Consider the following 56,278-nt stretch of genomic DNA (forward strand, 5'->3'; position numbering starts at 1 on the left):
CACCGCTGTGCCGTACGCACACACTTCGGTGCCCACGTCGGCCGCCTCGGTGACGTCGAAGCGGAACATCAGCACGGCGTTCGCACCCCGTGCCCGCGCCTGCTCCACCAGGCGTTCCATCGCCTGGTTGCGGGTCTGCACCAGGGTCTTGGTCAGACCCTTCAGCTCCCCGCCGATCATCGACTTCAGCCCCGCACCGATCTGACTGCCCAGATGGCGGGAGCGGACGGTGAGCCCGAAGACCTCACCGATCACCTGCCGCACCTCGTACCCCGGCACGTCGTTCGTCGTCACGACCAGCACGTCGGGCTGCGGCCCCTGGCCGCCTCCGTACTCCTCGATGCCCATCGGCATACACCTCCTGACCCCCAAGACTCGCGGTCCCGGGGCCCGTCCGCATCCCGTGGTGTCCGGGTGGAACCGGGTGCGCCCGGCCCGCGTTGGTAACTTGGAGCCAGTCGTACTCGCCCCCACCGACCGCAGGAGCCCGGAAGCCCGTGAACACGCTTGCCCTCGGACCGAGCTGGCTGGACCCCGACTATCTGATCGGGACCTTCGGTCTGTACGGAGTCCTCGCCATCGTCTTCGCCGAGTCCGGACTCCTCATCGGGTTCTTCCTGCCCGGCGACTCCCTGCTCTTCACCACCGGTCTCCTCGTCACCACCGGGAAGATCGACACACCGCTATGGCTGGTCTGCACCATGATCGTGGCCGCCGCGATCATAGGAGACCAGGTCGGCTACCTCTTCGGCCGCAAGGTCGGCCCCGCCCTCTTCAAGCGCCCCGACTCCAAGCTGTTCAAGCAGGAGAACGTCGAGAAGGCGCACCTGTTCTTCGAGAAGCACGGCCCGAAGTCGCTGGTCCTGGCCCGCTTCGTGCCCATCGTGCGGACGTTCACGCCGATCATCGCGGGCGTCAGCCGGATGAACTACCGCTCGTTCATCACGTTCAACATCATCGGCGGTGTCCTCTGGGGCGCGGGCGTCACCGTCCTCGGCGCCGCCCTCGGCAAGATCGACTTCGTCCACAAGCACATCGAGATGATCCTCATCGGGATCGTCCTGATCTCCGTGGTCCCGATCGTGATCGAGGTCCTCCGGGCCCGCTCCCAGTCGAAGAAGGCCCGCGCGGCGGGCGACCACGACGCCCCCGGTGCTCCCGGCGCCCCCGACCAGTCGCCCCCGGGACCCTCCCGGGGCCGCCACGCCAAGCGCTGAACCCCGCCCCTCCCGAGCGGAGGGCCCGGACCAGGGCCTCAGAAGCCCCTGGTCCGCTTCGCCGCCCGGCGCGCCGCCGCCGCGCCGGGCGCCTGCATGAACAGCCGCGCCAGCTCGCCCCCCAGGTTCACCCCGATCGCGATCGCGAGGGCCAGCGCCGCCGCCTTCGCCAGCGACGTGAACCCCTGGTCCAGATTGTTCTGCGCGATGGCGAGCACCCCGAAGTACGTCGCCGAACCCGGCAGCAGCGGCCCGATCGCCGCCGTCACGTAGGGCAGCGACGAGGTGTGCTTGTACCGGGCGATCAACTGCCCGAAGAGCCCCACGAGGCCCGCCGCCACCGACGTCGCCATCACCGCCGAGCCCTGCGCCGTCACCGCGATCGACGCGTACACCACCCACGCCACCCCGCCGTTCAACGTCGCGAACAGCACCGTCGCCCGCGACTGCTGCAACAGGATCGCGAACGTCGCGCACAGCACCATCGACGCCAGGGTCTGCGTCACCGGACGCTCCACCGCCCGCAGCGCCCCCTCCGGATTCAGCTGCGCGTCGAACTGCACCGCCACGTACAGCACGGAGAGCACGCCCACCACGATCGCCACGAAGAAGTACGCGACCTCCAGGAGCCGCGCCGAAGCCGTGATGTAGAAACCGGTCAGACCGTCGTGCACCGCCGCCACCAGCGCCCGCCCCGGGATCAGGGCGAACAGACCACCGGTGATCACCGCCGAGGGCCGCAGATCCGCGTGCAGCAGCGTCAGCAGCACCCCCATCGCCGCCGGGGGCATCGCCGCCACCAGGAACTGGTAGAACTCCGGCAGTCCCCGCCCCGCGCACAGCCACGCCAGCCGGTCACCCAGCACTGCGCCCAGCGCCGCCACGAAGAACACCGTCGGCCCGCCGCCCAGCAGCACCGACGCCGCACCCGCGAGCACCCCCGCCGCCGCCGTCAGCACCCACCCCGGATACGGATGCCGGTTCCGCCGGATCTCCGCCAGCCGCCGGTACGCCTCCTCGGGCGTCACCTCGTGCGCCCGCGCGTGGATGTCCGCCAGCAGCGTGTACACCGCGGCGAGCCGCGTGTAGTCCGTCCCCCGCCGCCGCACCGTCCGGTTCGCCGTGATCGGATCGTCCACCAGCGACGGCTGGTACGTCACCGACAACAACGTGAACGTCACCGTCGGCTCGACCCGGTCGAGCCCGTACGAACGGCAGATCACGAACATCGCCGTCTCGACGTCCTCCGCGCCCTCGCCGCCCGCGAGCAGCAGCTCCCCGATGCGCAGCGTCAGGTCGAGCACCCGGGGCACCGAAGGACCCGACTCGTCCTCCTTGCGCACCGCCTCCGGCACCGGCCGCTCACCCACCGGCAGCCGCAGCATCGTCCGCATCCGGTCCTGCCACGGCGCGTCCTGCGACATCCGCACCAGCGGCACCCCGTACGCGGGCGTGAACACCGGCGGCGAGTTCCGCGCCGAATACGTGGCGGGCGTCGCGAACGCCGACCCCTCCTGCTCCGGCGGCGGCTCCGGCGTCAGCCCCGGCGGCAGGGCGAACTCGGACGTCGGATGCTCCTCCTCCGGAGGCGGCGGACGCTCCACCCCGGCGGGCGCCACGAACGCGCTCCGCGCCTCGTCCGACTGCGGCTTGCGGTCCTCCGGAGCCCCGTCCGCACCGACCTCAGAACCGTCCGGCTCCGCCACCACACCGACCGCCTCACTCCCCAGGGAACCGTGGCTTCCAGTATGAGCATGAGACGGATGTGCGAAAGGCGGTGCACCCAAGAGGTGCACCGCCTTCACACGCGGGGAACGGGAACGGCTCAGTGGCCGCCCTGCTCCTTGGCCCGCGCGTACGACTTCTCGATCTCGGCCTCGGCCTCGGCGCGGCCGACCCAGTCCGCGCCCTCGACCGACTTGCCCGGCTCCAGGTCCTTGTAGACCTCGAAGAAGTGCTGGATCTCCAGACGGTCGAACTCCGACACGTGGTGGATGTCCCGCAGGTGCTCCATGCGCGGGTCCGTCGCCGGGACGCACAGCAGCTTGTCGTCGCCGCCGGCCTCGTCGGTCATGCGGAACATGCCGATGACACGGCACTTGATCAGACAGCCCGGGAACGTCGGCTCGTCCAGGATGACGAGGGCGTCCAGCGGGTCGCCGTCCTCGCCCAGGGTGTTCTCGACATAGCCGTAGTCGGTCGGGTAGGCCGTCGACGTGAACAGACGACGGTCCAGGCGGATGCGACCCGTCTCGTGGTCGACCTCGTACTTGTTACGCGACCCCTTCGGGATCTCGATGAGAACGTCGAACTCCACGGGTGGCTCCTCCTGAATCAACACACAAGTGACTGCTCGCGACGACGCGCGGTGATTAAGTGTCCCTCACGCACGACCGTGATCGCGAAAGGGGCTGGTCAGCAATGCCCGAGCCGAGAACGTGGCAGCTCACGGCGGGCTCCGCCGCCCTCGGTCTGGCCCTGGCCGCCGCGGCGGTGACCCTGGCAGGCCCGTGGGACTCCGGCCAGCGTACGGCCGAACGGGCACGCGCCGCCGCCGCCCCGTCACCGGGTGGCACACGTCACGCCCCCGCCCCCGCCCCGCCCCACCGCCCCGCGCCCGCGCCCAGCGCCCCCGGCGTCCTCCCCGCCCTGCACGCCCCGGCCGCCGCCCCCCGCCCCGCCGACCTCGCCGCCGTCCTCGGCCCCCTCCTCGCCGACCCCGGCCTCGGCCCCCTCCGGGCCGCCTCCGTCGTCGACACCGCCACCGGACACCGGCTCTACGGCGCGGGCGACACCACCCCCATGACCCCCGCCTCCACCATCAAGATCGCCACGGTCGCCGCCGCCCTCTCCGCCCTCGGCCCCGACCACCGCCTCACCACCACCGTCACCGCCACCCCCGACGGCCGCACCGTCACCCTCACCGGCGGCGGCGACCCCACCCTCGACCCCGGCCGCCTCAAGGCCCTCGCCGCCGACACCGCCCGCGCCCTCACCGCCCGGGGCCACACCTCCGTACGCCTCGCCCACGACACGAGCCTCTACACCGGGCCCGCCGTCCACCCCATCGGCCCCAACGAGAACCTCGCCCCCGTCGTCGCCCTCATGACCCGCGAAGGCCGCCTCGACGACAGCCGCGAAGGCCCCGCCCCCCGCACCGACGACCCCGCGGGCGACACCGCCACCGCCTTCGCCGCCCTCCTCGCCGACGCCGGGATCACGGTCACCGGCGCCCCGGCCCCCGGCCGCACCCCGAAGGCCGCCCCCCTCGCCCGCACCTCCTCCGCCCCCCTCGCCGACCTCGCCGAACGCACCCTCACCCACAGCGACAACGACCTCGCCGAAGCCCTCGCCCGCCACACCGCCCTCGCCCGCAAGGAACCCGCGAGCTTCGACGGCGCCGCCCGAGCCGTCCACGGCGAACTCGCCCGCCTCGGCCTCCCCGTCACCGGCACCCGGTTCGCCGACGGCAGCGGACTCGACCGCCGCGACCGCCTCACCGCCGCCCTCCTCACCGCCCTCCTCACCCGCGCGGCCGACCCCGCCCACCCCGCCCTGCGCCCCCTGCTCACCGGCCTCCCCGTCGGCGGCTTCACCGGCACCCTCGCCGACCGCTTCGGCACCGCCCCCGCGGGCGCCGGACTCGTCCGCGCCAAGACCGGCACCCTCACCGGCGTCAACACCCTCGCGGGCACCGCGGTCACCCCCGACGGACGCCTCCTCGCCTTCGCGTTCCTCGCCGGCCGCACCCCTTCCCCGTACGAGGCGCAGCCCGCCCTCGACCGGCTCTCCGCCGCCCTCACCGCGCCCCGCTGACCCCGGCCCACCCCCGCCCGACCCGCACCGAACACCCACCGAACGGGCCCCGAGACCGTACGGTTGACGCATGACGAGCTTCGGTGGCGCGCGCACGCCCGGGATGGTCGACTGGAACCTCGCGGTCGCGACCGCGACCCGCCTCGTACGGCCCGGACCCGAGGTCGGCCGGGACGAGGCCCGCGAGATCGTCGCCGAACTCCGCAGGCACGCCAAAGCCGCCGAGGAACACGTCCGCGCCTACACGCGGATGATCCCCGAGGGCGCCGAACCCCACGACACCCCCGTCCTCGTCGTCGACCGGGCCGGCTGGATCAAGGCCAACGTGGCGGGCTTCCGCGAACTCCTCACCCCGCTCCTCGGCAAGATGCGGGACCGCAGGCAGGACACCCCCGGCAGCGCCGTCCTCGGCGCCGTCGGCGGCAAGGTCACCGGCGTCGAACTCGGGATGCTCCTGTCGTTCCTCGCCTCCCGCATCCTCGGCCAGTACGAGACCTTCGCCCCCGCGACCCGGGACCTCCCCACCGGAACCGGCGGCGGCGGACGCCTCCTCCTCGTCGCCCCGAACATCGTCCACGTCGAGCGCGAACTCGAAGTCGACCCCCACGACTTCCGGCTCTGGGTCTGCCTCCACGAAGAGACCCACCGCACCCAGTTCACCGGCGTCCCCTGGCTCCGCGACCACCTCCAGGGCGAGATCCAGTCGTTCCTCGCCGCCACCGACGTCGACCCCGGCACCGTCGTCGAACGCCTCCGCGAAGCCGCCCAGACCCTCGCCGGAGGCCGCCCCGAGGCCGAGGAGGGCGAACCCGCCCCCTCCCTCGTCGAACTCGTCCAGACCCCCGAGCAGCGCGAGATCCTCGGCCGCCTCACCGCCGTCATGTCCCTCCTCGAAGGCCACGCCGACTACGTCATGGACGGCGTCGGCCCCCAGGTCGTGCCCTCCGTCGCCGAGATCCGCGAGAAGTTCCAGCAGCGCCGCGCCCGAGGCGCCTCCCGCCTCGACCTCGCCCTGCGCAAACTCCTCGGCCTCGACGCCAAGCTCCGCCAGTACCGCGACGGCGAACGCTTCGTCCGCGCCGTCGTCGACCAGGTCGGCATGGACGGCTTCAACCGCGTCTGGACCTCCCCCAACACGCTCCCCACCAAGTCCGAGATCGCCGCACCCGCCGACTGGATCGCGAGGGTGCACCGTAAGGCAGACTCCTGAGGCAGGTGCGGCGCACGACACGAGAACACCTCGGAACAGCCCACCAATCACCCATCCGAGGGACCCTGGGCAAGGGGTGGGGCGTGCAATGCTCGGGTAACGGCCGGGTTTCTGTCACCATCGACGCACTCTGAGTGACCGAACCCCCCTCCGGCCGTTATGACTCCGACCGAGGCACCCACCCCATCACGAAGGGAACCGGACATGGGTCCCCATCCTGCGGTCGCGGCGATACGCCTGGCGGTCCGCCGCGTACTCCACGACATCATCACCGAGCACCAGACCGACCCCACCGCCGACGACGGAACCCCCCTCGTCCTCGTCGCCTGCTCCGGCGGCGCCGACTCCATGGCGCTCGCCTCCGCCCTCGCCTTCGAGGCCCGCAAACTCCCCGTCCGCGCCGGCGGCATCACCGTCGACCACGGACTCCAGCCCGGCTCCGACACCCGCGCCCACGAGGTCGCCGGACGCATGACCGCCCTCGGACTCACCCCCGTCGAGGCCGTCGCCGTCACCGTCGGCCGCGAAGGAGGCCCCGAAGCCGCCGCCCGCGACGCCCGGTACGCGGCCCTGGACGCCGCCGCCGAACGCCACGGGGCCACCGCCGTCCTCCTCGGCCACACCCGTGACGACCAGGCCGAAACCGTCCTCCTCGGCCTCGCCCGGGGCTCCGGCATCCGCTCCCTCTCCGGCATGGCCGCCGTCTCCGGCACCTCCCGCCGCTACCGGCGCCCCTTCCTCCAGCTCGACCGCCAGACCGTCCGCAAGGCCTGCGTCGCGCAGGAACTCGCCGTCTGGGACGACCCCCACAACAGCGACCCCGCCTACACCCGCTCCCGGCTCCGCCACGAAGGACTCCCCGCCCTGGAGAAAGCCCTCGGCAAGGGAGTCGTCGAAGCCCTCGCCCGAACGGCCCAGCTCTCCCGCGACGACGCCGACGCCCTCGACACCTGGGCCGCCGACGCCGAGACCTCCGTGCGCGACGAGGCGGGCGCCCTCGAATGCGCCAAACTCTTCGGCCTGCCCACCGCGGTGCGCCGCCGCGTCCTGCGCCGCGCCGTCATCGCCGAGGGCGCCCCCGCCGGTTCCCTCTTCGCCCGGCACATCGAGGAAGTCGACCGGCTCATCACCGGCTGGCGCGGCCAAGGGGCCATCAACCTGCCCGGACGCGTCGAAGCGCGCCGCCAGGGTGGCAGACTGGTCATCCGGCAAGGCTGACGCACGCGCAACGAAAGTGACCCGGGTGAACGAGAAGGACATGGGCACCGACCTCCAGTCGGTGCTCATCACCAAGGAAGAGATCGACGCCAAGCTGGCTGAGCTGGCCGCGAAGATCGACGCGGAATACGCGGGCAGGGACCTCCTCATCGTCGGCGTCCTCAAGGGCGCCGTGATGGTGATGGCGGATCTGGCGCGCGCCCTTTCCACCCCCGTCACCATGGACTGGATGGCCGTCTCCTCCTACGGCGCCGGAACCCAGTCCTCGGGCGTCGTCCGCATCCTCAAGGACCTCGACACCGACATCAAGGGCAAGCACGTCCTGATCGTCGAGGACATCATCGACTCCGGCCTGACCCTGTCCTGGCTGCTCTCCAACCTCGGCTCGCGCGAGCCCGCCTCCCTGGAGGTCTGCACCCTGCTGCGCAAGCCCGAGGCCGCGAAGGTCGCCATCGACGTCAGGTGGATCGGCTTCGACATCCCCAACGAGTTCGTCGTCGGCTACGGCCTCGACTACGCCGAGAAGTACCGGAACCTTCCGTTCGTCGGCACCCTCGCACCCCACGTCTACGGCGGCTGAAGCCTCCCGCAGTACGGGGAACCCGTACCGCCTTCCCCCCGTTGAACCACGGGAAGGCGGTCGCGGGCGACGATGCTGAGGTACCGTCCGAAGAACAGCTTTTTCACACAGCAGCTCTCACAGCAGCATTTTCCTACGGGCAGGAGGGACGGAGCGCCCAGCGCTCCGTATGGATGGACGTGAAGCGATACTTCCGTGGGCCGGTCATGTGGATCGTGCTGGCCGTCCTCGCCGTGGTCGTGCTGATGCAGGTCGTCGGCTCGTCCGAGGGCTACAAGACGGTGGACACCGGCAAGGTCGTCCAGGCGATCGACAAGAACCAGGTCAAGCAGGCAAAGATCACCACCGGTGACGAACAGATCGTCAAGATCGAACTCGTCGACGGCCAGAAGATCGACAACAGCAGCAAGGTCCAGGCCAGCTACATCGGCACCCAGGGCGCCGACCTTGCCGACAAGCTCCAGGAGAAGTTCGAGGCCGGGCAGATCGAGAAGGGCTACACCGTCACACCGACGAAGCAGTCCGCCTTCGTCTCGATCCTCCTCTCGCTCCTCCCCTTCGTCCTCATCGTGGTCGTCTTCCTCTTCCTGATGAACCAGATGCAGGGCGGCGGCTCCCGCGTCATGCAGTTCGGGAAGTCCAAGGCCAAGCTCATCACCAAGGACACCCCGAAGACCACCTTCGCCGATGTCGCCGGTTCCGACGAGGCCGTCGAGGAACTCCACGAGATCAAGGAATTCCTCCAGGAACCCGCCAAGTTCCAGGCCGTCGGCGCCAAGATCCCCAAGGGCGTCCTGCTCTACGGCCCCCCCGGAACCGGAAAGACGCTCCTCGCGCGCGCCGTGGCCGGCGAAGCGGGCGTGCCGTTCTACTCGATCTCCGGATCCGACTTCGTCGAGATGTTCGTCGGCGTCGGCGCCTCCCGGGTCCGCGACCTCTTCGAGCAGGCCAAGGCCAACGCTCCCGCCATCGTCTTCGTCGACGAGATCGACGCCGTCGGACGCCACCGCGGCGCCGGGCTCGGCGGCGGCCACGACGAGCGCGAGCAGACGCTCAACCAGCTCCTCGTCGAGATGGACGGCTTCGACGTGAAGGGCGGCGTCATCCTGATCGCCGCCACGAACCGGCCCGACATCCTCGACCCCGCGCTCCTGCGCCCCGGCCGCTTCGACCGGCAGATCGCCGTCGACCGCCCGGACATGCTGGGCCGTCTGGAGATCCTCAAGGTCCACCAGAAGGGCAAGCCGGTCGCCCCGGACGTCGACCTCGGCGCGGTCGCCCGACGCACCCCCGGCTTCACCGGCGCGGACCTCTCCAACGTCCTCAACGAGGCGGCGCTCCTCACCGCCCGCGGCGACCAGAAGCTGATCGACAACGCGGCACTGGACGAGGCGATCGACCGTGTGGTCGCGGGCCCGCAGAAGCGGACCCGCATCATGTCGGACAAGGAGAAGAAGATCACCGCGTACCACGAGGGCGGCCACGCCCTGGTCGCGGCGGCCTCGCCGAACTCCGACCCGGTGCACAAGATCACCATCCTGTCCCGGGGCCGCGCCCTCGGCTACACGATGGTGCTGCCGGAAGAGGACAAGTACTCCACCACCCGCAACGAGATGCTCGACCAGCTCGCGTACATGCTGGGCGGGCGCGCGGCCGAGGAGCTCGTCTTCCACGACCCGACCACGGGCGCGGCGAACGACATCGAGAAGGCCACCGCCACGGCCCGCGCGATGGTCACGCAGTACGGCATGACCGAGCGTCTCGGCGCCATCAAGTTCGGCGGCGACAACACCGAGCCGTTCCTCGGCCGGGACATGTCGCACCAGCGCGACTACTCGGAAGAGGTCGCCGCGCTGGTCGACGAAGAGGTCAAGAAGCTCATCGAGACCGCCCACAACGAAGCGTGGGAGATCCTCGTCGAGAACCGCGACCTCCTCGACAACCTGGTCCTCGCGCTGCTGGAGAAGGAGACGCTGGGCAAGGAGGAGATCGCCGAGATCTTCGCCTCCATCGTCAAGCGCCCGGCCCGCCCGGCCTGGACCGGCTCCTCGCACCGCACCCCGTCCACGCGTCCGCCGGTCCTCTCCCCCAAGGAGCTGGCCCTGACGAACACGGCGAACGGCTCCGCGGCTCCGACGGTCGACACCACGAAGGGCATCGACATCGCCCCGGTGGACACCCCGGAGGACTGACCCTTCCCACCCCGGAATGGCCGCCACGCCCCCACAGGTTTTAGCCTGTGGGGGCGTGGCTTTTCGCGCACTTCAGTTCGGACGGAACGAGGCACAGAGATGACCGACCCGGTGACGCTGGACGGCGACGGCACGATCGGCGAGTTCGACGAGAAGCGCGCCGAAGCCGCCGTGCGGGAGCTGCTCATCGCGGTCGGCGAGGACCCGGACCGCGAGGGCCTGCGGGAGACACCGGCGAGGGTGGCGCGGGCGTACAAGGAGATATTCGCGGGGCTGTGGCAGAAGCCGGAGGACGTCCTGACGACGACCTTCGATCTCGGTCACGACGAGATGGTCCTGGTGAAGGACATCGAGCTGACTGCGACCTGTGAACATCATTTGCTGCCGTTCCATGGCGTAGCGCACATCGGTTACATTCCGGCTGAATCGGGCAAGATCACCGGACTGTCCAAGCTGGCCCGCCTGGTCGACGTCTTCGCCCGCCGTCCGCAGGTCCAGGAGCGTCTGACGACGCAGATCGCCGATTCGCTGATGCGGATCCTCGAAGCGCGCGGAGCGATCGTCGTCATCGAGGCCGAGCACATGTGCATGACGCTGCGCGGTGTCCGCAAGCCGGGCGCCAAGACGACCACCTCGGCGGTACGCGGCCAACTTCGTGACGCTACTACACGCGCCGAGGCCATGTCCCTGATATCGGCCCGTTAGCGGCGGGCCGCCCGGCCGGAGGGGTCAGGCGGCTGAGGGGTTCTTGTCGTCGTCCTCCGGGAGCTTGCAGACCCGCTCCAGGAAGAGGGCGGCCGCGATGACGCCGAGGCCCGCCAGGACCGCGAAGGCCGCGTAGAGGGCCTGGTCGCGGCGGGCCGGGACGTCGAGGTGGGCGAGGAGGAGGACGCCCACGCCGCCGTACATTCCGGCGACGAGGGCGGCCACCAGGGCGCTCGCCTGGCCGAAGACCACCGCGCGGGCCGCCATCAGCGGCTCGACGCCCTTGGCACCGGGCCGCCGGTCGCGCTGGGCCCTGAGCCGCGCGCGGAGGGAGAGGGCGGTCGCGGTGAGGACGACCGCGATCACGGCGAGGACGACCGGCGCGGCGAGCGGCACGCTGGGGAGGGTGCCGAGCGAGTCCCAGAGCCGGGCGGCGCCCCAGGAGAGCACCCCGGCCACGACGAAGAGTCCGGCGAGCACCTTCAGCCGCAGTTGTTTCACCGGGTGTCCTTCGTGTGGTCGCGGGCGGTCTGCCACGAGCGTAACGACTACTCGGGCAGACGGAGTTCCAGGTCGGCGCGGACGGTGACGCCTTCGTCGCCGACGGTGGCGAGGAGTCCGGTGACGGGTCCGTGGCCGGGCAGCTGGGCTTCCGGGTCGACGTCGTGCCAGGGGGCGAGGACGAAGGCCCGCTGGTGGGCACGGGGGTGCGGGAGGGTGAGGACGGGGTCGTCGGAGACGACGTCGGCGTACGCGATGATGTCGACGTCGATGGTGCGGGCGCCCCAGCGCTCCTCGCGGACGCGGTGGAAGGCCTCTTCGACGGCGTGGGCCCGCTCCAGGAGGGAGGCGGGCGGGAGCGTCGTCTTCACCAGGGCGACCGCGTTGAAGTACGAGGGCTGGCTGCCGGGGTCGACGCCCCAGGGCTCCGTCTCGTAGACGGGGGAGACGGCCTTGACCCGGAGGCCGGGGGTGTCCGCGAGGGCGTCCACGGCCCCCTGGAGGGTCTCCAGGCGGTTGCCGAGGTTGGCGCCGAGGGCGACGACGGCCCAGTGCGGGTTGGAGAGGGTCACGTCGGCGGCGTCGACGGCTTCGACGACGGAGGCGGGTACGGGCTGGACGGTGGGGTCGCTCTGTGTCGGTTTCATCGTCGGCTCCGGGTGATCGTGACGGTCACGTCGTCGAAGGGCACGGTGATGGGCGCGTCGGGCTTGTGCACGACGACTTCCACCTCCTGTACCCCGGCGTGGCCGAGGCACCGCTGGGCGATGCGTTCGGCGAGGGTTTCGATGAGGTCGACGGGTTCACCCTGGACGACGTCGACGACTTCCTCGGCGACGATCCCGTAGTGCACGGTCTTCGTCAGGTCGTCGTCGGCGGCCGCCGGACGGGTGTCCAGGCCGAGAACCAGGTCCACGATGAAGGTCTGGCCCTCCTCGCGCTCCTTGGGGAAGACGCCGTGGTGGCCCCGGGCCTTGAGGCCGCGCAGCGCGACACGATCCACGCGAATCACTCCTGCTGTCGTAGTTCGGGTGGTCACGCAGCCGGGTGCGGACGGCCGGGTGTCCGTCATCGAATCTACCTGCGGGCACCGACAGGGCTTCGCCTTGGGGGGCGTGGGCGGGTCAGGTCGGGGAGTTCAGTTGTCGTCCGCGCCGGGCTCTCCGGCCTTGGAATCCTCGGTTTCGGAGAGGACGGGGGAGGCGTGGTGGGACCAGATCCGCCAGCCCTCGGGTGTGTGGCGGAACACATTGGTGGCGACGACGAGCTGGCCGACGAGGGGTCCGAGCTCGGCGCCGTCCTCGGCGGGGCCGCCGCTGAGGATGTTCTCGGTGCAGGTGACGACGGCGGTGTCGTCGGCGAGGGAGACCGCGAGGTCGGTGAGGAAGAACTGGATGTAGTCGGTGTTCGCCATGATCAGGGCGTACGAGCGGAGGACCTCGCCACGGCCGGTGAGGACGGGCCAGCCGGGGTGGACGCAGGTGATGGGGGTGGCGCCGTCGTCGAGCCAGAGGGCGGAGACGGTGTCGAAGTCGCCGGTCTCCATCGCCTCGTAGAAGGCGGTGTTGACCGCTTCGACGGCGGCTTCCCTGGGATCGCGGCTCACGCGGCTCCCTCGACGGCGCGGGCGACGCGGACGGCGTCGGCGGTGGCGCGGACCTCGTGGACGCGGACGGCCCACGCGCCCGCGTGCGCGGCGAGGGCGGAGACGGCGGCGGTGGCGGCGTCGCGTTCGCGGGCGGGCGGCGGGGCGGCGCCCTCGCGGGTGAGGACGTGCCCGAGGAACCGTTTGCGGGAGGCGGCGACGAGGAGGGGGCGGCCGAGGGCGCGGAGGGCGGGGAGGTGGGCGACGAGCGTGAGGTCGTGGGGGGCGAGCTTGGCGAAGCCGAGGCCGGGGTCGACGACGATGCGGTCCGGGTGGACGCCGCCGTCGACGACGGCTTCGAGGCGGGCGCGCAGTTCGGCCAGGACCTCGCCGACGACGTCGTCGTAGACCGCGAGGCCGTTCATGTCCTGGCTGAAGCCGCGCCAGTGCATGACGACGAAGGGGACCTCGGCGGCGGCGACGGCGGGGACCATGGCGGGGTCGGCGAGGCCGCCGCTGACGTCGTTGACGAGGCGGGCCCCGGCTTCGACGGCGCGGGCGGCGACGGCGGCGCGCATGGTGTCGACGGAGACGGTGACGCCTTCGGCGGCGAGGCCGCGGACCACGGGTATGACGCGGCGCAGCTCCTCGTCCTCGTCGACGCGGCTCGCGCCGGGACGGGTGGACTCGCCGCCGACGTCGACGAGGTCGGCGCCCTGGGCGGCGAGGTCGACGCCGCGTTTGACGGCGGCCGTGGTGTCGAACCAGCGGCCGCCGTCGGAGAAGGAGTCGGGGGTCACGTTGACCACGCCCATGACCGCGCAGCGGTCCCACTCCGGCAGGCCCAGGGCCGTACCCCGGTCGATCGTCGTACTCATGTGACCAGCGTAGGGCGTGGGGGCGGATTCAGGCCGCGCGGATCTCGCGGTCAGCGGGTCCGGGGACTATGTGGGAGCAGGGCCGGGGGGCGGGGGCGGAGCGGCGGCGGGCGAAGGGGCGGGGGAAGGAGAGGTTCACGAAGCCTTCGGCCTGCATGGCGGCGAAGCCGATGCGGGGGAGGTCGCGGCTGGTGCGGTAGACGACGAAGCGGGGTTCCCAGTGGGGCTGGAACTTGGCGTTGAACTTGTAGAGCGATTCGATCTGGAACCAGCGGGACAGAAAGACGAGGAGTCCGCGCCAGACGCGGAGGACGGGTCCCGCGCCGATCTTCTCGCCGCGGGCGAGGGCGGAGCGGAACATGGCGAAGTTGAGGGAGACGCGTCCGATGCCGAGGGCGGGGGAGGCCTGGAGGGCGGCGACGATGAGGAGCTCGTTCATGCCAGGGTCGGCGGAGCGGTCGCGGCGCATGAGCTCCAGGGACATGCCGTCGGCGCCCCAGGGGACGAAGTGGATGATCGCCTTGAGGTCGCCGTAGGGCGAGTGGGGGTCGGCGTCGTCGTCGGTCTTGTGGGCGGTCGCTATCACCGCGTCGCCGTCGCCGGGGGCTCCGATGCGGCCGAGGGCCATGGAGAAGCCGCGTTCGGTGTCGGTGCCGCGCCAGGCGGCGGCGGCGCGGCGGACCCGTTCCAGTTCGGCTTCGTCGAGGTCGCGGACGCGGCGGACGCGGGTGGTGTAGCCGTTGCGTTCGATGCGCTTGACCATCTGGCGGACGTTGCGCATGGCGCGGCCGGAGAGGGAGAAGTCGGCGACGTCGACGATGGCCTCGTCGCCGAGTTCGAGGGCGTCGAGGCCGGTCTCGCGGGTCCAGACCTGGCCGCCGGTCTCGGAGCAGCCCATGACGGCGGGGGTCCAGGAGTGGGCCTTGGCCTCGTCCATGAAGCGTTCGATGGCGCCGGGCCAGGCCTCGACGTCGCCGATGGGGTCGCCGCTGGCGAGCATGACGCCGGAGACGACGCGGTAGCAGACGGCAGCCTTGCCGCTGGGGGAGAAGACGACGCCCTTGTCGCGGCGGAGGGCGAAGTGGCCGAGGGAGTCACGGCCGCCGTGCTGGTCGAGGAGGGCGCGCAGGCGCAGCTCGTCGTCGTCGGTGAGGCGGGCGGCGGGGTGCTCGGGGCGGAAGGCCAGGTAGATGGTGGTGAGGGCGGTGAGCATACCGAGGGCGCCGAGGGAGTAGCCGACGGTCCAGTCGACGCCCTTGGTGTAGCCGACGGGGCCTTCGAAGCCGAAGAGTCCGTAGAGGACGTGCTCCAGGCGGTCGGTGAGGCTGGGGTCGCCGACGACGCGGCGCGGGTGGGCGCTGACGATGACGAGGCCGAGGGCGATGGAGCCGGCGCCCATGACGACGAAGTTGGCGAGGGCGCGCCAGCGGCTCCGGGGGTCGGGCAGGGCGGCGAACTGGTCGCGGTGCCGGACGAGGAGGGCGAGCAGGCAGAGGGAGAGGAGGGCCCCGACGACGGAGTGGCGCCAGGCGAACTGGGCGGCGGCGCCGAGGGGGAGGAGGACGACGGCGGCCCGCCAGGCGCGGCGCTTGTTGCGCTTGAGGCCGTGGGCGAGGAGCAGGAGGAGGACTCCGGCGCTCAGCGAGAGGGCGGCGGAGAGGGGTCCGAGGGTGCCGGGGAGGACCTCGGTGATGGTGTGGAAACGGCTGGCGCGGAAGCGCGGGAAGACCCCGGCGGCGATGTCGATGAGACCGATGAAGGTGCAGGCGGTGCCGATGAGTGCGGGGACCTTCTGGGGGTCGGGGCCGCGGAGAATCCGACGTACCCGAACCGGAACCAATCCTGATTTGTCCCCATCTACCGTGACAGACATGGCTTCCCGTGCTTCCCGTGGTCCTGCGGAGGGTCCTTGATTCCGGTCGGGACCCGCGGAGTGATTCGGCGGGTCGTCCCGGTTGGTGCGCCTTCTAGGACGGAGCGGTACGGGCTCGGGTTCATCGGTTCACCGGAAATTCTCGGAAAGGCGGGGGTGGTCGTCCCATGGGCCTCACCAGCGGCAGGGTTCTCGTGGCGGCGGTCGTACTGGCCGTGGGGTTGTTCGTGGCGACGGTGTGGCTGTGGCCACGGCTGGCGCGCCGGGGGTGGCGGGCGTGCACGGGCAGGGTGGTGCTGCTCCTGATGACGCAGGTGGTGCTGTTCGCGGCGGTGGGCCTGGCGGCGAACCGGTCGTTCCTGTTCTACGGCTCGTGGGCGGACCTGTTCGGGCAGGAGCAGGACATGGGGGTGGTCGTCGACCACGGGGCGGGTTCGAAGCACGTACGGGTGGTGGGGACGGAGCAGCTCGACGTGCCGGGCAGCGGGCGTCCGGAGGTCGCGGGGCAGATACAGAAGGTCGTGGTGGAGGGCGCCCGGTCGGGGATCGTCTCCCCGGCGTACGTGTACCTGCCGCCGGAGTACTTCCAGCCGAGGTACGCGAAGCGGACGTTCCCCGCGTCGGTGGTGCTCACGGGGTATCCGGGGACGGCGGAGAACCTGATCAAGGGGCTGAAGTACCCGAAGACGGCCTATCTCCAGGCCAGGGAGGGACGGATGCAGCCGATGATCCTGGTGATGCTGCGGCCGACGGTGGCGCCGCCCCGGGACACGGAGTGCGTGGACGTGCCGGGCGGGCCGCAGACGGAGACGTTCTTCGCGGAGGACCTGCCGGCGGCGGTGTCGGGGACGTACCGGGTGGGGACGAAGCCCCGGAACTGGGGGTTCATGGGGAACTCCACGGGGGCGTACTGCGCGCTGAAGATCGCGCTGCACCATCCGGAGCGGTTCGCGGCGGGGGCGGGGTTCTCGGCGTACTACCGGGCGGCCGAGGACGTGACGACGGGTGATCTGTTCCACGGGGACGACCGGCTGCGCAAGCGGGCGGACCTGCTGTGGAGCCTGGACAACCTGCCGCAGGGGAAGACGTCGTTCCTGGTGACGACGTCGAAGCGGGGAGAGAGCAATCTGCGGGGCACGAAGGAGTTCATCAAGCGGGTGAAGAGCCCGGCGTCGGTCTCGTCGATCGTCCTGGACAGCGGTGGCCACAACTTCAACACGTGGAACCGGGAGATCCCGCCGGGCATGGTGTGGCTGAGCGGGAAGCTCAGCGGGGTCTGAGGTTCAGCCGGTGGTGGCCCGGCGCAGGGCGCGGTGGACGCCCGCCGGGGTGAGGACGCCGAGGGGGCGGCCGTCGGCGCCGGTGACGAGGAGGCGGCCGGTGTCGTGCTGGAGGAGCACGGCGAGGGCGTCCTTGAGCGAGGTGCCGAGGGGCACGGGGGCGGGGGCGCCGGCCGGTCCCGACGGGTGGGCCGGTCCCGACGGGTGGTCCGGGCCGGGGCCTCCGGCTGACCCGGGGCCTCCGGCCGGTCCGGAACCTTCCGCCGGTACGAGGTCCTCCGCCGGTACGGGATCGAGGTCGGCCTCGGTGACGGGGGTGACGGCGAGCCGCTTGAGGCCCCGGTCGCTGCCGACGAAGTCCGCGACGTACGGGGTGGCGGGGGAGCCGAGGACGGTCGCCGGGGTGTCGAACTGCTCGATGCGGCCCTGTCCGTAGACGGCCATGCGGTCGCCCATCCGGACGGCCTCCTCGATGTCATGGGTGACGAGGAGGACGGTCTTGCGGACGGTGGCCTGGAGGGCGAGGAACTCGTTCTGGAGGCGTTCGCGGACGACCGGGTCGACGGCGCCGAAGGGCTCGTCCATGAGGAGGACGGGCGGATCGGCGGCGAGCGCGCGGGCGACGCCGACCCGCTGGCGCTGCCCGCCGGAGAGCTGGGCGGGGTAGCGGGAGCCGTGGACGGCGGGATCGAGTCCGACGAGTTCGAGGAGTTCGGCGGCACGCGCGCGTGCGGCGGCCTTCTTCCAGCCGAGCAGCGAGGGGACGGTCGCGGTGTTGTCGAGGACCGTGCGGTGGGGGAAGAGCCCGACCTGCTGGATGACGTAGCCGATCTTGCGGCGCAGGGCGACCGGATCGACGTCGGCGATGTCCCGGCCGTCGACGAGGACCCGGCCGGAGGTCGGCTCGACGAGCCGGTTGACCATCATCATCGTGGTGGTCTTGCCGCAGCCGGACGGCCCGACCAGGGTGACGAGTTCGCCCTCGGCGACCTCGAAGGAGAGGTCGTCGACGGCGGTGGTGCCGTCGTCGTACCGCTTGGTCACGTGCTCGAACCGGATCATGGTTCCCCATTCTGGCCCCTGGACGCCGGGGGTGTGTGAAGGGCGTGTTGCCGCATTGTGGCGGGTCCGGGGGATTGTCGGTGCCGGGGGTTAGTGTCGTCAGACAAGCGTTCGGGAAGGCTGACCGCTCGGGGGGAGGGACGGATGAGCGCACCGAACTGTCTGGTCACGAACGACTGGATCTGCGGGGAGTACCTGCGCACGCGCGCCGGGGAGCTGACCGACGCCACGCTCCAGCATGTGGGAATCACCGTGGTCTCCGTGCTGATCGCGCTCCTCGTCGCCCTGCCGCTGGCGCTGCTCGCGCGGGCCAGGCCCCGGTTCGCGGGCCCGGTCCTCGGTCTGACGACCCTGCTGTACACGGTGCCGTCGCTCGCCATGTTCTCGCTGCTGCTGCCCTTCTTCGGGCTGTCGGCGGCGCTCGTGGTGACCGGTCTCGTGCTGTACGCCCTGACGATCCTGGTGCGCAACGCGCTCGCGGGGCTCGACGCGGTGCCCGTGGAGACGCGGGAGGCCGCCCGGGGCATGGGGTACGGACCGCTGAGGCTCCTGTGGGAGGTCGAACTGCCCTTGGCGCTGCCGGTGCTGATGGCGGGGATACGGATGGCGACGGTCTCCACGATCGCGCTGACGACGGTCGGTTCGGTCGTCGGCCGGGGCGGTCTGGGCAATCTGATCGAGGACGCGCTGCCGACCTTCTTCAAGGCGCAGATGCTCGCCGCCGCCGTGCTGTGCGTGCTGCTCGCCGTCGTCGCCGATCTGCTCCTCCTGGGCGTCCAGCGGCTGCTGACGCCGTGGGCCCGGATACGGACCGCGCCGGGAGGTGGGTGAGGTGGGGGTCGTGACGGACGCCTGGGGCTGGCTCACCACCGGCGCGCACTGGACGGGCGAGGGCGGTGTGGGGCAGCGGCTCGCCGAGCACGCGTACGTGAGCGGGGCGGCGCTGCTGGTCGCGGCGGCGCTCGCGCTGCCGCTGGGGCTCTGGCTCGGCCATCTCGGCCGGGGCGGGGCGCTCGCGGTGAACGTGTCGAACGTGGGGCGGGCGGTCCCCGTCTTCGCGGTCCTCGGCCTGTTCATGGTGTCGCCCCTGCGGAACGCGGGATCCGTGCCGACGGTCGTGGCCCTGGTGCTGTTCGCGGTGCCGCCGCTCCTCACCAACGCGTACGTGGGGGTGCGGGAGGTCGACCGGGCGGCGGTGCGGGCCGCGCGGGGGATGGGGATGACGGGCGGACAGCTGTTCCGCCGGGTCGAACTGCCCCTGGCCCGGCCGGTGGTGATGACCGGGGTGCGCTCGGCGGCGGTGCAGGTGGTCGCCACGGCGACGGTCGCCGCGATGGTCGGGCAGGGCGGTCTGGGCCGGATCATCACGGCCGGTTTCGCCACCTACGACACCGCGCAGGTCGTCGCGGGCGCGGTGCTGGTGGCGTCGCTGGCCCTCCTGGTGGAGGGCGTGCTGGTGGGCGCCGAGCGCCTCTTCGGCCGCCCGGGGCGCCACGGGGGACGTACGGATCGCCACGGAGGACGTACGGATCGCCGGGGAGGACGTACGGATCGCCGGGGCGGACGCGCGGTCCCGGAGCCCGGACGCGCGGAGCAGCCGCTCGGACGGGTGTCACACCGGCGGGAAGCGCCGGAATCGGAAGCCGACTTGACGAAGACGAATGGGTGATCTGGTGAACAGGGTCTCGCGGATCTCGGGCGCGGTGCTGGGGACGACGGCGCTGGCCGTCGCGCTGGCCGCGTGCGGCGGTGACAGCCTGGAGCAGGGCAAGGGGAAGGGCCCCGGGGGCGCGGCGGACGGCGGGAAGGGTTCGCTGGTGGTCGGCGCGGCGGCCTTCACCGAGGCCAAGGTGCTCGCCGAGCTGTACGCGCAGACGCTGCGGGGCGCCGGATACTCGGTGTCGATCACCACGGTGAAGAATCGCGAGCTGTACGAACCCTCCTTGGAGAAGGGCGAGATCGACATCGTCCCGGAATACGCGGCGACGCTCGCCGAATTCCTCAACGCCAAGGTGAACGGGCCGAAGGCACCGGACGACAAGCCGGTCGCCTCGGCCGACGCGGCGGCCACGGTCGAGGCGCTGCGCAAGCTCGCGGGACCGCGCGGTCTGAAGGTCCTCGACGCCGGTGGCGCGGTCGACCAGAACGCCTTCGCGGTGTCGAAGGAATTCGCCGCGAAGAACAAGCTGACGACCCTTTCCGATCTCGGCCGCGCGAAGCTGAAGGTGAAGATCGCCGCCGGTGACGAATGCGCGGTCCGGCCGTTCTGCGCGCCCGGTCTGAAGAAGACCTACGGCATCGACGTGGCGGGCATCGACCCCAAGGGCGTCGGTACCCCGCAGTCCAAGCAGGCGGTGAAGGACGGGGTGGACCAACTGGTCCTGACGACCACGACGGACGCCACGATCGACAGCTACGGACTGGTGTTCCTCACCGACGACAAGAAGCTGCAGAACGCGGACAACGTACTTCCGGTGCTGAACGCCGAGGACGCCGGAGCACCCGAGATAGCCGCCGCCCTCGACAGGATCACCAAGGTGCTGACCACAGCGGATCTCGCCGAACTCAACCGCAAGGTGGATGCCGAGCGGGCGAAGCCGCAGGACGTCGCCAAGGAGTATCTGACGGCGAAGGGGCTGCTCAACAAGTAGGAGTCCGGGCGGGGATGTCGGCCCGAAACGGAACCGGAACGGGGGATATCCACTTCCCGTGACGAGAAGTGGCCAAGAGATTGCCGGGCCGACGCCCCACACGACACCTACGCACGGTAAATTTCAGGCCATGCCACGTGGACGCCACCGCCATTCCCCGCCTCTGCACAAGCTGCTGCCGCCCTCAGCGGTCGCCAGCGTCGCGGTCGTGTGTGCCGCGGCGGCCTGGCTGCCCGGCGATCCGCTGATCGCCCGCCTCCTCGCGGCAGCCGCCGCGGTCGCCGCCGTCACCGGCGCCGTCCTCCTGCGCGGCTGGGACCGGAGCGCCGGACTGCGGGTCGCCGAGCTCGACCGGGCCCGCACCGCCGACCAGTGGAAGTCCGAGGAGCGGCTCGCCGAGCTGGAGTCCGACCTGGAGGAGTCCCGCGCGCTGCGCGCCCGCCTCGACGCCAAGCTCCGCGCCAAGCGGGTCGAACTGGCCGGACTGCGCGGTGAGCACGCCGATCTCCTCCGCCGCTACGCCACGGCCGAGACCGAGCGCGCCAGCGCCCTGGAGGGCCGCCGGGTCCTCGCCCTGGAGACGCCCGCGCCGGAGACCGGCACCACCGGCGCCGCCAAGGCCCTTCCGGCGGGCGGCTCCACGCCCACCCCGGAGGCCTTCCGGCGCGCCGCCGACGCGCTCCGCGACCTTCCGCGCAGCGCCGCCGTCCAGCGGGCCCGCCGGACCGCAGAGGCGGCCCGCGCGCGGGACCTCGCCGAGCGGGCCCGTGAGACGGACGAGCCGCGGGGGAAGCACGCGGCGGCCACCGGCGGCGAGCACGCCCGCCCGGCCGCCCTCGCGCTGCCCCCGGCCGCGTCCGCCGACTCCCCCGACTCCACGGCACCCGCCGACTCCACCGTGCCCGCGGCCCCTTCCGCACCTGCGGCCCCTTCCGCGTCCGTGGTCCCGGCCGTCCCGGCGGCCCCCGCCGTTCCGGCCGTACCGGTCGCCGCCGCGATCGTCCCGTACGCGGCCCGCAGGCCCGTACCGCGTCCCGAGGGCGGCTTCGACTTCTTCGGTACGCAGAAGGCGGCGGCCATCGAGGCGGTGCAGCACACCGATCTCGCCGATGTGGTCGGCGAGGAGGTCCTCGAAGAGGCCCTGGCCGCACAGAACCTGATCGCACAGAACCTGACCGTGCGGAACTCCGTCGCACAGGACCTCGCCGCGCAGGACCCGGCCGCGCAGGATCCGGCCGCGCGGGACGGGGCCGGGGCCCCGCCGCTCACGCCGGTCAGCCCCACCGGCACCGCCGGTCCGCTCGCGCCCCACGTCCCCGCCCCGCCCCGGACGGTCGGTCAGGTCATCGACCTGACCGCCCACGACGAGACCGAGCAGCTGGACGTCGTCGAACTGCGCGGCGCGGTCAACTCGTGACGTACCGCCTCGCCGGCCTCCCGGCCGGTGAGGCCACCGGCCGCCGGGACGAACTGATCGCCCTGTGCGCCCAGGCGTTCTGCGGCGCCCCCTGGCACGAGCCCCCGCCGGGCGCCGTACGCACCGTGGACCGGCTGCTCGGCTCGGCCGCCGGGCGCCCCGACTTCCTGGCCGTCGCCGCGTTCGGCCCCGACGACGGGCTCCGGGGCTTCGCGGCGGGCTGGACGGACACCGTGCTCTCCGGCGACCGACCCGCCTTCGAACTGGCCGAACTCGTCGTCGCCCCCGCCCACCAGGGCCTCGGCCTCGGGCGCGCGCTGCACGACGCCCTGCTGGCCGCTCTGCCCCCGGGCCCCCGCCGTCTGATGACCCTCGACGTCCCGGAACTGACGGAGCGCTACGCGCGCTGGGGCTGGGCCGTGGCCGAGCGCCGACGGCCCGCCACCACGGACCGGGAGTACGTGGTGATGTCCCGGACCGACGGAACCGACGGGACTGACAGGACCGACGGGACCGACTAGGGACCCGGCCGGGACGGTCCGGCCGGGCCCGCCGTCTGACCCCGTACGCCCGGCGTCACTTGTCGATGTCGCCGACCACGAAGAACAACGAGCCCAGGATCGCCACCATGTCGGCGACCAGCGTCCCCGGCAGCAGCTCCGTGAGCGCCTGGATGTTGTTGAACGATGCCGAGCGCAGTTTCAGCCGGTACGGCGTCTTCTCGCCCTTGGAGACCAGGTAGTAGCCGTTGACCCCGAGCGGATTCTCGGTCCACGCGTACGTGTGGCCCTCCGGCGCCTTCAGCACCTTCGGCAGCCGCTGGTTGATCGGGCCGGGCGGCAGCTCGGCCAGCCGGTCCAGGCACGCGTCCGCCAGGTCCAGGGCGTGGTGCGTCTGCTCCAGCAGGCACTCGAACCGGGCCAGGCAGTCGCCCTCCTGACGGACGGCGACCCGCAGGGTGTCCTGGAGCTCCCCGTACGCCAGGTACGGCTCGTCGCGGCGCAGGTCGAAGTCGACGCCCGAGGCGCGGGCGATCGGCCCCGACACCCCGTACGCGTGGACCGCCGCCGCCGACAGGACCCCGACCCCCCGCGTACGGCCCCGGAAGATCTCGTTGCCGAGGACGAGCCGGTCGTACACGTCCATCCGCGAGCGGACGTCCGCGACGGACCGGCGGGCCCTCCCGAGCCACCCGGCCGGCAGGTCCTCCTTGAGGCCGCCGACCCGGTTGAACATGTAGTGCATCCGGCCGCCGGAGACCTCCTCCATCACCGTCTGGAGCTCCTCGCGCTCCCGGAAGGCGTGGAAGACCGGGGTGATGCCGCCCAGTTCGAGCGGGTACGAGCCGAGGAACATCAGATGGTTCAGGACCCGGTTCAGCTCGGCGAGGAGCGTACGGGTCCACACCGCGCGCTCCGGCACCTCCATGCCGAGCATCCGCTCGACGGCCATGACCACGCCGAGCTCGTTGGAGAAGGCGGACAGCCAGTCGTGCCGGTTGGCCAGCATGATGATCTGCCGGTAGTCCCGCGCCTCGAAGAGCTTCTCCGCCCCCCGGTGCATATAGCCGATGACCGGCTCCGCCTGCCGCACGACCTCGCCGTCCAGCACCAGCCGGAGCCGGAGCACGCCGTGGGTCGAGGGATGCTGCGGCCCGATGTTCAGCACCATGTCGGTGCTCTCCGCCGCGCCGCCGATGCCGACCGTCGTCTCCGTCATGCGGTCAGTATCCCCCGTGCGCCGGAGCCTCCGCCGCCCCTTCCGGGACCCGCCGGACCAGCCACAGGAAGTCCCCGAGGCCCCCGCGCGCGGTCAGCTCCGCCGCCTCGCCCGCCGAGGAGAGCGCCCGTACGTACGCGGCGGGATCGGCCGACGCGAGGGACAGCGGTGGCCGTCCCCCGGACACCCCGAGCCTCCCCAGCGCCTCCCGCTGGACGACGAGCCGGGTCAGCGCCCCGTCCCGGTCCGGTCCCCCGTCCCGGTCCGGTCCCCCGTCCCGGTCCGGTCCCCCGTCCCGGTCCGGTGCCTCGCTCAGGTGCTGGTGTCCCTCCCGGTCCCGGCTCCCCGTCGCGTCCCCCTCGTCCGTCGCCGCCGCGCACGCGTCCAGGGCCACGTGGGAGGTCAGGTCGCAGGTGCCGTCCGGGACCGGCGGGACCTCACGGCCCGCGCGGAAGCCGGTCAGCGAACCGAAGGGCGGCCGGGTCGCCCGTACGTGCGCGTAGTCCACGGCCACCGCGCGGCCCGCCGCGACCGCGCCCACCGCCGCCGCCCACGCCTCGTCGCGGGGCCGCCCGATCTCCGCCCGCGCGCCCGGCTCCGTCAGCGGCCACCAGCGGGCCAGCCACTCCGCGTCCGGGCCGCCGACCGGACCGCCGAGCCGTTCCGTGCCGTCCGCGCGGACCTCCACGTAACGGACGGTCCCGTCGGCGTCCGCCTCGGCCACGTCCACCGGCACGTTGTCGAGCCACTCGTTCGCGAAGAGCAGCCCGCGCACCCCCCGGGGCACCTCGCCGGTCCACTCGATCCGGGGGTCGAGCCCCGCCGGGCGGGCCGCCCGCTCCACGGCGTACGCCCGCACGGTCAGCCCGCGCCCGCTCCCGCTCCCGCCCGCGCCCGCACGCGCGCCGTCGAGCGCGGCGAGGACCCCGGTGAGGAGTTCGCCCCGGCCCGCGCCCACGTCCACCAGGTCCACCGAGGCCGTTCCCAGCTCCTCCGCTACCTCGCCGAGCAGCCGGGCCACCGCCGCCGCGAAGAGCGGGGAGGCATGCACCGAGGTACGGAAATGCCCCGCCGGGCCCTCGGGCCGCAGATAGAAGCCCCCGGGGCCGTACAGCGCCCGTTCCGTCGCCGTCCGCCACCCCTGCCACTGACACGTCTCATCCGTCACGGGCCCCAGTCTCCACCTCGGGGAGTACGGGCCTCGCGCGAAGGATCGACCCCACGGTTGATCCGCGCACCCCTCTCCCTTCCCTACTCTGGGTGACGTGCAGCGCCTCTACGACTTCCTCCGCAGACACCCGACGGGCGTCGACACCTTCTGGGCCGTCGTCCTCCTCGGGTTCTCCCTGCTGTCGGTGGGAGCGACCTATCAGGAAGTCGGCCGGCCTATCGCGCACGGTCTCGTCGCCGTGCTCTTCTCCCTGGTCGTGGCCCTGCGGCGGCGCGCACCCGAGAAGATGCTGGTGCTGGCGGTCCTCCTGGGCCTGGTCCAGCTCGCCCTCGACCTGACGCCGAGCATCGCCGACTTCGCCATGCTGGTGATCGTCTTCACCGTCGCCGCGCACGACGGGCCCCGCTGGGCGTCCCGCCTCGCGCTCGTCGCCGGGCTCGCCGCCTCCCCGCTCTCCCAGCTGAGATGGCCGCTGGAGGGCTCCGAGTCCGGGGCCGCCCGGGTCTTCTTCACGATCATCATGACCGTGCCGTTCGTCCTCGCCTGGGTCCTCGGCGACTCGCTGCGCACCCGCCGCGCCTACTTCGCGCAGCTGGAGGAGCGGGCCTCCCGGCTGGAGCGGGAGCGCGAGGCCCAGGCCAAGGTCGCGGTCGCCGCCGAGCGGGCCAGGATCGCCCGCGAGCTGCACGACGTCGTCGCGCACAACGTGTCGGTGATGGTCGTCCAGGCGGACGGCGCCGCCTATGTCATGGACTCCTCCCCGGAGACCGCCAAGCAGGCCCTGGAGACCATCTCCACCACCGGCCGTCAGGCGCTCGCCGAGATGCGCAGACTCCTCGGCATCCTGCGCACCGGGGAGCACGAGGAGGCCGGGGAGTACGTGCCCCAGCCCGACGTGGGCCAGATCGAGGATCTCGTCGAGCAGGTCCGGGGCGCGGGCCTCACCGTTGACTTCGCGATCGAGGGCAGCCCCCGCCCGCTGCCCAGCGGCGTGGAGCTGACCGCGTACCGGATCGTGCAGGAGGCCCTCACCAACAGCCGCAAGCACGGGGGCCCCGATGTCGGTGCCAGCGTCCGCCTGGTCTACTTCGACGACGGGCTCGGGCTGCTCGTCGAGGACGACGGCCGGGGCGCGCCGCAGGAGATGTACGAGGACGGGGGCGCCGACGGCCGGGGCCACGGCCTGATCGGGATGCGGGAGCGGGTCGGGATGGTGGGCGGCACGCTGGACGCGGGCCCGCGCCCCGGCGGCGGCTTCCGGATCAGCGCCCTGCTCCCCCTCAAGTCCGCCCACTGACGACGAGCCCGCCCCCCCGAGACCTCCGACCGAGACCCCGAAGGAACCCGATGTCCATCCGCGTGATGCTCGTTGACGACCAGGTGCTGCTGCGTACCGGATTCCGCATGGTGCTGGCCGCCCAACCGGACATGGAGGTCGTGGCGGAGGCGGGCGACGGGGTGGAGGCCCTGGAGGTGCTGCGGGCGACGGCGGTCGACGTCGTCCTGATGGACGTGCGGATGCCGAAGCTGGACGGGGTGGAGACGACCCGGCGGATCTGTTCGCGGCCCGACGCCCCGAAGGTCCTCATCCTCACCACCTTCGACCTCGACGAGTACGCGTTCTCCGGTCTCAAGGCGGGAGCGAGCGGCTTCATGCTGAAGGACGTGCCGCCCGCCGAGCTGCTCGCCGCGATCCGTTCGGTGCACAGCGGGGACGCGGTGGTGGCGCCGTCGACGACCCGGCGGCTGCTCGACCGGTTCTCGCCGATGCTGCCGTCCTCGGGCCGGGAGCCGGAGCACAAGGAGCTGGGGCGCCTCACGGACCGCGAGCGGGAGGTCATGATGCTGGTCGCGCAGGGCCTGGCGAACGGCGAGATCGCCGCCCGGCTTGTCCTCTCGGAGGCGACCGTGAAGACCCATGTGGGCCGCATCCTGTCCAAGCTGGGCCTGCGCGACCGGGTCCAGGTCGTGGTCCTCGCGTACGAGACGGGTCTGGTCCGGGCGGGCGGCGGCGCGACCGGCTGACCGGCACCGCGCCCCGCCCGGCACGGGCTCACGGGCCGGGGCAGTACGGCCCGCCCCGTGAGCCCGGGGTCAGCGCAGCACGCTCTCCAGGAAGTCGCTGCCGAGACGGGCGACGACGGAGACGTCCAGCTGGTGCAGGACGTACCGGCCGCGCCGCTGGGTGGTGAGCAGTCCGGCCTTCTTCATGACCGCGAGGTGCCGGGAGACCTCGGGGGCGGTGACGTTGTACGTGTCGGCCAGCTCGCCGGTCGTGCTGGCACCGCGCGCCAGACTGCGGCAGAGCCGCATCCGCAGCGGGTGGGCGACGGCCTCCAGACGGCGGGTGACCTCCTCGACGGAGGCAGCGCCGCCGAGGTCGCGGTCGGCGACGGGGTACTGGACGACGGGCTGCCAGCCGGGGGCGTACAGGGCGAAGAGGTGCGGCCAGCCGAAGGCCGTCGGCAGGAACGTCACGGCGGAGCCCTCGGCACTGGCCCGGCCGTGGACCAGCTTGTCGACGACGATCCGGGAGCCCGCCGCGTCCTCTTCGAGGGACATCGCGGGGGAGGCGGCGGTGACCGCGGCGGCCAGGCCCTTGCGGCGCATCAGCTCGGTCTTGTGGCGGGCGTCGGCGGCGAGCTGGACCCGGACGCGGCGCCAGGTGTCGGCGAAGAACGCCTCCTCGCAGTCCTCCAGGAGCCGCCGGACCCACGCCCGCGTGCCGGGCGGGTCGGCCAGCATCCGCTCGACGAAGGCGATCTGCCGGGGGCCGCGCGCGGCGGCCAGATCGAGGGCGCGGCGGCGCGTCCGGGCGTCGACGAGCGGGGAGGGGACGCCGTGGGCGTACGTGCTGTTGCAGGAGATCTCCAGGGCGGCGCCCACGTACTTCTCGTCGTCCATGAGGTCGAGGTCGTCCAGCTCCTCCGCGAGGGTCTCCCGGGGCCGGGGCGGCAGCAGGACGTCCGCCCGGCTGGTGCTCCACATGAAGTCGGCCTCGTGGAGCCGGTCCGCGAGCTCCGGCCGCAGTCCCGCCGAGGTGGTCGTGGTCCAGGCGTGGAGCCGGGCGTGGTGCCCGGGTACGGACAGGGCGTGCAGGGCGGCGCCCAGCTCGGCCAGGGGCGAGGGGCAGAAGGTGATCCGCTCGTGCGGCAGTCCGGTGATGTCGATGGTCACGCTCACCCGTCCATGGTGCGGGGTGGGGCGGGGGTGGTGTCACGCGGGTTGACCAGGGCCGTCAATCGTCGCGGCGGCGGCCCGGGTCCGCCGATTGACGGGGCTCGTCAATCGGCGCGCGGCGCGGCGGGGGAGCGGCGCACGGTGAGGGCATGAACGCGATGCACCAGTACCTCTTCGACGCCTACCGTGCCGCCAAGCTGGGGGAGCCCGCGCCGCCCGAGCCGGGCACCCGGGACGTCGCCGTCCTGCGGGAGCTCCGGGACCGCCGCCGGTTCGGACGCGTGGTGGCGGGCCGCCCGGCCCGGGGCGGCCTCCGGCTCCGGCTCAGGGCCCTTCTGCGGTCCCGGACCCCGCTCCAGGAGTGCCCCGAACTGCGGTGACCCGGGGGCGAAGGGACCCTGGCCGGTACGAACGCCCGACGCCGGTCGGGCGGGAACGCCCGGCCCCGGTCCCGTACGGACTCCGCCCGAGGTCCCGTACGGACTTCCGCGAGGCTCCCGTACGGACTCCGTACACGGGTCCCGTACGGGCCTGGGGACCCGGCCCGTACGGGACCACCGGCCGGGGGCGCTCAGGACTTCCCGGCCACCCGGGCGAGGAAGGCGCGGGCCGCCGTCCGCACGTCCTCCGCCGACCACTCCAGACCCTCCGCGGCCACCGTGACCTCGGTGCGCGAGACGCCCGGCGGGCCGCCCGCGCCCGGCGCGGACCAGCGGCGGAACAGGGTCGTGCCGGTGTCCTCCGCCAGGGCGAGGGACGCCGCCGTCAGGACTTCGGGCGGGTACGGCAGCCAGACCTGGAACTGATGGGTGTGCGGCGGTTCCGGATGGATACGGAACCAGCCCGTCCCCGACTCCTCGAACACCTCCCGCAGCGCGTCCGCCACCACGCGCGCGTGGGCCACGTACGAGGGCAGCCGGGGCAGCTCGACGGCCAGGCCCCGCAGCGCGGAGAGCGCCGCCGGGTACTGCTGGAAGAGGTCGCCCCCGTACCGGTGCCGCCAGACCCTGGCCTCCGCCATGACGTCCTCGGGTCCGGCGAGCGCGGCGCCCGACATGCCGCCCAGGGACTTGTAGAACGACACGTACACGCTGTCCGCGAGCCCCGCGACCTCCGCCAGCGGGCGGCCGAAACGCGTCGGGCACTCCCAGAGCCGTGCCCCGTCGAAGTGGACCACCGCGTCCCGCTCCCGTGCCGCCGCGACGACCGAGGTCAGCTCCTCCCAGGTCGGCAGGACGAAACCGGCGTCCCGCAGCGGCAGCTCCAGCATCAGCGTCCCGAAGGGCTCCGGGTGGTCCCGCACCTCCTCGGCGGTGGGCAGCCGGGGCTCGCCGGTCGGGTGGACGGTGCGGAGCCCGGAGACGGCCCCGAGGGCGCCGTCCTCGTGGACCTCGGGGTGGGCCAGCGGATGGAGGGCGACGACCGGGTTCCCGGTCCGTCCGGCCCAGCAGCGCAGGGCCACCTGCTGGGCCATGGTGCCGGTCGGGAAGAAGACCGAGGAGGGCATCCCGAGCGCGGCGGCGACCCGCCGCTCCAGGAGCTCCACGACCCCGTTCCCGTACGCGTCGAGGGGCTCGTCGCCGTGCCCGGCGGAGTCCGTCCAGTCGGCCAGTCCGCGCAGGGCCGCACCCGCCGTGCCGTCCACCGAGGCACGCCACAGGGTGCGCTCGGCACCGCCCCAGATCTTCGCCCGGTACAGCCGGGCCGCTTCCTCGTCCACGGGATCCACAGGTTTCATGCGCCGATCATCACACCGCCGTCCCCACCCTGTGGACAGCCGTAGGACAGCCACGGGAGAGCGTGAAACGCTGGCGTAGCATGACCAGAAATCGTCCGGTACCCGCCGAGGACTGGAACGGAAGGCCGTCCCCACCGTGAACGCATCAGCAGCGCCAGAGCCCCGAGCCGAGGACCGACCCGCCCGGCTCACCGTCGGAGTCGTCGGCGCGGGCCGCGTCGGCCCGGCCCTCGCCGCTTCCCTCCGGCTCGCCGGGCACCGCCCCGTCGCCGTCTCCGCGGTCTCCGACGCCTCCCGGCGCCGCGCCGCGGCCCTCCTGCCCGACGTCCCCGTCGTCGAGCCCGCCCGGGTCCTGGCCCTCGCCGACCTGGTGCTGCTCACCGTCCCGGACGACGCCCTGCCGGGTCTGGTCGAGGGCCTCGCCGACACCGGTTCCGTCCGCCCGGGACAACTGCTCGTGCACACCTCAGGACGGTTCGGGGCCCGGGTCCTGGACCCCGCCCGGCGGGCCGGTGCCCTGCCGCTCGCCCTGCACCCCGCGATGACCTTCACCGGCACCGAGGTCGACGTCCAGCGGCTCGCGGGCTGCTCCTTCGGCGTGACCGCGCCCGAGGAGCTGCGGCTCGCCGCCGAGGCCCTGGTGATCGAGATGGGCGGCGAGCCCGAGTGGATCGCCGAGGACGCCCGCCCGCTCTACCACGCGGCCCTGGCCCTGGGCGCGAACCACCTGGTCACCCTGGTGGCCCAGTCGATGGAACTGCTCCGCACGGCGGGCGTCGCCGCCCCCGACCGGATGCTCGGCCCGCTCCTGGGCGCCGCCCTGGACAACGCCCTGCGGTCCGGGGACGCGGCGCTCACCGGGCCCGTCGCGCGCGGGGACGCGGGCACGGTCGCCGCGCACGTCGCGGAGCTGCGCAAGCACGCGCCCGGCGCCGTCGCCGGATACCTGGCGATGGCCCGTACGACCGCCGACCGGGCCCTCGCGCACGGCCTGCTCAAGCCCGAGCTGGCCGAGGACCTGCTGGTCGTGCTCGCCGAGGGGGAGACCCGATGACCGCGCAGAGCCCGTCGGGCACCCCGCACCAGCCGAGCACCCCGACCACCCCGAGCGCTCCGACTGAGTCGACTGAGTCGACCGAGTCGACCGCGCCGACCACCCCGACCACCCCGACCACCCCGACCGGGCCCCTCGTCCGCACCGCACACGAGCTGCGGGCCGTCGGGGCGGGCGGTCCCCGGGCCGTCGTCATGACCATGGGCGCCCTCCACGAGGGCCACGCCACCCTGATCCGGGCCGCCCGCGAGCGGGCCGGGACGCGGGGCACCGTCGTCGTCACCGTCTTCGTCAACCCGCTCCAGTTCGGCGCGGGCGAGGACCTCGACCGCTACCCGCGCACCCTCGACGCCGATCTGGCGCTGGCCGTGGACGCGGGCGCCGACGCCGTCTTCGCACCCTCCGTCGACGAGGTCTACCCGGGCGGAGAACCGCAGGTCAGGATCGCCGCTGGCCCCATGGGCGAGCGCCTCGAAGGCGCCTCAAGGCCCGGCCACTTCGACGGCATGTTGACCGTCGTCGCCAAGCTGCTCCACCTCACCGCGCCCGACCTGGCCCTCTTCGGCCAGAAGGACGCCCAGCAACTGGCGCTCATCCGCCGCATGGTCCGCGACCTGAACTTCCCCGTCGAGATCGTCGGGGTGCCGACGGTCCGCGAGGACGACGGCCTGGCCCTGTCCAGCCGCAACCGCTACCTGTCGGCAGGGGAGCGCCGCACCGCGCTCGCGCTGTCCGGCGCGCTGTTCGCCGCCGCCGACCGGCTCGCCGCGCAGGAGGCGCTCCGCGCGCGGGCCACCGCCCTGCCCGGTGCCCAGGAGCGGGCCGGGACCCGCGCCGAGGCGCTCTCCCGGCTCGGCGAGGCACGGTCCGCCGCCGACGCCCACGCGGTCGCGCGGGCCTCCGGGGGCCACGGCGCCGGAGCCGTCCGGGCTGCCGCCCGAGCCGTCCTCGACGAGGCCGCGAAGGCCGAGCCGCCGCTCACCCTCGACTATCTGGCGCTCGTGGACCCGGCGGACTTCACCGAGGTCACCGACGACCACGCCGGAGAGGCGGTCCTGGCCGTCGCCGCGCGCGTGGGCGCCACCCGCCTGATCGACAACCTCCCCCTCCGCCTCGGAGGCACCGCGTCCCCCGAGGACCCCACGTTCGGAGCGACCCCGTGACCGGAATACGGCTGCCCGCCCCCGCGCCCGGCTGGGCCGTCGACGCCGACGTCGTCGTGGTCGGCTCCGGGGTCGCGGGCCTCACCGCCGCCCTGCGCTGCACCGCCGCCGGGCTCCGTACGGTCGTCGTCACCAAGGCCCGCCTCGACGACGGCTCCACCCGCTGGGCCCAGGGCGGCATAGCGGCGGCCCTCGGCGAGGGCGACACCCCCGAGCAGCACCTCGACGACACCCTCGTCGCCGGGGCCGGGCTCTGCGACGAGCGGGCCGTGCGGGCCCTGGTCACCGAGGGCCCCGACGCCGTCCGCAGGCTCATCGCGACCGGCGCCGACTTCGACAAGGACGCCGACGGCGAGATCGCGCTGACCCGCGAGGGCGGCCACCACCGCCGCCGGATCGCCCACGCGGGCGGCGACGCGACCGGCGCCGAGATCTCCCGGGCCCTGGTCGAGGCCATCCGGGACCGGGGCGTACGGACCGTCGAGCACGCCCTCGTCCTGGACCTCCTCACGGACGCCGAGGGCCGCACGGCGGGCGTGACCCTGCACGTCATGGGCGAGGGACAGCACGACGGGGTCGGCGCGGTCCACGCGCCCGCGGTGGTGCTCGCCACCGGCGGCATGGGCCAGGTCTTCTCCGCCACCACCAACCCGGCGGTCTCCACCGGCGACGGCGTGGCGCTCGCGCTGCGCGCCGGGGCCGAGGTCTCCGACCTGGAGTTCGTCCAGTTCCACCCCACGGTGCTCTTCCTCGGCGCCGGAGCCGAGGGCCAGCAGCCGCTGGTCTCCGAGGCGGTCCGCGGCGAGGGCGCCCATCTGGTCGACGCCGACGGGGTCCGCTTCATGCTCGGGCAGCACGAGCTGGCCGAGCTGGCCCCCCGGGACGTCGTCGCCAAGGCGATCACCCGCCGGGCGCGCGAGCACGGCACCGACCACATGTACCTCGACGCCCGCCACTTCGGCGCCGCGATGTGGGCGGAGCGCTTCCCCACCATCCTCGCCGCCTGCCGGGCCCACGGCATCGACCCGGTGACCGAGCCGATCCCGGTCGCCCCCGCCGCCCACTACGCCTCCGGAGGCGTCCGCACCGACCTGCGGGGCCGTACCACCGTCCCCGGCCTCTACGCGTGCGGGGAGGTCGCCTGCACCGGCGTCCACGGCGCCAACCGGCTCGCCTCGAACTCGCTCCTGGAGGGCCTGGTCTTCGCCGAGCGGATCGCCGACGACATCATCGGGGCCGCGCCGCGCGCGGCGGGCGCCCCCGTGCCCCACCCGTCCCCGGCGCCCCTGCCGCTCCCGGTGGCCGGAGCCAGGACCCGCATCCAGCGGATCATGACCGCCGACGCGGGAGTGCTCCGCTCCGAGGCGGGCCTGCGGGAGGCCGCCGAGGCCCTCGAAGCGCTGCACGGCGACGCCCTCGCGGGCGGCACCGACGACACCAAGGCCGGTGAGCCGGGCGTGGACGCCTGGGAGACCACCAACCTGCTGTGCGTGGCCCGCGTCCTGGTCGCCGCCGCCCGCCGCCGCGAGGAGACCCGCGGCTGCCACTGGCGCGAGGACCGGCCGGACCGGGACGACGCCGACTGGCGCAGGCACCTGGTCGTCCGCCTCACCCCCGAGCGGACCCTCGACGTCCGGACGACCGCCACCCATGACTTCCCCCCCACCTCCGATGCCCCGAGGGAGCCGTAAGTGACCACGCCCGAGGAAGCCCGTCCGCAGCCCGTGGACGTCCCCCTGATCCAGATCGGCGCCCCCGCGGCGGCGGCCGAGGAGCCCGGCGGCTGCGGCGACGGCTGTGGCTGCGGCGGCGAGGAGGAGTTCGAGTGCGGGCTCGACCCCGCGCTCGCCGAACTGCTCGCGGACGCCGGTCTCGACCCCGTACAGGTCGAGGACATCGCGCACCTGGCCATCGCCGAGGACCTCGACGGCGGCGTCGACGTGACCACCGTGGCGACCGTCCCCGAGGACGCCGTCGCCACCGCCGACTTCACCGCCCGCGAGGCCGGTGTCGTCGCGGGCCTGCGGATCGCCGAGGCCGTCCTGTCCATCGTCTGCGCCGACGAGTTCGAGGTCGAGCGGCACGTCGAGGACGGCGCGCGCGTGGCGGCGGGCGAGGTCCTCCTCAGCGTCACCGCCCGCACCCGCGACCTGCTCACCGGCGAGCGCAGCGCGCTCAACCTCCTGTGCCGCCTCTCCGGCATCGCCACCGCCACGCGCGCGTGGGCCGACGCCCTGGAAGGCACGGCGGCCAAGGTCCGCGACACCCGCAAGACCACCCCGGGCCTGCGCGCCCTGGAGAAGTACGCGGTCCGCTGCGGCGGCGGCGTCAACCACCGCATGTCGCTCTCCGACGCGGCCCTCGTCAAGGACAACCACGTGGTGGCCGCCGGAGGCGTGGCCGAGGCGTTCAAGGCCGTCCGCGAGCTGTTCCCCGAGCTGCCGGTCGAGGTCGAGGTCGACACGGTGGACCAGGTCAGCGAGGTCCTGGACGCGGGCGCCGACCTGATCCTGCTCGACAACCTCACCCCGGGCGAGACCGAGGAGGCCGTCGCCCTCGTCGCCGGCCGCGCGGTCCTGGAGTCCTCGGGCCGGCTGACCCTGGAGAACGCGGCGGCGTACGCGGCGACCGGCGTGGACTACCTGGCGGTCGGCGGGCTCACCCACTCCTCCCCGATCCTCGACATCGGCCTCGACCTGCGCGAGGTGCGGGCCTGATGCTGCTCACCATCGACGTCGGCAACACCCACACGGTCCTCGGACTCTTCGACGGCGAGGAGATCGTCGAGCACTGGCGGATCTCCACCGATCCGAGCCGGACCGCCGACGAGATGGCGGTCCTGCTCCAGGGCCTCATGGGAATGCACCCGCTGCTCGGCGTCGAGCTGGGCGACGGCATCGAGGGGATCGCGATCTGCGCGACCGTCCCCTCGGTGCTGCACGAACTGCGCGAGGTCACCCGCCGGTACTACGGGGACGTCCCCGCGGTCCTGGTGGAGCCGGGCGTCAAGACGGGCGTCCCGATCCTCACGGACAACCCCAAGGAGGTCGGCGCGGACCGCGTGATCAACGCGGTCGCGGCCGTCGAGCTGTACGGCGGCCCGGCGATCGTCGTCGACTTCGGCACCGCGACGACGTACGACGCGGTCACCACGCGCGGCGAGTACGCGGGCGGCGCCATCGCGCCGGGCATCGAGATCTCCGTCGAGGCGCTCGGTGTCAAGGGCGCCATGCTCCGCAAGATCGAGCTGGCCAGGCCGCGCAGCGTGATCGGCAAGAACACGGTCGAGGCCATGCAGTCGGGCATCGTCTACGGGTACGCGGGGCAGGTCGACGGCGTGGTCGCCCGGATGAAGCGCGAACTGGTCGGCCCGCACGGCGACCCCTCGGACGTCACGGTGATCGCCACCGGCGGCCTCGCGCCGATGGTCCTCTCCGACTCCAAGGAGATCGACGAGCACGAGCCCTGGCTGACCCTGATCGGCCTGCGCCTGGTGTACGAGCGGAACGTCTCCCGCATGTGAGCCCCCGGGCCGGGGCTCCCCGTCCGGGGCGTACGAAGGGCGCTCCCGGCCCCGGGGAGCCGTGGCCGTCCCGTCCGGGGCCCCGGCCCGGGAGGGGCCGCCCGGCCGAGCACGGGACGGCCGGGACCGGCTCCCGACACGGGATGCCCGCGCGGGCCCCGACGGCTCTGGCGGGCTACGACGGGCTCCGCGCGGGCGTCCCGACCGTCCCACCCGGGGCCCGCGCGCATGGGGCACCCGCTTCCGTGAGGCCGTACGAGCGGGCCGCGCGGACCTCACGCGCGGGGCCTGGGTGCCGCGACGGGGGCCAGGCGCCTTTGGCCCCGGCTCCCGGCCTCCTGACCCCGACCCCGGAACTCCGGTCCCGACCCCGACCCGGGCCTTGGTCCAAGGCAGGGCCAGGGCCTCAGCTCCCGGCCCCGGGCCGGTCCCGGCCTCCGGGGCCGGCCGCTGCTCCTCCCGGTCCCCCGGTTCTCCTCGTCGGCCACGCCCGGAACCCCGCCGACGCGCCGTAAACATCCCTGAGGGAAATTTGTCCGATTAGCGCGTATCTTCGCCCTATGCCCACGCCATACGGATCCCGTGGAGGCATGGCGTTCAGCGCGGACGAACTGCGCGTGCTCCGCCGTGCCCTCGCTGTCGCCCTGCACCCCGCCCCGCTCCAGGACGAGGACGTCCGGGACGCCCTGCGCCTGGCCGAATCGGTGGACGAGGCCGCGCGCGAGGCCGGTCGCCTGCGCGCCTTCCTCCTCGACGACCTGGCCCGCTACCGCCAGGCGCTGCCCGGGTCCCTCAGCGGCTATCTGGAGCTCCTCCAGGAGGCCCTGGCCGCCGGGTACGACCCCGAGGCCGACGACCTGGCCGCCCTGCGCGCGCTGCGCGGCAACCCCGCCGCCGCCGGGCTGCTCGCCCGCTGCCAGGTGCTCGCCGAGCGTTCCGTCCGCGCGCGGCTGGCCCGGATCTCCCAGGCCACCGCCACCCCCGCCCCCGGCGTCTCCCGGGCCCGGCTGCTCGCCCTCCCCGGCGGCCGGACGGCGGCCGACGACCCCCGGCCGAGGCCCCCGGTCCCGGCCGAGCGCCCGGTGCCCAAGCCGTCCGAGGTGTTCCCGCCGCGCCGGAGGCCCGTACCGCCGCCCCCGCCCGAGGAACGCGCCGCCGGATAGTTAGTCTGGTCGCCATGGACTACGTATCCGCGCTCCTGCCCCCCGTCGTGATGGCCGCGTTCTTCATCGGCCTCGTCGTCACGATCGTCAAGAGTCAGGGCGGCTCGAACAAGAACAAGGAGGACGCGGTCGTGGACGCCGCGCTCGCGCGCGCCGAGGCGGCCCGTCAGCCGAACGGCACCGCCACCTCCTGACCGGCGGCACCGGCACCACCGGCACCACCGGCACCGCGGTCGACAACGGCACCGTCGCACCCGAGCGCGGTCGCTTCCCGACGTCGTCACGGCCTGATCCGCCCCGCCGCCCGGACGCCGCGGCCCTTCCGGGCCCGCGCCGGGCGGTCGGCCGTACGCGGGACGCATGACCGGACACATGACCGGGCGAGTGACCGGGACGCATGACCGGGACGCATGACCTTTCACGGTCATGCGTCCTTTTTGTTTGACTTCCTTCGTTTTGCGTCGCCAATGAACACTTAATGACTGTTTGCGCACTAAAGTGGCGCTGTGCCCCGTCCCCTGGGAGAGCTCGAAGACGCCGTCATGACGCGCGTCTGGCAATGGAACCGTCCGGTGACCGTCCGGGAAGTCCTGGAAGACCTTCAGCAGGAACGGTCCATCGCCTACACCACCGTCATGACCGTCATGGACAATCTCCATCAGAAGGGCTGGGTCCGCCGGGAAGTCGAAGGCCGCGCCTATCGATATACGGCGGTCTCCACCCGGGCCGCGTACTCGGCCGCCCTGATGAACGAGGCATGGGCCCGGAGCGACAATCCGGCCGCCGCGCTCGTCGCCTTCTTCGGGATGATGTCGCAGGAGCAGCGAGAGGCCCTCGACGACGCCGTCCGCATGGTGCAGCGCGACACCTCGCCGACCGCCCCAGCCCCGCCCGAGGAGGGCGCCGGGGGCCCCGGCGACGAGGAGCGATAGCGTCCCCCCATGTCGCCGTCCGATTCCTCCCCGGCCGCTTCCCCGGCCCCCGCCAGAGCCGTCACCGTCCGCAGGGCCCGTACCGGAGACGTCGCCGCGATCCGCCGTCTCGTCGACCCCTTCGTGGACCGGGGCATCCTCCTCGACAAGGCCACCGTCACCCTTTACGAGTCCATCCAGGAGTTCTGGGTGGCGGAACGCGACGAGGACGCCGTCGTCGTCGGCTGCGGCGCTCTCCACGTCATGTGGGAAGACCTCGCCGAAGTGCGCACTCTCGCCGTCGACCCCGAGTTCAAGGGCGCGGGCGTAGGACATCACGTGCTCGCCAAGTTGTTGCACACCGCCCGTTGGCTCGGGGTGCGTCGGGTATTCTGCCTGACCTTCGAAGTCGACTTCTTCGCGAAGCACGGCTTCACCGAGATCGGTGAGACCCCGGTGGACGGAGATGTCTACAGCGAGCTCCTGCGTTCCTATGACGAGGGAGTCGCCGAGTTCCTCGGTCTCGAACGAGTGAAGCCGAACACCTTGGGCAACAGCCGGATGCTTCTGCACCTGTGACCGGAACCCGGCACCAGCTCCACCCGGAACCCTATGTCCGAATCGCGCACGTTTCCCGCGCCGCCGGGCTTCTGAACCTCTCCCAGGGGTTTGTGTTTTTCCGGGAAAAGCGGTTTCCTTTCCGCGTACTGCATTTTCGATGAAAGGAAATCCGGTGGCACAGAAGGTTCAGGTCCTTCTTGTCGACGACCTCGACGGCGTCGAGGCGGACGAGACCGTGACGTTCGCGCTGGACGGCAAGACCTACGAGATCGACCTCACCACCGCCAACGCGGAAAAGCTCCGGGATCTGCTCGACCCGTACACCAAGAGCGGCCGTCGCACCGGTGGCCGTACCACCGGTGGACGCGGCAAGGGCCGTGTGGTGGCGACGGGCGGCCAGGACACCGCGAAGATCCGCGCGTGGGCCAAGGAGAACGGCATGAACGTGAACGACCGCGGTCGCGTCCCCGCCGACATCAAGGCCGCCTACGAGGACGCCAACCGCTGAGGCGCCAGCTGCTGAGCCGACGGGCCCCAGGCCCGGACACTCAGCAGCCGCGCCCGGTGGCACTCCACGGCCGCGGCGGCCACGAGCCGCGTCAGGCACGGGGTGTCCGCCCCGCCCCAGGGCGCGGAACGCAGGGCCGGAAGCGAGGACTCGACCTCACGGCCCGGCGCCGGAGGGCGCAGCCACACGGAGGCGTCCGGTGCGCCGGATCCGCCCCGCCCCGGGGGAAGGGGCGCGGTCATCCGGCCCCCGGCGCCCAGCACCATGAGGTCCAGCGCGATCCCGCCCCATTCCAGCCAGTCCAGCAGTCCCGGCAGCTCCTCCGCCGTCCCGGCGGCCACGAGCAGCCGCATCCGGCGGCCGGTCACGGCCACCGGCCCCGTCGCCGGTCCCGTCCGGCGCAGCACCCGGAGCCCCGCGCCGACGGGCAGCTCCAGGACGTCGAAGCGCAGCCCGGTAACCAGCCGCACCGGAGGGCCCGCCGCCGTCGCCCAGCCGAGCTCCCGCTCGTACCACCGTGCCGTTCCGCCGTCGAGCGGCGTACGGGGCGGCGGCACGGTGAAGGACATGTCCGGGGAACTCCCGGAGGAGGGCGTTGGTTACGCCCGCGGTGACGCACCGTTCCCCACCGGACGCGCAAGGTGTCCGTGATGGGGTGTACGAGTGCATTCGGCAGCGCGAGGTTGTTCGCTGGTAGCGGAGGGGACGGGGGTCTCCCGCATGGAGTGTCCGTCCCCACGGGTAAGACATTCCTAGTGGAGAGGGGCGACTCACGGGCTTCGTGGTCTCACGTTCGCCATCGGCGTACTGATGGTGCGGGTAACTACTTGGCCTGCGGGAACATCATCTCGCACCATCGGGTTGGAGCATTTGTCGGCTGTTCGGCAGCAGGTCTCCCCGCGCGAAGAGGGGTGATCCGGACGGATGTCGGCAGTTGGAATGAGCGGTCCCCGCTTGCGGGACTAAGCTGCGGAAGGACAGGGAGGGGATCGACCCCTAACTGACTGACCGCTCTGAGGAGCGATTAACGATGTTCGAGAGGTTCACCGACCGCGCGCGGCGGGTTGTCGTCCTGGCTCAGGAAGAAGCCCGGATGCTCAACCACAACTACATCGGCACCGAGCACATCCTTCTGGGCCTTATCCATGAGGGTGAGGGTGTCGCCGCTAAGGCCCTGGAGAGCCTCGGGATTTCGCTCGAGGCGGTCCGCCAGCAGGTGGAGGAGATCATCGGGCAGGGGCAGCAGGCCCCGTCCGGGCACATCCCCTTCACTCCTCGTGCCAAGAAGGTCCTGGAGCTCTCGCTCCGCGAGGCCCTCCAGCTCGGCCACAACTACATCGGCACCGAGCACATCCTGCTCGGCCTGATCCGCGAGGGCGAGGGCGTCGCCGCCCAGGTCCTCGTGAAGCTGGGCGCCGACCTCAACCGGGTGCGGCAGCAGGTCATCCAGCTGCTCTCCGGCTACCAGGGCAAGGAAGCCGCCACCGCCGGCGGTCCTGCCGAGGGCACCCCCTCGACGTCCCTGGTCCTCGACCAGTTCGGCCGCAACCTCACCCAGGCGGCCCGCGAGTCCAAGCTCGACCCGGTCATCGGGCGCGAGAAGGAGATCGAGCGGGTCATGCAGGTGCTGTCCCGCCGCACCAAGAACAACCCGGTCCTCATCGGCGAGCCCGGCGTCGGCAAGACCGCCGTCGTCGAGGGCCTGGCGCAGGCCATCGTCAAGGGCGAGGTGCCCGAGACCCTCAAGGACAAGCACCTCTACACCCTGGACCTCGGTGCCCTGGTCGCCGGCTCCCGCTACCGCGGTGACTTCGAGGAGCGCCTGAAGAAGGTCCTCAAGGAGATCCGCACCCGCGGCGACATCATCCTGTTCATCGACGAGCTCCACACCCTCGTGGGTGCGGGTGCCGCCGAGGGCGCGATCGACGCCGCGAGCATCCTCAAGCCCATGCTGGCCCGCGGTGAGCTCCAGACCATCGGCGCCACCACGCTCGACGAGTACCGGAAGTACCTGGAGAAGGACGCGGCCCTCGAGCGCCGCTTCCAGCCCATCCAGGTCGCCGAGCCGTCGCTGCCGCACACCATCGAGATCCTCAAGGGTCTCCGCGACCGGTACGAGGCCCACCACCGGGTCTCCATCACGGACGAGGCCCTCGTCCAGGCCGCGACCCTGGCCGACCGGTACATCTCGGACCGCTTCCTCCCGGACAAGGCGATCGACCTGATCGACGAGGCCGGTTCCCGGATGCGCATCCGCCGGATGACCGCGCCGCCGGACCTCCGCGAGTTCGACGAGAAGATCGCCGGTGTCCGCCGGGACAAGGAGTCCGCGATCGACTCGCAGGACTTCGAGAAGGCCGCTTCGCTCCGTGACAAGGAGAAGCAGCTCCTCGCCGCGAAGGCCAAGCGGGAGAAGGAGTGGAAGGCCGGCGACATGGACGTCGTCGCCGAGGTCGACGGCGATCTGATCGCCGAGGTCCTGGCGACCGCCACCGGCATCCCGGTCTTCAAGCTGACCGAGGAGGAGTCCAGCCGCCTGCTCCGCATGGAGGACGAGCTGCACAAGCGCGTCATCGGGCAGAAGGACGCCGTCATCGGCCTTTCGCGGGCCATCCGCCGTACGCGTGCCGGTCTGAAGGACCCGAAGCGTCCCGGTGGCTCGTTCATCTTCGCCGGTCCGTCCGGTGTCGGTAAGACCGAGCTTTCGAAGGCGCTCGCCGAATTCCTCTTCGGCGACGAGGACGCCATGATCTCCCTCGACATGTCGGAGTTCAGCGAGAAGCACACCGTGTCCCGGCTCTTCGGTTCGCCGCCCGGATACGTCGGCTACGAAGAGGGCGGCCAGCTCACCGAGAAGGTGCGCCGCAAGCCGTTCTCCGTCGTCCTGTTCGACGAGGTCGAGAAGGCCCACCCCGATATCTTCAATTCCCTTCTCCAGATCCTGGAGGACGGTCGTCTGACCGACTCCCAGGGCCGGGTCGTGGACTTCAAGAACACGGTCATCATCATGACCACCAACCTCGGGACCAGGGACATCTCGAAGGGCTTCAACCTGGGCTTCGCCGCGCAGGGAGACACGAAGTCCAACTACGAGCGGATGAAGGCGAAGGTCAGCGACGAGCTGAAGCAGCACTTCCGCCCGGAGTTCCTCAACCGTGTGGACGACGTCATCGTCTTCCCGCAGCTGACCCAGGACGACATCCTCCAGATCGTCGACCTGATGATCGGCCGCGTGGACGAGCGGCTGAGGGACCGGGACATGGGCATCGAGCTCTCCCAGTCCGCGAAGGACCTGCTCGCCAAGAAGGGCTACGACCCGGTGCTGGGTGCCCGTCCGCTCCGCCGGACGATCCAGCGCGAGATCGAGGACACGCTGTCGGAGAAGATCCTCTTCGGCGAGCTGCGTGCCGGTCACATCGTGGTCGTGGACACCGAGGGCGAGGGCGAGCAGCGCGCCTTCACCTTCCGCGGCGAGGAGAAGTCGGCCCTGCCGGACGCCCCGCCGATCGAGGCCACGGGCGGCACGGGCCCGAACCTGTCGAAGGAAGCGTAGGGCTCGCGCCCTGACGCGAAGGGGCGGCCCCGGAACCTGTCGGTTCCGGGGCCGCCCCTTTTTCCGTGGTCAGTAGAAGATGATCTCGACGGTGTCGGCGAGGCTCACGGTGCCCGTCAGGGACCTGGTGGCGACACTCAGCCGTGCCAGGTGCTCCAGCCCGGCCAGCGGGGTCACGTCGACCTCCTCCTGGCTGTGGGTGGAGACCCCGAGCTGCCGCAGGCCCGGGAAGACCCGGGCGACGGTCTCCAGCCGGGGCGCGTCGCTGAGGGAGTTGAGCATGAGCGCGCTGATGTGGGGGAGCGTGATCCCGGCGGGTACCGACTCCAGATCGGTCTCGTCGATCGTGATCATCCCCAGCTGGGTCAGCAGCGCCAGATCCCGCCAGTCGTGGGCCGTGACCGGGTGCGCCGTCCAGAGGGTCAGTTCATGGAGGCGGGCGACGGAGCGCAGCGCTCCCAGCCCTTCCTCCGGCCAGGACGTGAAGGAGAGCCGCTCCAGGGGCGCTCCGGTGGGGAGGGCGGCCAGGCTCCAGTACCGGGTGTCGGGGAGGTCCAGGTCCAGGGTCTCCAGGCGGGTGAGGCCGCCGAGCGCCGTGAGGTCGGGGTCGGCGCCCCCACGCGCCAGGGACAGTACGACCGGGTCGCAGGCCGCGAGGAGGTCCCGAGCGGCCCCGTCCGAGACGTCGGCGCCGATGGCGAGCCGGTCGGGCGTCATACCGCGCCGGAGCAGCTCCGCGGCCTGCTCGTCCGCCACGACGGAGAAGTCCAGGTCCGACGGGTCGAGGACGGCCACGACCGCCTCCGCGTACGCGAGGGTGTCGAAGCGCTGCCACCCCCAGATCAGCTGGGACCGCACCCGGACCGAGGGATGGCGGACGAACCGGGCCAGGTAGGGCAGGGCCGCGTCGGAGGGGACGTGCGTCGCGGTCGTCACCACCAGGCGGGCGGTCTCGTCGCTCAGTCCTTCCGGGCCCGGAAGGAGGTCCAGGACCAGTCGGCCCGCCGTCGCCAGTTCCCTGGCCTCGTCCGGCGAGCGCGGCGGGATCAGGTCCGCCGCCCGTGCCAGTACCTCCTCCCGTACCTCCGGTGCCACCTCCGTCGCGTGGCTCAGCGCGGTCGCCGACAGGATCAGGAGGCGGAGCTGTGCCGGGCGGTCCACGGCGGCGTCCGCCGCCTTGAGCAGCTCGCGCAGGATCTCCGCGCACTCGCGCGGGCGGGCGTGGCCCACCGCCATGCGGATGACGTCCTCCCAGCGGTCGTCCGTGGCGTGTTCGACCAGGACGCCGATGTCCCAGCGGTCCACCAGTGCCTTGGCCGCCAGATAGTCCTGGAAGGTGCGGTGGACGAAGTCGACGGTGTCGGTCGTCGGCTCGCGCAGCAGACCGCTGCGGTGGAGCAGATGGGTGAAGACCCGCTCCGGTGGGTGGGCCGACGCCCCGGCCATGGCGGGGACGGCCTCCGCGACGATCGACCGGGCGTGCTCGCGGTCCATCTGGAGCCGCCCGTTCAGGGTGAGCCAGTAGGCGAGCCGCTGGACCAGCTGGATCTGCGGGGCCTCGTCCAGTTCGATCCCGTACGGGCTGCCCATGCCGCGTTCGCGGTCGCGGCGGGACAGGAGCATCGAGAGCGCGGAGTCGTAGAGCGTCTTGCGGCCCCGGGGGAGGTAGCCGCGCCGGTCGTGGTGCAGAGCGCAGATGAGGCCGCACATGAGGGGGCTGGTGGCGAGCTGGGCGACGTGCTCGGTGGTGCGCAGGGCGTCGAGGAGCGGCTGCTCGAACGCCGCCGCGCCGGGGCCCGCGGCCCGGTGCCAGCGGCGTACGAAGGTGGCGACCTCGGCGCGTGACATGGGGGAGAGGGTCAGGTCGGCGAAGCCGTCCCGGGCCAGCCAGTCGTTGCCCACGGCGGTGGGGCGGGCGGTCACCAGCCAGCGGTTGCCGTCGTACGCGGTGAGCAGGTCACGGAGCCAGTCGCGGGCCGGACCGCGCTCGGACTCGGGGATCTCGTCGATGCCGTCCACGAGGACCAGCCCCCGTCCGGCGGCGAGGACCCGGTCGGCCCAGCCGTCGGGCGGGGTGAGCGGGCAGCCGGCGGCCGGGAGGAAGCGGCCGGGGGCGGGGAGCCGCTCGCCGTGCCGGGTGAGGGTGCGCAGGGAGAGGACGAAGGGGATGCGGCCCCGCAGGTACGTCATGCCTTCCGCGCGGTCCTCGGCGGCGGCGGAGGCGGTCAGCCACTGGACGAGGGTGGTCTTGCCCGAGCCCGCCAGGCCCCGCAGGAGGACCTTGTCGTGGCGGGCGAGGGCGAGGTCGGCGTGCAGGGGGGTGTGTTCCCCGCGCTGGGGCGGGACCTGGGTCATGTCGCCGTGCCGGGTGTCCGTCCCCGTCGCCTCCAGCGACAGATACGCCATGTCCAGGGGCCATTCCCCCGGCGAACGGTGCAGGTCGATGCCGTAGATGGTGAGGCGGCCGTGCTTCCTGGCGAGGTGTTCCAGGTAGCGCCGTTCGAAGTCCGCGTCCAGGGTGTCGGGTCTCGGTGTCCGGCGGACCAGTTCGTCGACCTTGGCGAGGAGCTCGCTCTGGCCCCGGGTCTGTTCCACCAGGCTGCGGGCGACGAAGGTGGACCGGCGGGTGAAGAACTCCAGGACGTGGAGGCAGGCCCATTCGACGAGGGTCTCCAGGGAGCGGACGGAGTCCGCGGAGAGGCCGTCGGCGGGCGGGGCGGCGGCGCGCAGCCGCCGGGCGAGGGCGGTGTGGCCGAGCCGGACGGCCTGGACGTCGTCCATGTCGAGGTCGCCGAGGGCGAGGAGGGTCGCGGCGAGGGCGTCGGTGACCGCCTCGGCCTCGTCGGCGGGGAAGGGCCGCTCGCCGTCCCCGTCCAGGGACCGCGCGACCAGGGTCCCGGCGAGCTTGCGGACGTCCTTCTCGGTGAGGGTGCGGTGCTCGCCGCGGAAGGAGACCAGGGAGGAGAGCCGGACGGCCTCGGACCGTTCGATGAGACCCGCCCCGGGGCCCTCGCTGACCAGCAGTTTCTTCAGGAGCGGGCCGATCGCGGCCGAGGCGAGGCGGGTGCCGATGAGCGCAGGTTCCATATGTGTCCCCCCAGGGTCCCCCGAGGATGTGTCCCCCCATGGGTCCCCGAGGCGGTCAGCGTAGTGCGGGACGTCTCCGGGACGTCTCCGGGGCGGCCGGGCGCGTGACCCAGGTCGCATCGGGGGCCGGTGCCTGGTGACAAGGCGCACAGGGGTTTTCGGGGGTACTAGCCGGAATAGTGGAGACCTTTGATGCCGGTTCGGGACTTTCGGGAGGGAACCCGAGGGACTTTGGTCCCGGGACCCGCGAAAAGGACGCGGGGCGGTTTCCCGGCGGTTCCGGTCGCCCCTGACGTGCGGGTAAACCGATCGCATTGTGTAGTTATGTCCCTTTCGGGAGGGTGGGTCCACGGGCATTCGAGGTGGATCTCCATCGGAGATCGCTACGACGCAATGTCGTAGATGGGGTGTTTTGGCCTGAGTGGGGGTCCGGGTTACCAAGGTGGAGCAAGCCCGACGCGGCACGTTCGCGGCGGGCTCCGCATTTCCCCGTTCGTCCCACCCGGAGGTTTTCCCCCGTATGTCGAAGCGTATGAACCCCGTCGCCCGCGTCACCGTCGCCGCTCTCGCCGCCACGGGCCTGGGAGCGTCGCTGGTGGCCGGAGCAGGGTCCGCCTTCGCCGCCGAGGGCAAGGCCGTCGCCCCGGTCACGGTGACCGCGTCCGCCGCCGTCGCCGCCCAGGCCCAGGCCCAGGCGCACGTCGCCGCCCAGGTGAAGGCCGCCACCGCGAAGGCGATCGGCGTCCAGCAGGCCGCCGTGAAGGCCGCCCCCGCCTGGGTCAAGCCGGTCAGCTCCTACACGCTGACCGCCGGTTACAACCAGGGCGGCGCCATGTGGGCCAGCAAGCACTCCGGCCAGGACTTCGCCGTCCCGGTCGGCACCCCGGTCAAGTCCGTGGGCGCGGGCACCGTCGTGAAGGCCGGTCCGAACGGCGGCGGCGACGGCCCCGCGTACGGCAACGCGATCGTCGTCAAGCACGCCGACGGCCGCTACTCGCAGTACGCCCACCTGTCCACGGTCAAGGTGAGCATCGGCCAGAAGGTCGCCGCCGGTCAGCAGATCGCCCTCTCGGGCAACACCGGCAACTCCTCCGGCCCCCACCTGCACTTCGAGATCCGTACGACCCCGAACTACGGCTCCGCCGTGAACCCGGGCGCCTTCCTGCGCGCCCAGGGCGTCACCATCTGACCCAGTGGGTCCGGCCCCACCGCGCGCGGTGGGGTCAGTCGGCCCGGTGGGCCGCTTCCAGCAGATCGAGGGCGACCTCGAGGGTGGCTTCGTGCTTCTCCTCGGTGTCGCCCTCGACGTTCTGCATGAAGAAGGTGCCCGCGTGCAGGGTGAAGACCGCGCTGACGCAGCGGACCTTGTCGACCACCGCGAAGTCCGGCTCCTGGGTCAGGCCGATCAGGGTGATCATGCGCTCCTTGAAGGTGAGGCCGACGGACAGCTCGCGGACCGTGGCCTGGTTCTCCTGCATGAAGCGGTAGAGCGGGGCGGCGGTGCGCAGGGCCCTCTGGTAGCGGCGCAGCATCTCCCGGCGGGTCTCCAGGGTGGCGGGCTGCTCCTGGGCCCAGGTGATCAGCTCGTCCATGGGCCGGGTCAGGTCCTCGAAGATGCCGACGAGGATGTCTTCCTTCGTCTTGAAGTGGTAGTAGAGCGCGGCTTTGGTGACGTCGAGGCGTTCCGCGATCTCACGCAGCGAGGTCTTCTCGTAGCCCTGCTCGGCGAACAGGTCGAGGGCCACGTCCTGGATGCGCTGGCGGGTGTTGCCTCGGGCCATGGGTGGCCTCCACTTTCCAAAGAACTTACTTGACGACCGGCTAGTTACGGGTCTACTTTCCCCAGTGTAGTAACTAGCCGGGCGGCAAGTAAGGGAACGACATGACGACGCAAGCCACAGCGATACCGGCGCAGGGGGAGACGGGACAGCCACGCAGCGTCCGGGTCGTCCTCCTCGCCCTCATGATCGCGATGCTCCTCGCGATGCTGGACAACATGATCATCGGCACCGCGATGCCGACGATCGTCGGCGAACTCGGCGGCCTCGAACACCTCTCCTGGGTCGTCACCGCCTACACCCTGGCCACCGCCGCCTCCACCCCCCTCTGGGGCAAGGTCGGCGACATGTTCGGCCGCAAGGGCGTCTTCCTCACCTCGATCGTGATCTTCCTGATCGGTTCGGCCCTCAGCGGCATGGCCCAGGACATGGGCCAGCTCATCGGCTTCCGGACGATCCAGGGCCTCGGCGCGGGCGGCCTCATGGTCGGCGTCATGGCCATCATCGGCGACCTCATCCCGCCCCGCGAGCGCGGCAAGTACCAGGGCATGATGGCCGGCGTCATGGCCCTCGCCATGATCGGCGGCCCCCTCGTCGGCGGCACCATCACCGACCACTGGGGCTGGCGCTGGTCCTTCTACATCAACCTGCCGCTCGGCGCCGTCGCCCTCGCGATGGTCACCGCCGTCCTGCACCTGCCGAAGAAGCAGCGCGCCACGGGCACCCGCATCGACTTCCTCGGCGCCGCGCTGCTCACCGTCGGCATCACCGCGATCGTCCTCGTCACCACCTGGGGCGGCACCGAGTACGCCTGGGGCTCGGCCACCATCGTCGGCCTCGGGGTCGGCGGCGCCGCCGCGCTCGCCGCCTTCCTCGTGGTGGAGACCCGGGCGAGCGACCCGATCATGCCGCTGCACATCTTCCGCAGCCGCAACTTCACCCTGATGTCCCTGATCGGCTTCGTCACCGGCTTCGTCATGTTCGGCGCGGTCCTCTACCTGCCGATCTTCCAGCAGTCCGTCCAGGGCGCCTCGGCGACCAACTCCGGACTGCTGCTCCTGCCGATGCTGCTGTCGATGATGGTCGTCTCGCTGGTCGTCGGCCGCTTCACCACCAGCACCGGCAAGTACAAGATCTTCCCGATCCTCGGCGGCGCGCTCATGACCGTCGGCCTGTTCCTGCTCTCCACCATGGACACCGACACCTCGCGCCTGGTCTCCGGCGTCCACATGGCGGTCCTCGGCGCGGGCATGGGCTTCCTCATGCAGATCACCATGCTGGTCGCCCAGAACAGCGTGGAGATGAAGGACATGGGCGTCGCCTCCTCCTCCACCACCCTGTTCCGGACGCTCGGCTCCTCCTTCGGCGTCGCGATCATGGGCGCGCTCTTCACCAGCCGCGTCCAGGACCAGATGACGGCGAACGGCGGCTCCGGACTGACCGAGCGGACCGCGCAGCTCGACGCGGCCAGCCTCGCCAAGCTCCCGGCGGCGCTCCGCGAGGTCTACCAGCACGCGGTCGCCTCCGGCACGCACAGCGCCTTCCTGCTCGCGGCGGCGGTCTCCGTCCTCGCCTTCGTCCTCGCCTTCTTCGTCAAGGAGGTGACGCTCCGCGGCGCGGGCCCGGCGCCCGCCCCGAAGACCGCGGAGGGCGACGGCACGGCGAAGGTCGCCGAGACGGTCTGACGACCCGTCCCCGTACCCCGCTCGTACGCCCGTGAAGGGGCCGGTCCCACCGAAGGGACCGGCCCCTCCGCCGTACGCGGGGACCGGCGGCCGTACGGGAAGCACCCGGCGGCCGTACGGGAAAGAGCCCGGCGGTCGGTCGTACGGGAAAGAGCCCGGCGCCGTGAGCCCGCGCGGACCCGGGTCCTCGGTCCTCGGTGCTCAGTCCTGCGGGCGCAGGATCGGGAAACTGCCCGTGTTCGTCGGGGCGTGGTCCGGCAGCCACAGGACCGCGATGGCCCCGCCCACCCCGTTCGGCGCCGACTCCGAGGCCACGTTGCGGAAGGTGAGCCGGGCGCCGAGGACCCGTGCCTGGCCCGCCGCGATGGTCAGCCCGAGCCCGTGGCCCTGCCCCGCCCGGTCGCTCGTCCCCGTACGGAAACGGCTCGGGCCCTCCTTCAGGAGCGCCTCGGGGAAGCCGGGGCCGTGGTCGCGGACCCGGACGACCCGCCCCTCGACGGTCACCTCCACCGGCGTCCCGCCGTGCTTGGCCGCGTTGGAGAGGAGGTTCCCGAGGACGCGTTCGAGCCGCCGGGGGTCGGTGTTCACCCAGGACTCGTGGACGACCCGGACGACCACCTCGGGGTCCAGGGCCCGTACCCGCCGCTCCACGAACTCGCCCAGCGCGATCTCCTGGAGCTCCGCGCGCTCCGACGCGCTGTCCAGCCGCGCCACCTCCAGGACGTCCTCGACCAGGGTCCGCATCGCCTGCGCCCGGTCCCGCACCAGCTCGGTGGGGCGCCCCGGCGGCAGCAGCTCGGCGGCGGTGAGCAGCCCGGTGACGGGGGTGCGCAGCTCGTGCGCGATGTCGGCGGTGACCCGCCGTTCCGCCTCGATCCGCTCGTTGAGGGCGTCGGTCAGGGCGTCCACCGCCCACGCGAGGTCGTCGGTCTCGTCCCGTACGACCCCGCCGACGGCCTCCCGGACGCGGACGTCGGTGTTGCCCTGGGCGACCCGTCCGGCGGCGACGGCCGCCTTCCTCAGCCGCCGGGACAGCTGGCCGCCGATGAGCACACCGAGCGCGCAGCCGCCGAAGACCACCGAGACCGAGCCGATGACCAGGGCCCGGTCGAGGTCGTTCATGACGGTCGCGCTGCGGTCGGCGAACGGGATGTGCAGGGAGAGCACGTCCCCGTTGGCGAGGGGCACGGCGGCCCACACGTCCGGCGGCCCGCCGTGCCGGTGCTCCTGCACATAGGTGCCGCGCCGCTTGTCCCGCATCAGCTGGTCCAGCTGGGGCGGCAGCGCGGGGTCGTTGAGCTTGGTGCCGAAGCGCGGTTCCTTGGGCTTCGAGGTCTCGTACATGCGCTGGGCGAAGAGCAGCCGCTCCATCTGCACCTCGCGCGCGTTGTCGAGCATCGAGATGCGGGCGGCGTTGTGGACGACCACGCTCAGGGTGACCGCGATGAGCGCGCCGACCGCCGCGATGGCGACGGCGATCTTCCAGCGGACCCCGGTACGGAGGGGGAGGAGCTTCACCGGTGCGGGCCCGTCCTAGCTCTTGAGCTTGTAGCCGAAGCCGCGGACCGTCTCGATCCTGTCCTGGCCGATCTTGGCCCGCAGCCGCTGCACATGGACGTCGACGACCCGGGTGTCGCCGCCCCAGCCGTAGTCCCAGACCCGCTCCAGGAGCTTGTCCCGGGACAGTACGGTGCCGGGCGAGGACGAGAACTCCAGGAGCAGCCGCATCTCGGTCGGGGTCAGCGCGACGGGCACCCCGCCCCTGCGGACCTCCATGCCCTCGGTGTCGACCTCCAGATCGCCGAAGACGAGCAGCCCGCCGCCGTCGGTGCCGTCCTCCGCGCGCTCGCCCGCGCCGAGTCCCGCGTGGCCGAAGCGGCGCAGCACGGCCCGGATGCGGGCCATCAGGACGGAGCCGTCGAAGGGCTTGGTGACGTAGTCGTCGGCGCCCGCCTCCAGGCCGAGGACGACGTCGATCGAGTCGGCGCGCGCCGACAGCATGATCACCGGCACGGTCGACTCGTCGCGGATGCGACGGCAGAGGCTGACGCCGTCCATGCCCGGCAGCATCACGTCGAGCAGGGCGATGTCCGGCCGCTGGGCGCGGAAGGCGTCGAGCCCGGAGAGCCCGTCGGGCATGGCGGTGACCCGGAAGCCGTCCCGCTCCAGGGCGAGCTGGGTGGCCTCACGGATGACGTCGTCGTCCTCGACGAACAGGACATGGGTTTCGGCCATCGTGCGGGTCCTTCGGGTCTGCGGTTCCGGGGCGGACGGGACGGGAGGGGCGGGGAGAACGGGAGGGGCGGAGAGAACAGGAGGGGCGGAGGGGTACGGATACGGGCGGGGGTACGGCTCAGGTCGGCGGGGTCACGGAGGGCACGGGCTCCGCGATGCCCGAGTCGCCGACGGCCCGGCTGTAGTCGTTGTGCACCCAGTCGTGCTGGGTGAACCTGTTCCCCGCCCAGCGGTACGTGATGACGTCCTCGCCCGAGGGGTACGCGACCGGGTCGCCCTTCGCGTACACCTGCTTGGTGACGACGAGCTCGCCCCGGTCGATCGTGCCGTAGACCGCCGCGTCCTCCGCCGCGAACACGTTCTCGTACCGGTCGCTCTGCTTCCGGTAGACGTAGGTGCCGATGCCGACGGCGTCGCCGCAGGTCATCACGTTGACGACGACATCGGGCGCGGCCGAGTTGGTGAGGTTGCCGTAGGAGGTGTCCACCGGGTAGGCGTCCGCGACGCACGGCTTCAGATCCGCCTTGAGCCGCTTGCCGATCTTCGGGTCGTCCTTGAGGAGCGCGATCGGGTCCACCCGTACGGCGGCCTCTGCACCGACGGTCGCGGAGGGCGCGGGCGTCGGCGCCGCCGCGGCGACCTCGCCGGAGCGGGCCGCGCCCTCGTCGCGGGAGCCGGTGCCGCCGGTCGAACAGGCGGCGAGGGACAGACCGACGGCGACGAGCCCGGCCGTAGCCGTGATGCCCGCCGCCTTGGCCGAGGGAAGCCCGCGCCGACCGGTCCCGTTCCTACCGGTCCAGTCCCGACCGGCCCTGTCTTGATCGGCCCTGTTCTGATCGGCCCTGTTCTGATCGGTGCCGTCCCGGCTGGTGCCGACCCGGCCGGTCGCGTCCCGGCCGTGGCCGGATCCGCCGGAGGCGACGGCCGCGCGCGGGCCGTCCCCGGTGCGGCCCGCGCGGACATCGCCGCCGGGGCGGTCACCGTCATCGGTGCCGCCCCCTGGTCCTCTGCCGTCGGCTCCGCCGTCTAGGCCGCGCACCGCTCCCGCCCCCGCTCGTCGCCTCGTACGGTCGTCCGCTCCCCGGTCCGCCCCAGGGCACGGGCGTCGAGGTCACGGCTCTCCAGCTCCTGACGGAGCCGGGCGAGCGCGCGGTGGAGCGTGGACTTCACCGTACCGGTCGACATGCCGAGCGCCGCGGCCGTCTCCTCCGTACTCATCTGCTCCCAGTGCCGCAGGACGACGACGCTGCGCTGCTTCGGCGCGAGGACCTTCAGGACGTCCATGAGCAGGGCGCGGTCGGCGTGCTGCTCGGTCGGGTCGTCGACGCAGGCGTCGGGTAGCTGCTCGGTGGGCACCTCTTCGAGCTTGCGGGAGCGCCACCACTCGGTCCGGGTGTTGATCATGACCCGGCGGAGGTAGGCGTCGGCCAGGGACTTGTCGGCGATGCCGTCCCAGCGGCCGTAGGTCCGGGCGAGGGCGGTCTGGAGCAGGTCCTGTGCGTCGACGGGGTCCGCGACGAGACGACGGGCACTGCGCAGCAGCGCGTCCTGCCGCGTGCGGACGTACTCCTCGAAATCGAGCACCTCGCCATGCCTCATCCGAACCGCCTCCGAACCCCGTGACCTGCTTCGTTCCTGCTGTCGTGGACGACGCTACGGAGCGCGTGTCACGGGGCTGTGCGTGGCAGCCGTCGGTGGACGCACGGCTGTCCATCGGTTGTGTAACGACGGCCGGGACGGGGTTTCGGCCGGGAGGGGAGGTGTCCCAGGGACGCGGGAGGCCCGTGGGACGGGTCTCGGGACCTGCCCCACGGGCCTTCCGGTACGACGTCCGAGGTACCTGGCGGATACGGGATCGGGGCCGCCGGGAAGCATGGTCCGGGCTGTCGGGAGGCATGGTCCGGGCCGCCGGGAACCACGGGCCGGGGCCACCTGGGACCGGGGTCCGGGTCACCACCGCCCCGGCCCCTCACGGGTCACGGACCCCCACGGGCCGCCCCCCACCGGCTCAGGACATCGGCAGCCGGTAGCGGCTTCCGGACAGCGGTTCGACCAGACCGTCCGCGACCAGACCGTCCAGGGCCCTGGCCCGCTGCACCGGCTCGTCCCAGACCGCGTCCAGGGCCGCCTGCGCCACCGGCTCCCGCGACTCCCGCAGCACCGCGAGGAGCCGTCCCCTGACCTGCCGGTCGGTCCCCGCGTACGTCTGGCCGCGCCGGGGCGGCCCCTCGTGCTCGGGCTTCCCCGCCAGCAGCCAGGCGCACCGCCCGGAGATCGGGCAGCGCCCGCACTCCTCGTTCTTCGCGGTGCACACCAGGGCGCCCAGCTCCATCGAGGCGGCGGCCCAGCGGGCGGCCGTGGCCTCGTCCGCCGGGAGCAGCGCGCGGGCGAGCCGCCGCTCGGCGGCCGTGGTCGCGTTCGGCGGGTACCGCACACCGGTCGCGGCCCGCGCGAAGACCCGGCGCACATTGGTGTCCAGGACCGCGTGCCGCTGCCCGTACGCGAAGGAGGCCACCGCCGCGGCCGTGTACTCGCCGATGCCGGGCAGCGCGAGCAGGTGTCCGTGGTCGCTGGGCACGTCGCCGCCGTGCCGCTCGGTTATGGCCGTGGCCGCCGCGTGCAGCCGCAGGGCCCGGCGCGGATAACCGAGCCTGCCCCAGGCGCGGACCGCCTCGCCGGGGGCGTCGGCCGCCAGATCGGCCGGTCGGGGCCAGCGCGCGAGCCACTGCTCGTACACCGGGAGCACCCGGACCACCGGTGTCTGCTGGAGCATGAACTCGCTCACCATGACGCCCCAGGCACCGGCCTCGGGGCGCCGCCAGGGCAGATCACGGGCGTGCCGGTCGAACCAGGCGAGGACGGGCCCGTGTAGCTCCGCGGGGGGCGTCGGGACGGCGGGGTCGCCGGCGGCGCGCGCTTCGCGGGCCGGGGGAGCGACGGGGACGGGAGGAGTCTCGGTGGAAGTCATGGCACCTCCGATCCTGGCACGTCCCCGACGCGATCAGCGCGCGCCGTGGCGCGCGCGGCGGGCTTCCTCGGTGCGCCGGGCGGCGCGTCCCCCCGCCGCGTGCACGCGCGGTCCGCGCCCCGCGCACCACACCACGGCCGTGTTCCCGCTCGACCTCGCCGTGTCCACGAGGCTGGCCACCGGCCGCGCCGCGGTCCGCATCACGAGGAAGGCGACCAGACCGCCGAGGAGCACGCCGACCGTCACGTCGTGCGGGTAGTGGACACCGACGAAGACCCGGGAGAAGGCCATGAGCAGGGCCATCGGCACGGTCAGCCAGACGATCCCGCGCCAGGACAGGGCGAGCGCGATGGCCGCGGCGCCCGCGATGGCCGCGTGGTTGCTGGGGAAGGACCAGTCGCCGTGCGGCGGGCAGGTGATCAGGGAGGCGGGCGCCCCGGCCACCGAGCGGCACGGGCGTTCCTCGTCGACCAGGGACTTGAAGGACTCGCTCACCACGTACCCGAAGGCGGTGGCGAGCGGGGCGAGCAGCGCGAGGGCCATCGCCCGGCTCGACCCCTCGCGGGAGCGCCACCAGCCGGCCAGGAAGAGAACGCCGAAGAGCAGCAGCCCGGCCTCGGTCCAGACCTCGGCGAGCCACTGGAACCAGTGGGGGGTGGAGTGCGCGAAATCCAGGACGTCGACATACAGACGGTCGGAGAGGTCGAGAAGGGTGTTCATGGTGCATGACGCTAACCGGAATCCGGGGCGTCTCGCCCCGGGCCAACGGCCAGAGCGACCCCTGACGAAAGTGGGGGTCACCGGAAACTGTCCGTTATCTTCCGTTTCCAGTCGTATTGGGGGGTGCGGGAGCGGGGGTCGGGGAAAAGTTCCCGGAACCGACGGATGTGATCATCGGCAAAACTTGATGGCTCGGGCGGCGGGTAGGGCGGGAGTTGGGCGTGATCTCTCGTAAGGTTCGGGTCGTGGGATCTTTGCGCAATCCGGTCGGGCCGCTTCCCTCCACCATCTACTGGCGACGGAGGGCGGTGGCGGCGTGCCTGGCGGCGCTTCTGGCGCTCCTCGCCTTCTGGGCCCTGGCCTCCGGTGACGGCGGCGGCAAGAAGCCGAGCGACGCCGCCAACGGCGCCTCTCCCACACCCCCCTCGATCACCCCGGGCCCCTCCGGCAGCGGAACCGCGATCAGCCAACAGCCCGGCGGACGCGAGGAGTCGGGCGACTCTGGAGGCGCCACGGGCGGCGACGGCGGCACCGGCACGGACCCGGGCCCGACCGACGGCGGCACGGGCCACGGCGGCAGCGGCAGCGGCGGCAAGAACGGCGACACCGACGGCGCCGGTGGCGACGGCGGCGCGGGCACCGGCGCGGGCCAGCGCGTCCCCGCCGACTCCCCCCTCCCCAACTGCCCCTCCGGAGCGCTTCAGTTGACGCTCCGCAGTAGCAAGGTCAGTTACGAGACCGGCGAGAAGCCCCGTTTCCTGCTGGTCGCGAAGAACACCTCGGGCACCGACTGCAAGGCCGATCTCGGGCCCCGCAACGCCGTTCTGACGATCAGTGACAGCAAGGACGACGAGGTCTGGTCCAGCGCCGACTGCCCCCGGCCCGGCGCCCCCGTACTGCTGCGCGTCCCCGCGCGCACCACCATCACCCACACCGTCGAGTGGGACCGGGGCCGCAGCGCCCCGGACTGCGCCACCGCCCCGGCGGGCCGGGCGGGCCCCGGCACCTATCTGGTGGAGGCGGTGATGCCGGGCGTGAAGGTGCTCCCGGCCCCGTTCAGCCTGGCGAAGGACTGAGCCGGGCCCCCACGGGCACGAACTGACGCATTCGTACGAGCACGGGCCCCACCAGCCGGCCGAATCCCCCCGGCACCCGCACCAGCGCCCCGCCCGAGCTGCCCCCACCACCCCCGCCCCGAGGATCGGAAAGGCCCGTCCCATGGTCTCGGTACTGCAGAACGTGGCGATCGACTGCGCGGACGCCTACGGTCTCGCGCTGTTCTGGAGCGAGGTGACGGGTTGCCCGCCGGACCCGGACGCCAGGCCCGGCGACCGGGAGACCCAGGTGCCCCTGGCGGAGGGCCCGGTCCTCTACTT

Annotated in this window: 53 protein-coding genes and 1 pseudogene (2 of these 54 cut by a window edge); 31 read left to right on the plus strand and 23 right to left on the minus strand. The window is 72.5% G+C overall.

Features of this window, described 5'->3' with window-relative positions; genetic code table 11:
• On the minus strand, positions 1–348 hold the 5' portion of the coding sequence (locus ACFXGN_RS06700; RefSeq protein WP_351786055.1) for a YbjQ family protein. The gene continues 21 nt to the left of window position 1, outside the view; 348 of the gene's 369 nt are visible here — the first part of the coding sequence; its start codon is at positions 346–348; its stop codon lies off the left edge, out of view.
• A 149-nt stretch (positions 349–497) separates the two neighbouring features.
• Here ACFXGN_RS06700 and ACFXGN_RS06705 point away from each other — a divergent pair, with 149 nt between their 5' ends.
• Positions 498–1,217 carry a DedA family protein gene (locus ACFXGN_RS06705; protein WP_384854316.1) on the plus strand — a complete coding sequence of 240 codons (720 nt, stop codon included), beginning with the start codon at positions 498–500 and terminating at the stop codon, positions 1,215–1,217.
• A gap of 38 nt (positions 1,218–1,255) precedes the next feature.
• On the opposite strand, the gene ACFXGN_RS06710 is transcribed toward ACFXGN_RS06705, so the two are convergent.
• Both ACFXGN_RS06710 and ACFXGN_RS06715 read right to left on the minus strand, forming a co-directional pair.
• Positions 1,256–2,926, minus strand: coding sequence for a threonine/serine exporter ThrE family protein (locus tag ACFXGN_RS06710; RefSeq protein ID WP_384854318.1), 1,671 nt, complete (start codon positions 2,924–2,926; stop codon positions 1,256–1,258).
• A gap of 116 nt (positions 2,927–3,042) precedes the next feature.
• Entirely contained in the window at positions 3,043–3,534 is a 492-nt protein-coding gene (locus tag ACFXGN_RS06715) for an inorganic diphosphatase (RefSeq protein ID WP_351785830.1), read from the minus strand.
• A gap of 104 nt (positions 3,535–3,638) precedes the next feature.
• Between ACFXGN_RS06715 and dacB the strand changes: the two genes are divergently transcribed.
• The 6 genes from dacB (at position 3,639) to folE (ending at position 10,938) form a co-directional block, all read left to right on the plus strand.
• Positions 3,639–5,033, plus strand: coding sequence for a D-alanyl-D-alanine carboxypeptidase/D-alanyl-D-alanine-endopeptidase (gene dacB / locus ACFXGN_RS06720; RefSeq protein WP_384854320.1), 1,395 nt, complete (start codon positions 3,639–3,641; stop codon positions 5,031–5,033).
• Between the two features lie 70 nt (positions 5,034–5,103).
• A complete protein-coding gene (locus ACFXGN_RS06725; RefSeq protein WP_384854323.1) occupies positions 5,104–6,243 on the plus strand; it encodes a zinc-dependent metalloprotease in 1,140 nt (379 codons plus the stop codon).
• A gap of 204 nt (positions 6,244–6,447) precedes the next feature.
• Positions 6,448–7,461 carry a tRNA lysidine(34) synthetase TilS gene (gene tilS / locus ACFXGN_RS06730; RefSeq protein WP_384854326.1) on the plus strand — a complete coding sequence of 338 codons (1,014 nt, stop codon included), beginning with the start codon at positions 6,448–6,450 and terminating at the stop codon, positions 7,459–7,461.
• A gap of 40 nt (positions 7,462–7,501) precedes the next feature.
• Complete coding sequence (gene hpt / locus ACFXGN_RS06735) at positions 7,502–8,041, plus strand: hypoxanthine phosphoribosyltransferase (protein ID WP_384854551.1); 540 nt, start codon at positions 7,502–7,504, stop codon at positions 8,039–8,041.
• A gap of 173 nt (positions 8,042–8,214) precedes the next feature.
• Positions 8,215–10,233 (plus strand): ATP-dependent zinc metalloprotease FtsH, encoded by a 2,019-nt coding sequence (gene ftsH, locus ACFXGN_RS06740; protein WP_384854327.1) that lies wholly within the window; start codon positions 8,215–8,217, stop codon positions 10,231–10,233.
• 99 nt (positions 10,234–10,332) lie between these two features.
• Positions 10,333–10,938: a GTP cyclohydrolase I FolE gene (folE, locus tag ACFXGN_RS06745; RefSeq protein ID WP_384854329.1), complete on the plus strand. Its 606-nt coding sequence runs from the start codon at positions 10,333–10,335 to the stop codon at positions 10,936–10,938.
• A gap of 24 nt (positions 10,939–10,962) precedes the next feature.
• Here folE and ACFXGN_RS06750 read toward each other — a convergent pair whose 3' ends face one another.
• The 6 genes from ACFXGN_RS06750 to ACFXGN_RS06775 form a co-directional block, all read right to left on the minus strand.
• Positions 10,963–11,439: a DUF3180 domain-containing protein gene (locus tag ACFXGN_RS06750; RefSeq protein ID WP_384854331.1), complete on the minus strand. Its 477-nt coding sequence runs from the start codon at positions 11,437–11,439 to the stop codon at positions 10,963–10,965.
• A gap of 47 nt (positions 11,440–11,486) precedes the next feature.
• Positions 11,487–12,086: a 2-amino-4-hydroxy-6-hydroxymethyldihydropteridine diphosphokinase gene (folK, locus tag ACFXGN_RS06755; RefSeq protein WP_384854334.1), complete on the minus strand. Its 600-nt coding sequence runs from the start codon at positions 12,084–12,086 to the stop codon at positions 11,487–11,489.
• Complete coding sequence (folB, locus tag ACFXGN_RS06760) at positions 12,083–12,442, minus strand: dihydroneopterin aldolase (protein WP_351785809.1); 360 nt, start codon at positions 12,440–12,442, stop codon at positions 12,083–12,085. Before folB ends, folK begins: the two co-directional genes overlap by 4 nt.
• Before the next feature lie 135 nt (positions 12,443–12,577).
• Positions 12,578–12,985 carry a nuclear transport factor 2 family protein gene (locus ACFXGN_RS06765; protein WP_384854554.1) on the minus strand — a complete coding sequence of 136 codons (408 nt, stop codon included), beginning with the start codon at positions 12,983–12,985 and terminating at the stop codon, positions 12,578–12,580.
• 56 nt (positions 12,986–13,041) lie between these two features.
• On the minus strand, positions 13,042–13,902 hold the full coding sequence (gene folP / locus ACFXGN_RS06770; RefSeq protein WP_384854337.1) for a dihydropteroate synthase: 861 nt from the start codon (positions 13,900–13,902) through the stop codon (positions 13,042–13,044).
• A 28-nt stretch (positions 13,903–13,930) separates the two neighbouring features.
• On the minus strand, positions 13,931–15,775 hold the full coding sequence (locus ACFXGN_RS06775; protein ID WP_384854339.1) for a phosphatidylglycerol lysyltransferase domain-containing protein: 1,845 nt from the start codon (positions 15,773–15,775) through the stop codon (positions 13,931–13,933).
• A gap of 167 nt (positions 15,776–15,942) precedes the next feature.
• Between ACFXGN_RS06775 and ACFXGN_RS06780 the strand changes: the two genes are divergently transcribed.
• On the plus strand, positions 15,943–17,055 hold the full coding sequence (locus ACFXGN_RS06780; RefSeq protein ID WP_384854340.1) for an alpha/beta hydrolase: 1,113 nt from the start codon (positions 15,943–15,945) through the stop codon (positions 17,053–17,055).
• Between the two features lie 3 nt (positions 17,056–17,058).
• Here the strand turns inward: ACFXGN_RS06780 and ACFXGN_RS06785 are convergent, their stop codons facing one another.
• Entirely contained in the window at positions 17,059–18,117 is a 1,059-nt protein-coding gene (locus ACFXGN_RS06785; RefSeq protein ID WP_384854342.1) for an ABC transporter ATP-binding protein, read from the minus strand.
• A gap of 144 nt (positions 18,118–18,261) precedes the next feature.
• Here ACFXGN_RS06785 and ACFXGN_RS06790 point away from each other — a divergent pair, with 144 nt between their 5' ends.
• The 5 genes and pseudogenes from ACFXGN_RS06790 (at position 18,262) to ACFXGN_RS06810 (ending at position 22,706) form a co-directional block, all read left to right on the plus strand.
• Positions 18,262–18,948: an ABC transporter permease gene (locus ACFXGN_RS06790; protein ID WP_384854344.1), complete on the plus strand. Its 687-nt coding sequence runs from the start codon at positions 18,262–18,264 to the stop codon at positions 18,946–18,948.
• 1 nt (position 18,949) lies between these two features.
• Positions 18,950–19,591: pseudogene (locus ACFXGN_RS06795) on the plus strand (ABC transporter permease); the annotation flags it as partial.
• Between the two features lie 187 nt (positions 19,592–19,778).
• Positions 19,779–20,768, plus strand: a complete 990-nt coding sequence (locus ACFXGN_RS06800; protein ID WP_384854346.1) for an ABC transporter substrate-binding protein — start codon at positions 19,779–19,781, stop codon at positions 20,766–20,768.
• A 130-nt stretch (positions 20,769–20,898) separates the two neighbouring features.
• The gene (locus tag ACFXGN_RS06805) at positions 20,899–22,185 is read left to right on the plus strand and encodes a hypothetical protein (protein ID WP_384854349.1); all 1,287 of its coding nucleotides are present in this window, start codon (positions 20,899–20,901) and stop codon (positions 22,183–22,185) included.
• Positions 22,182–22,706 carry a GNAT family N-acetyltransferase gene (locus ACFXGN_RS06810; RefSeq protein ID WP_384854351.1) on the plus strand — a complete coding sequence of 175 codons (525 nt, stop codon included), beginning with the start codon at positions 22,182–22,184 and terminating at the stop codon, positions 22,704–22,706. The genes ACFXGN_RS06805 and ACFXGN_RS06810 overlap by 4 nt, the downstream gene beginning before the upstream one ends.
• Before the next feature lie 55 nt (positions 22,707–22,761).
• Here ACFXGN_RS06810 and ACFXGN_RS06815 read toward each other — a convergent pair whose 3' ends face one another.
• Positions 22,762–23,904: an NADH-quinone oxidoreductase subunit D gene (locus ACFXGN_RS06815; RefSeq protein ID WP_366442085.1), complete on the minus strand. Its 1,143-nt coding sequence runs from the start codon at positions 23,902–23,904 to the stop codon at positions 22,762–22,764.
• Between the two features lie 4 nt (positions 23,905–23,908).
• The gene (locus ACFXGN_RS06820) at positions 23,909–25,072 is read right to left on the minus strand and encodes an SAM-dependent methyltransferase (protein WP_384854354.1); all 1,164 of its coding nucleotides are present in this window, start codon (positions 25,070–25,072) and stop codon (positions 23,909–23,911) included.
• 97 nt (positions 25,073–25,169) lie between these two features.
• Here ACFXGN_RS06820 and ACFXGN_RS06825 point away from each other — a divergent pair, with 97 nt between their 5' ends.
• Positions 25,170–26,372 carry a sensor histidine kinase gene (locus ACFXGN_RS06825; protein ID WP_384854356.1) on the plus strand — a complete coding sequence of 401 codons (1,203 nt, stop codon included), beginning with the start codon at positions 25,170–25,172 and terminating at the stop codon, positions 26,370–26,372.
• A gap of 50 nt (positions 26,373–26,422) precedes the next feature.
• Positions 26,423–27,100 (plus strand): response regulator, encoded by a 678-nt coding sequence (locus ACFXGN_RS06830; RefSeq protein ID WP_384854359.1) that lies wholly within the window; start codon positions 26,423–26,425, stop codon positions 27,098–27,100.
• A gap of 69 nt (positions 27,101–27,169) precedes the next feature.
• On the opposite strand, the gene ACFXGN_RS06835 is transcribed toward ACFXGN_RS06830, so the two are convergent.
• Entirely contained in the window at positions 27,170–28,258 is a 1,089-nt protein-coding gene (locus ACFXGN_RS06835) for a DUF5937 family protein (protein ID WP_384854361.1), read from the minus strand.
• A gap of 146 nt (positions 28,259–28,404) precedes the next feature.
• Here ACFXGN_RS06835 and ACFXGN_RS06840 point away from each other — a divergent pair, with 146 nt between their 5' ends.
• The gene (locus tag ACFXGN_RS06840) at positions 28,405–28,635 is read left to right on the plus strand and encodes a hypothetical protein (protein WP_384854364.1); all 231 of its coding nucleotides are present in this window, start codon (positions 28,405–28,407) and stop codon (positions 28,633–28,635) included.
• 191 nt (positions 28,636–28,826) lie between these two features.
• Here the strand turns inward: ACFXGN_RS06840 and ACFXGN_RS06845 are convergent, their stop codons facing one another.
• Positions 28,827–29,993, minus strand: coding sequence for a threonine aldolase family protein (locus tag ACFXGN_RS06845; protein WP_384854366.1), 1,167 nt, complete (start codon positions 29,991–29,993; stop codon positions 28,827–28,829).
• Between the two features lie 136 nt (positions 29,994–30,129).
• Between ACFXGN_RS06845 and ACFXGN_RS06850 the strand changes: the two genes are divergently transcribed.
• The 10 genes from ACFXGN_RS06850 (at position 30,130) to ACFXGN_RS06895 (ending at position 38,876) form a co-directional block, all read left to right on the plus strand.
• Positions 30,130–31,047 (plus strand): Rossmann-like and DUF2520 domain-containing protein, encoded by a 918-nt coding sequence (locus ACFXGN_RS06850; protein ID WP_384854368.1) that lies wholly within the window; start codon positions 30,130–30,132, stop codon positions 31,045–31,047.
• A complete protein-coding gene (gene panC, locus ACFXGN_RS06855; RefSeq protein ID WP_384854371.1) occupies positions 31,044–32,210 on the plus strand; it encodes a pantoate--beta-alanine ligase in 1,167 nt (388 codons plus the stop codon). Before ACFXGN_RS06850 ends, panC begins: the two co-directional genes overlap by 4 nt.
• Entirely contained in the window at positions 32,207–33,901 is a 1,695-nt protein-coding gene (locus ACFXGN_RS06860) for an L-aspartate oxidase (protein ID WP_384854373.1), read from the plus strand. Before panC ends, ACFXGN_RS06860 begins: the two co-directional genes overlap by 4 nt.
• Positions 33,902–34,927, plus strand: coding sequence for a carboxylating nicotinate-nucleotide diphosphorylase (nadC, locus tag ACFXGN_RS06865; RefSeq protein ID WP_384854376.1), 1,026 nt, complete (start codon positions 33,902–33,904; stop codon positions 34,925–34,927).
• The gene (locus ACFXGN_RS06870; protein WP_384854378.1) at positions 34,927–35,733 is read left to right on the plus strand and encodes a type III pantothenate kinase; all 807 of its coding nucleotides are present in this window, start codon (positions 34,927–34,929) and stop codon (positions 35,731–35,733) included. The genes nadC and ACFXGN_RS06870 overlap by 1 nt, the downstream gene beginning before the upstream one ends.
• Positions 35,734–36,323: 590 nt before the next feature.
• Complete coding sequence (locus ACFXGN_RS06875; protein WP_384854379.1) at positions 36,324–36,896, plus strand: hypothetical protein; 573 nt, start codon at positions 36,324–36,326, stop codon at positions 36,894–36,896.
• Between the two features lie 14 nt (positions 36,897–36,910).
• Positions 36,911–37,090 carry a hypothetical protein gene (locus ACFXGN_RS06880; protein WP_384854382.1) on the plus strand — a complete coding sequence of 60 codons (180 nt, stop codon included), beginning with the start codon at positions 36,911–36,913 and terminating at the stop codon, positions 37,088–37,090.
• Between the two features lie 312 nt (positions 37,091–37,402).
• Positions 37,403–37,828 carry a BlaI/MecI/CopY family transcriptional regulator gene (locus ACFXGN_RS06885; RefSeq protein WP_384854384.1) on the plus strand — a complete coding sequence of 142 codons (426 nt, stop codon included), beginning with the start codon at positions 37,403–37,405 and terminating at the stop codon, positions 37,826–37,828.
• A gap of 9 nt (positions 37,829–37,837) precedes the next feature.
• Positions 37,838–38,386: an amino-acid N-acetyltransferase gene (locus ACFXGN_RS06890; RefSeq protein WP_384854386.1), complete on the plus strand. Its 549-nt coding sequence runs from the start codon at positions 37,838–37,840 to the stop codon at positions 38,384–38,386.
• A 154-nt stretch (positions 38,387–38,540) separates the two neighbouring features.
• Positions 38,541–38,876, plus strand: coding sequence for an Lsr2 family protein (locus ACFXGN_RS06895; RefSeq protein ID WP_351785741.1), 336 nt, complete (start codon positions 38,541–38,543; stop codon positions 38,874–38,876).
• On the opposite strand, the gene ACFXGN_RS06900 is transcribed toward ACFXGN_RS06895, so the two are convergent.
• Positions 38,855–39,445 (minus strand): SCO3374 family protein, encoded by a 591-nt coding sequence (locus ACFXGN_RS06900; RefSeq protein WP_384854389.1) that lies wholly within the window; start codon positions 39,443–39,445, stop codon positions 38,855–38,857. The genes ACFXGN_RS06895 and ACFXGN_RS06900 overlap by 22 nt on opposite strands.
• A 461-nt stretch (positions 39,446–39,906) precedes the next feature.
• On the opposite strand from ACFXGN_RS06900, the gene ACFXGN_RS06905 reads away from it, so the two are divergent.
• The gene (locus ACFXGN_RS06905; protein WP_384854391.1) at positions 39,907–42,429 is read left to right on the plus strand and encodes an ATP-dependent Clp protease ATP-binding subunit; all 2,523 of its coding nucleotides are present in this window, start codon (positions 39,907–39,909) and stop codon (positions 42,427–42,429) included.
• Between the two features lie 69 nt (positions 42,430–42,498).
• Here ACFXGN_RS06905 and ACFXGN_RS06910 read toward each other — a convergent pair whose 3' ends face one another.
• On the minus strand, positions 42,499–45,516 hold the full coding sequence (locus tag ACFXGN_RS06910; protein ID WP_384854393.1) for an NACHT domain-containing protein: 3,018 nt from the start codon (positions 45,514–45,516) through the stop codon (positions 42,499–42,501).
• A gap of 520 nt (positions 45,517–46,036) precedes the next feature.
• Here ACFXGN_RS06910 and ACFXGN_RS06915 point away from each other — a divergent pair.
• Positions 46,037–46,705: a M23 family metallopeptidase gene (locus tag ACFXGN_RS06915; RefSeq protein ID WP_384854396.1), complete on the plus strand. Its 669-nt coding sequence runs from the start codon at positions 46,037–46,039 to the stop codon at positions 46,703–46,705.
• Positions 46,706–46,739: 34 nt separating this feature from the next.
• Here ACFXGN_RS06915 and ACFXGN_RS06920 read toward each other — a convergent pair whose 3' ends face one another.
• Entirely contained in the window at positions 46,740–47,297 is a 558-nt protein-coding gene (locus tag ACFXGN_RS06920) for a TetR/AcrR family transcriptional regulator (RefSeq protein ID WP_384854399.1), read from the minus strand.
• 101 nt (positions 47,298–47,398) lie between these two features.
• On the opposite strand from ACFXGN_RS06920, the gene ACFXGN_RS06925 reads away from it, so the two are divergent.
• Positions 47,399–48,979 carry an MDR family MFS transporter gene (locus ACFXGN_RS06925; RefSeq protein WP_384854401.1) on the plus strand — a complete coding sequence of 527 codons (1,581 nt, stop codon included), beginning with the start codon at positions 47,399–47,401 and terminating at the stop codon, positions 48,977–48,979.
• Positions 48,980–49,180: 201 nt separating this feature from the next.
• Here the strand turns inward: ACFXGN_RS06925 and cseC are convergent, their stop codons facing one another.
• The 6 genes from cseC to ACFXGN_RS06955 form a co-directional block, all read right to left on the minus strand.
• Positions 49,181–50,497 carry a two-component system sensor histidine kinase CseC gene (gene cseC, locus ACFXGN_RS06930; protein WP_384854404.1) on the minus strand — a complete coding sequence of 439 codons (1,317 nt, stop codon included), beginning with the start codon at positions 50,495–50,497 and terminating at the stop codon, positions 49,181–49,183.
• A gap of 15 nt (positions 50,498–50,512) precedes the next feature.
• Complete coding sequence (cseB, locus tag ACFXGN_RS06935) at positions 50,513–51,214, minus strand: two-component system response regulator CseB (RefSeq protein WP_384854407.1); 702 nt, start codon at positions 51,212–51,214, stop codon at positions 50,513–50,515.
• A gap of 118 nt (positions 51,215–51,332) precedes the next feature.
• Entirely contained in the window at positions 51,333–51,956 is a 624-nt protein-coding gene (locus ACFXGN_RS06940; RefSeq protein ID WP_384854557.1) for a hypothetical protein, read from the minus strand.
• 284 nt (positions 51,957–52,240) lie between these two features.
• On the minus strand, positions 52,241–52,813 hold the full coding sequence (locus ACFXGN_RS06945; RefSeq protein WP_351785718.1) for a SigE family RNA polymerase sigma factor: 573 nt from the start codon (positions 52,811–52,813) through the stop codon (positions 52,241–52,243).
• A 409-nt stretch (positions 52,814–53,222) separates the two neighbouring features.
• On the minus strand, positions 53,223–54,182 hold the full coding sequence (locus ACFXGN_RS06950) for an A/G-specific adenine glycosylase (RefSeq protein ID WP_384854410.1): 960 nt from the start codon (positions 54,180–54,182) through the stop codon (positions 53,223–53,225).
• 33 nt (positions 54,183–54,215) lie between these two features.
• Positions 54,216–54,902, minus strand: a complete 687-nt coding sequence (locus tag ACFXGN_RS06955) for a phosphatase PAP2 family protein (RefSeq protein ID WP_384854413.1) — start codon at positions 54,900–54,902, stop codon at positions 54,216–54,218.
• 245 nt (positions 54,903–55,147) lie between these two features.
• Between ACFXGN_RS06955 and ACFXGN_RS06960 the strand changes: the two genes are divergently transcribed.
• Positions 55,148–55,978 carry a hypothetical protein gene (locus ACFXGN_RS06960; protein WP_384854416.1) on the plus strand — a complete coding sequence of 277 codons (831 nt, stop codon included), beginning with the start codon at positions 55,148–55,150 and terminating at the stop codon, positions 55,976–55,978.
• Positions 55,979–56,120: 142 nt separating this feature from the next.
• Positions 56,121–56,278 carry the start of a VOC family protein gene (locus ACFXGN_RS06965; protein ID WP_384854419.1) on the plus strand. The gene runs 235 nt beyond the window's last position, so 158 of the gene's 393 nt are visible here — the first part of the coding sequence; the start codon lies at positions 56,121–56,123; its stop codon lies beyond the right edge, outside the window.

Origin of the sequence: Streptomyces sp. NPDC059247, assembly GCF_042754005.1 — a bacterium.
Taxonomy (GTDB): Bacteria; Actinomycetota; Actinomycetes; order Streptomycetales; family Streptomycetaceae; genus Streptomyces.

Bases quoted from the DNA above. Each gene is read 5' to 3' on its own strand.
- ACFXGN_RS06805 (WP_384854349.1), top strand. From the start codon at position 20,899: ATGCCACGTGGACGCCACCGCCATTCCCCGCCTCTGCACAAGCTGCTG.
- ACFXGN_RS06845 (WP_384854366.1), bottom strand. From the start codon at position 29,993: ATGAAACCTGTGGATCCCGTGGACGAGGAAGCGGCCCGGCTGTACCGG.
- ACFXGN_RS06815 (WP_366442085.1), bottom strand. From the start codon at position 23,904: ATGACGGAGACGACGGTCGGCATCGGCGGCGCGGCGGAGAGCACCGAC.
- ACFXGN_RS06790 (WP_384854344.1), top strand. From the start codon at position 18,262: ATGAGCGCACCGAACTGTCTGGTCACGAACGACTGGATCTGCGGGGAG.
- ACFXGN_RS06920 (WP_384854399.1), bottom strand. From the start codon at position 47,297: ATGGCCCGAGGCAACACCCGCCAGCGCATCCAGGACGTGGCCCTCGAC.
- folK (WP_384854334.1), bottom strand. From the start codon at position 12,086: ATGAAACCGACACAGAGCGACCCCACCGTCCAGCCCGTACCCGCCTCC.
- ACFXGN_RS06910 (WP_384854393.1), bottom strand. From the start codon at position 45,516: ATGGAACCTGCGCTCATCGGCACCCGCCTCGCCTCGGCCGCGATCGGC.
- ACFXGN_RS06800 (WP_384854346.1), top strand. From the start codon at position 19,779: ATGGGTGATCTGGTGAACAGGGTCTCGCGGATCTCGGGCGCGGTGCTG.
- ACFXGN_RS06945 (WP_351785718.1), bottom strand. From the start codon at position 52,813: ATGAGGCATGGCGAGGTGCTCGATTTCGAGGAGTACGTCCGCACGCGG.
- ACFXGN_RS06890 (WP_384854386.1), top strand. From the start codon at position 37,838: ATGTCGCCGTCCGATTCCTCCCCGGCCGCTTCCCCGGCCCCCGCCAGA.
- hpt (WP_384854551.1), top strand. From the start codon at position 7,502: ATGGGCACCGACCTCCAGTCGGTGCTCATCACCAAGGAAGAGATCGAC.
- ACFXGN_RS06900 (WP_384854389.1), bottom strand. From the start codon at position 39,445: ATGTCCTTCACCGTGCCGCCGCCCCGTACGCCGCTCGACGGCGGAACG.
- ACFXGN_RS06875 (WP_384854379.1), top strand. From the start codon at position 36,324: ATGGCGTTCAGCGCGGACGAACTGCGCGTGCTCCGCCGTGCCCTCGCT.
- cseB (WP_384854407.1), bottom strand. From the start codon at position 51,214: ATGGCCGAAACCCATGTCCTGTTCGTCGAGGACGACGACGTCATCCGT.
- panC (WP_384854371.1), top strand. From the start codon at position 31,044: ATGACCGCGCAGAGCCCGTCGGGCACCCCGCACCAGCCGAGCACCCCG.
- ftsH (WP_384854327.1), top strand. From the start codon at position 8,215: ATGGACGTGAAGCGATACTTCCGTGGGCCGGTCATGTGGATCGTGCTG.
- folP (WP_384854337.1), bottom strand. From the start codon at position 13,902: ATGAGTACGACGATCGACCGGGGTACGGCCCTGGGCCTGCCGGAGTGG.
- dacB (WP_384854320.1), top strand. From the start codon at position 3,639: ATGCCCGAGCCGAGAACGTGGCAGCTCACGGCGGGCTCCGCCGCCCTC.
- ACFXGN_RS06830 (WP_384854359.1), top strand. From the start codon at position 26,423: ATGTCCATCCGCGTGATGCTCGTTGACGACCAGGTGCTGCTGCGTACC.
- ACFXGN_RS06870 (WP_384854378.1), top strand. From the start codon at position 34,927: ATGCTGCTCACCATCGACGTCGGCAACACCCACACGGTCCTCGGACTC.
- ACFXGN_RS06785 (WP_384854342.1), bottom strand. From the start codon at position 18,117: ATGATCCGGTTCGAGCACGTGACCAAGCGGTACGACGACGGCACCACC.
- ACFXGN_RS06765 (WP_384854554.1), bottom strand. From the start codon at position 12,985: ATGGAGACCGGCGACTTCGACACCGTCTCCGCCCTCTGGCTCGACGAC.
- ACFXGN_RS06925 (WP_384854401.1), top strand. From the start codon at position 47,399: ATGACGACGCAAGCCACAGCGATACCGGCGCAGGGGGAGACGGGACAG.
- ACFXGN_RS06880 (WP_384854382.1), top strand. From the start codon at position 36,911: ATGGACTACGTATCCGCGCTCCTGCCCCCCGTCGTGATGGCCGCGTTC.
- ACFXGN_RS06725 (WP_384854323.1), top strand. From the start codon at position 5,104: ATGACGAGCTTCGGTGGCGCGCGCACGCCCGGGATGGTCGACTGGAAC.
- ACFXGN_RS06840 (WP_384854364.1), top strand. From the start codon at position 28,405: ATGAACGCGATGCACCAGTACCTCTTCGACGCCTACCGTGCCGCCAAG.
- ACFXGN_RS06915 (WP_384854396.1), top strand. From the start codon at position 46,037: ATGTCGAAGCGTATGAACCCCGTCGCCCGCGTCACCGTCGCCGCTCTC.
- tilS (WP_384854326.1), top strand. From the start codon at position 6,448: ATGGGTCCCCATCCTGCGGTCGCGGCGATACGCCTGGCGGTCCGCCGC.
- folE (WP_384854329.1), top strand. From the start codon at position 10,333: ATGACCGACCCGGTGACGCTGGACGGCGACGGCACGATCGGCGAGTTC.
- ACFXGN_RS06955 (WP_384854413.1), bottom strand. From the start codon at position 54,902: ATGAACACCCTTCTCGACCTCTCCGACCGTCTGTATGTCGACGTCCTG.
- ACFXGN_RS06905 (WP_384854391.1), top strand. From the start codon at position 39,907: ATGTTCGAGAGGTTCACCGACCGCGCGCGGCGGGTTGTCGTCCTGGCT.
- ACFXGN_RS06950 (WP_384854410.1), bottom strand. From the start codon at position 54,182: ATGACTTCCACCGAGACTCCTCCCGTCCCCGTCGCTCCCCCGGCCCGC.
- ACFXGN_RS06775 (WP_384854339.1), bottom strand. From the start codon at position 15,775: ATGTCTGTCACGGTAGATGGGGACAAATCAGGATTGGTTCCGGTTCGG.
- ACFXGN_RS06780 (WP_384854340.1), top strand. From the start codon at position 15,943: ATGGGCCTCACCAGCGGCAGGGTTCTCGTGGCGGCGGTCGTACTGGCC.